The 57,671-nt window shown below is 38.2% G+C and carries 46 protein-coding genes, 1 tRNA gene and 1 rRNA gene (1 of these 48 running past the window's edge); 11 read left to right on the top strand and 37 right to left on the bottom strand.

Translation table 11 applies throughout. From position 1 onward, the window contains the following. From BM146_RS13645 to BM146_RS13635, 3 genes are all read right to left on the bottom strand, one after another. Positions 1-629, bottom strand: the 5' portion of a protein-coding gene (locus tag BM146_RS13645) for an ABC transporter permease (RefSeq protein ID WP_074890134.1). Its footprint begins 328 nt before the window's first position; 629 of the gene's 957 nt are visible here — the first part of the coding sequence; its start codon is at positions 627-629; its stop codon lies beyond the left edge, outside the window. A 161-nt stretch (positions 630-790) separates the two neighbouring features. Continuing rightward, entirely contained in the window at positions 791-2,479 is a 1,689-nt protein-coding gene (locus tag BM146_RS13640) for a type 2 periplasmic-binding domain-containing protein (RefSeq protein ID WP_074890132.1), read from the bottom strand. A gap of 339 nt (positions 2,480-2,818) precedes the next feature. Continuing rightward, complete coding sequence (locus BM146_RS13635) at positions 2,819-4,321, bottom strand: UxaA family hydrolase (RefSeq protein WP_074890174.1); 1,503 nt, start codon at positions 4,319-4,321, stop codon at positions 2,819-2,821. Between the two features lie 242 nt (positions 4,322-4,563). Between BM146_RS13635 and uxaC the strand changes: the two genes are divergently transcribed. From uxaC to BM146_RS19565, 4 genes are all read left to right on the top strand, one after another. Further along, positions 4,564-5,982, top strand: coding sequence for a glucuronate isomerase (gene uxaC / locus BM146_RS13630; RefSeq protein WP_074890129.1), 1,419 nt, complete (start codon positions 4,564-4,566; stop codon positions 5,980-5,982). Positions 5,983-5,985: 3 nt separating this feature from the next. Next, positions 5,986-7,008, top strand: coding sequence for a LacI family DNA-binding transcriptional regulator (locus BM146_RS13625; RefSeq protein ID WP_242949404.1), 1,023 nt, complete (start codon positions 5,986-5,988; stop codon positions 7,006-7,008). 89 nt (positions 7,009-7,097) lie between these two features. After that, positions 7,098-8,300 carry an IS91 family transposase gene (locus BM146_RS13620; protein WP_074890117.1) on the top strand — a complete coding sequence of 401 codons (1,203 nt, stop codon included), beginning with the start codon at positions 7,098-7,100 and terminating at the stop codon, positions 8,298-8,300. Between the two features lie 26 nt (positions 8,301-8,326). Then, the gene (locus BM146_RS19565) at positions 8,327-8,491 is read left to right on the top strand and encodes a hypothetical protein (RefSeq protein ID WP_177201672.1); all 165 of its coding nucleotides are present in this window, start codon (positions 8,327-8,329) and stop codon (positions 8,489-8,491) included. Positions 8,492-8,641: 150 nt separating this feature from the next. Here the strand turns inward: BM146_RS19565 and BM146_RS13615 are convergent, their stop codons facing one another. The 3 genes from BM146_RS13615 to mscL form a co-directional block, all read right to left on the bottom strand. Next, complete coding sequence (locus BM146_RS13615) at positions 8,642-9,136, bottom strand: DUF2798 domain-containing protein (RefSeq protein WP_074890115.1); 495 nt, start codon at positions 9,134-9,136, stop codon at positions 8,642-8,644. 156 nt (positions 9,137-9,292) lie between these two features. Then, positions 9,293-10,381, bottom strand: coding sequence for a tRNA 2-thiouridine(34) synthase MnmA (gene mnmA / locus BM146_RS13610; RefSeq protein WP_074890112.1), 1,089 nt, complete (start codon positions 10,379-10,381; stop codon positions 9,293-9,295). A gap of 139 nt (positions 10,382-10,520) precedes the next feature. Beyond that, a complete protein-coding gene (gene mscL / locus BM146_RS13605) occupies positions 10,521-11,018 on the bottom strand; it encodes a large conductance mechanosensitive channel protein MscL (RefSeq protein ID WP_330391835.1) in 498 nt (165 codons plus the stop codon). Positions 11,019-11,131: 113 nt separating this feature from the next. On the opposite strand from mscL, the gene BM146_RS13600 reads away from it, so the two are divergent. Continuing rightward, positions 11,132-11,202 (top strand) — tRNA-Gly (locus BM146_RS13600). Between the two features lie 214 nt (positions 11,203-11,416). On the opposite strand, the gene BM146_RS13595 is transcribed toward BM146_RS13600, so the two are convergent. The 11 genes from BM146_RS13595 to BM146_RS13545 form a co-directional block, all read right to left on the bottom strand. Continuing rightward, the gene (locus BM146_RS13595; protein WP_074890103.1) at positions 11,417-13,930 is read right to left on the bottom strand and encodes an ABC transporter substrate-binding protein; all 2,514 of its coding nucleotides are present in this window, start codon (positions 13,928-13,930) and stop codon (positions 11,417-11,419) included. A 13-nt stretch (positions 13,931-13,943) separates the two neighbouring features. Beyond that, a complete protein-coding gene (locus BM146_RS13590) occupies positions 13,944-15,179 on the bottom strand; it encodes an ABC transporter permease (RefSeq protein WP_074890100.1) in 1,236 nt (411 codons plus the stop codon). Beyond that, positions 15,179-16,720: an HlyD family efflux transporter periplasmic adaptor subunit gene (locus BM146_RS13585; RefSeq protein ID WP_074890097.1), complete on the bottom strand. Its 1,542-nt coding sequence runs from the start codon at positions 16,718-16,720 to the stop codon at positions 15,179-15,181. Before BM146_RS13585 ends, BM146_RS13590 begins: the two co-directional genes overlap by 1 nt. 39 nt (positions 16,721-16,759) lie before the next feature. Next, positions 16,760-17,674, bottom strand: coding sequence for a carbohydrate ABC transporter permease (locus BM146_RS13580; RefSeq protein ID WP_330391834.1), 915 nt, complete (start codon positions 17,672-17,674; stop codon positions 16,760-16,762). A gap of 6 nt (positions 17,675-17,680) precedes the next feature. After that, positions 17,681-18,481, bottom strand: coding sequence for a carbohydrate ABC transporter permease (locus BM146_RS13575; RefSeq protein WP_177201671.1), 801 nt, complete (start codon positions 18,479-18,481; stop codon positions 17,681-17,683). Between the two features lie 127 nt (positions 18,482-18,608). Further along, positions 18,609-20,777, bottom strand: coding sequence for a DUF6449 domain-containing protein (locus BM146_RS13570; protein WP_074890094.1), 2,169 nt, complete (start codon positions 20,775-20,777; stop codon positions 18,609-18,611). Continuing rightward, the gene (locus tag BM146_RS13565; RefSeq protein ID WP_074890091.1) at positions 20,749-21,654 is read right to left on the bottom strand and encodes an ABC transporter ATP-binding protein; all 906 of its coding nucleotides are present in this window, start codon (positions 21,652-21,654) and stop codon (positions 20,749-20,751) included. The genes BM146_RS13570 and BM146_RS13565 overlap by 29 nt, the downstream gene beginning before the upstream one ends. Next, positions 21,651-22,043 (bottom strand): GntR family transcriptional regulator, encoded by a 393-nt coding sequence (locus BM146_RS13560; protein ID WP_074890090.1) that lies wholly within the window; start codon positions 22,041-22,043, stop codon positions 21,651-21,653. The genes BM146_RS13565 and BM146_RS13560 overlap by 4 nt, the downstream gene beginning before the upstream one ends. A 106-nt stretch (positions 22,044-22,149) precedes the next feature. Further along, positions 22,150-22,392: a GIY-YIG nuclease family protein gene (locus BM146_RS13555; protein WP_074890089.1), complete on the bottom strand. Its 243-nt coding sequence runs from the start codon at positions 22,390-22,392 to the stop codon at positions 22,150-22,152. Beyond that, positions 22,393-22,629 carry a hypothetical protein gene (locus BM146_RS13550; protein WP_074890088.1) on the bottom strand — a complete coding sequence of 79 codons (237 nt, stop codon included), beginning with the start codon at positions 22,627-22,629 and terminating at the stop codon, positions 22,393-22,395. Positions 22,630-22,752: 123 nt separating this feature from the next. Continuing rightward, the gene (locus BM146_RS13545; RefSeq protein ID WP_074890087.1) at positions 22,753-24,195 is read right to left on the bottom strand and encodes an APC family permease; all 1,443 of its coding nucleotides are present in this window, start codon (positions 24,193-24,195) and stop codon (positions 22,753-22,755) included. A gap of 195 nt (positions 24,196-24,390) precedes the next feature. Between BM146_RS13545 and BM146_RS13540 the strand changes: the two genes are divergently transcribed. Beyond that, entirely contained in the window at positions 24,391-25,950 is a 1,560-nt protein-coding gene (locus tag BM146_RS13540; RefSeq protein WP_074890083.1) for an ABC-F family ATP-binding cassette domain-containing protein, read from the top strand. Positions 25,951-26,002: 52 nt separating this feature from the next. On the opposite strand, the gene BM146_RS13535 is transcribed toward BM146_RS13540, so the two are convergent. Beyond that, a complete protein-coding gene (locus BM146_RS13535) occupies positions 26,003-27,502 on the bottom strand; it encodes a tagaturonate reductase (protein ID WP_074890080.1) in 1,500 nt (499 codons plus the stop codon). 194 nt (positions 27,503-27,696) lie between these two features. Here BM146_RS13535 and BM146_RS13530 point away from each other — a divergent pair, with 194 nt between their 5' ends. Both BM146_RS13530 and BM146_RS13525 read left to right on the top strand, forming a co-directional pair. Continuing rightward, on the top strand, positions 27,697-28,500 hold the full coding sequence (locus tag BM146_RS13530; protein WP_083413551.1) for an alpha/beta fold hydrolase: 804 nt from the start codon (positions 27,697-27,699) through the stop codon (positions 28,498-28,500). A gap of 124 nt (positions 28,501-28,624) precedes the next feature. Continuing rightward, positions 28,625-30,409: an Rqc2 family fibronectin-binding protein gene (locus tag BM146_RS13525; protein WP_074890078.1), complete on the top strand. Its 1,785-nt coding sequence runs from the start codon at positions 28,625-28,627 to the stop codon at positions 30,407-30,409. Between the two features lie 100 nt (positions 30,410-30,509). Here BM146_RS13525 and BM146_RS13520 read toward each other — a convergent pair whose 3' ends face one another. The 7 genes from BM146_RS13520 to BM146_RS13490 form a co-directional block, all read right to left on the bottom strand. Then, on the bottom strand, positions 30,510-31,556 hold the full coding sequence (locus tag BM146_RS13520) for a M42 family metallopeptidase (RefSeq protein ID WP_074890075.1): 1,047 nt from the start codon (positions 31,554-31,556) through the stop codon (positions 30,510-30,512). A gap of 55 nt (positions 31,557-31,611) precedes the next feature. Next, the gene (locus tag BM146_RS13515; protein WP_074890073.1) at positions 31,612-33,273 is read right to left on the bottom strand and encodes a putative polysaccharide biosynthesis protein; all 1,662 of its coding nucleotides are present in this window, start codon (positions 33,271-33,273) and stop codon (positions 31,612-31,614) included. Between the two features lie 8 nt (positions 33,274-33,281). Further along, on the bottom strand, positions 33,282-34,727 hold the full coding sequence (gene glgA, locus BM146_RS13510; RefSeq protein WP_074890069.1) for a glycogen synthase GlgA: 1,446 nt from the start codon (positions 34,725-34,727) through the stop codon (positions 33,282-33,284). Continuing rightward, positions 34,727-35,821: a tryptophan--tRNA ligase gene (trpS, locus tag BM146_RS13505; protein ID WP_074890066.1), complete on the bottom strand. Its 1,095-nt coding sequence runs from the start codon at positions 35,819-35,821 to the stop codon at positions 34,727-34,729. The genes glgA and trpS overlap by 1 nt, the downstream gene beginning before the upstream one ends. 351 nt (positions 35,822-36,172) lie before the next feature. Beyond that, complete coding sequence (locus tag BM146_RS13500) at positions 36,173-36,484, bottom strand: hypothetical protein (RefSeq protein WP_074890063.1); 312 nt, start codon at positions 36,482-36,484, stop codon at positions 36,173-36,175. A gap of 306 nt (positions 36,485-36,790) precedes the next feature. Continuing rightward, positions 36,791-38,593: a C1 family peptidase gene (locus BM146_RS13495; RefSeq protein WP_074890060.1), complete on the bottom strand. Its 1,803-nt coding sequence runs from the start codon at positions 38,591-38,593 to the stop codon at positions 36,791-36,793. 10 nt (positions 38,594-38,603) lie between these two features. Then, the gene (locus BM146_RS13490) at positions 38,604-39,239 is read right to left on the bottom strand and encodes a C39 family peptidase (RefSeq protein WP_074890058.1); all 636 of its coding nucleotides are present in this window, start codon (positions 39,237-39,239) and stop codon (positions 38,604-38,606) included. A 246-nt stretch (positions 39,240-39,485) separates the two neighbouring features. Here BM146_RS13490 and BM146_RS13485 point away from each other — a divergent pair, with 246 nt between their 5' ends. Continuing rightward, a complete protein-coding gene (locus BM146_RS13485) occupies positions 39,486-40,781 on the top strand; it encodes a putative bifunctional diguanylate cyclase/phosphodiesterase (RefSeq protein WP_074890056.1) in 1,296 nt (431 codons plus the stop codon). 40 nt (positions 40,782-40,821) lie between these two features. Here the strand turns inward: BM146_RS13485 and BM146_RS13480 are convergent, their stop codons facing one another. Then, positions 40,822-41,928, bottom strand: a complete 1,107-nt coding sequence (locus tag BM146_RS13480; RefSeq protein WP_074890054.1) for a cation diffusion facilitator family transporter — start codon at positions 41,926-41,928, stop codon at positions 40,822-40,824. Positions 41,929-42,058: 130 nt separating this feature from the next. Between BM146_RS13480 and BM146_RS13475 the strand changes: the two genes are divergently transcribed. Continuing rightward, the gene (locus BM146_RS13475; RefSeq protein ID WP_083413550.1) at positions 42,059-43,942 is read left to right on the top strand and encodes a TaqI-like C-terminal specificity domain-containing protein; all 1,884 of its coding nucleotides are present in this window, start codon (positions 42,059-42,061) and stop codon (positions 43,940-43,942) included. Between the two features lie 55 nt (positions 43,943-43,997). Then, complete coding sequence (locus BM146_RS13470) at positions 43,998-45,026, top strand: 3-deoxy-7-phosphoheptulonate synthase (RefSeq protein ID WP_074890050.1); 1,029 nt, start codon at positions 43,998-44,000, stop codon at positions 45,024-45,026. 86 nt (positions 45,027-45,112) lie between these two features. Here BM146_RS13470 and BM146_RS13465 read toward each other — a convergent pair whose 3' ends face one another. The 11 genes from BM146_RS13465 to BM146_RS13415 all read right to left on the bottom strand — a co-directional run. Next, complete coding sequence (locus BM146_RS13465) at positions 45,113-46,423, bottom strand: aspartate aminotransferase type Ic (protein WP_074890047.1); 1,311 nt, start codon at positions 46,421-46,423, stop codon at positions 45,113-45,115. Positions 46,424-46,441: 18 nt separating this feature from the next. Continuing rightward, the gene (locus tag BM146_RS13460; protein WP_074890045.1) at positions 46,442-47,335 is read right to left on the bottom strand and encodes a tyrosine-type recombinase/integrase; all 894 of its coding nucleotides are present in this window, start codon (positions 47,333-47,335) and stop codon (positions 46,442-46,444) included. 81 nt (positions 47,336-47,416) lie between these two features. Beyond that, on the bottom strand, positions 47,417-49,135 hold the full coding sequence (locus BM146_RS13455) for a DUF6020 family protein (RefSeq protein ID WP_074890043.1): 1,719 nt from the start codon (positions 49,133-49,135) through the stop codon (positions 47,417-47,419). After that, positions 49,136-50,425, bottom strand: a complete 1,290-nt coding sequence (locus tag BM146_RS13450; protein WP_074890039.1) for a diaminopimelate decarboxylase — start codon at positions 50,423-50,425, stop codon at positions 49,136-49,138. Positions 50,426-50,502: 77 nt separating this feature from the next. Beyond that, on the bottom strand, positions 50,503-51,180 hold the full coding sequence (locus tag BM146_RS13445; protein ID WP_074890036.1) for a uracil-DNA glycosylase: 678 nt from the start codon (positions 51,178-51,180) through the stop codon (positions 50,503-50,505). A 17-nt stretch (positions 51,181-51,197) separates the two neighbouring features. After that, positions 51,198-51,959: an imidazole glycerol phosphate synthase subunit HisF gene (hisF, locus tag BM146_RS13440; protein WP_074890033.1), complete on the bottom strand. Its 762-nt coding sequence runs from the start codon at positions 51,957-51,959 to the stop codon at positions 51,198-51,200. Positions 51,960-51,970: 11 nt separating this feature from the next. Continuing rightward, complete coding sequence (gene hisH, locus BM146_RS13435; RefSeq protein WP_074890030.1) at positions 51,971-52,588, bottom strand: imidazole glycerol phosphate synthase subunit HisH; 618 nt, start codon at positions 52,586-52,588, stop codon at positions 51,971-51,973. A gap of 44 nt (positions 52,589-52,632) precedes the next feature. Further along, the gene (locus BM146_RS13430) at positions 52,633-55,119 is read right to left on the bottom strand and encodes a hypothetical protein (RefSeq protein ID WP_074890027.1); all 2,487 of its coding nucleotides are present in this window, start codon (positions 55,117-55,119) and stop codon (positions 52,633-52,635) included. Beyond that, complete coding sequence (locus BM146_RS13425; RefSeq protein ID WP_074890024.1) at positions 55,116-55,934, bottom strand: hypothetical protein; 819 nt, start codon at positions 55,932-55,934, stop codon at positions 55,116-55,118. Before BM146_RS13425 ends, BM146_RS13430 begins: the two co-directional genes overlap by 4 nt. A 108-nt stretch (positions 55,935-56,042) precedes the next feature. Next, a complete protein-coding gene (locus BM146_RS13420) occupies positions 56,043-56,948 on the bottom strand; it encodes a chemotaxis protein (protein WP_074890021.1) in 906 nt (301 codons plus the stop codon). Positions 56,949-57,297: 349 nt separating this feature from the next. After that, positions 57,298-57,671, bottom strand: a 23S ribosomal RNA gene (locus tag BM146_RS13415); the annotation flags it as partial.

The following is a 57,671-nucleotide window of genomic DNA, read 5'->3' as shown; positions in this document are numbered from 1 at the left end:
TCGTAAAGTTCAGGGTTAATACCGGAAAGTGTTGCAAGGAAGATAACTGTTCCCCAACCTGTTTCTTTCCAGATATTGATCAAATAGAATATTGGTCTCCACATTGACTGTACATGCAAAAAGTCAATGCTTTCACTGAGTACTCCCCATGCCTTTAATGTCTCGTTTACAAAACCAGTAGATGATTTTGATAAAAACAGCTGGAATATAGCAGCAACTACTGCCCAGGACATAAAGTGTGGTAAGTAAATAATAGTCTGAAGAGACTTCTTTGCAAACAGGTTGTGCATTTCATTAAGAAATACTGAAACAAGAACTGATGCAAAAGTCGTGATTAATAGTTTAGTAATAGAAATCTCCAATGTGTTTGTAAATGCAGTCCAGAATTCTTTCTTTGCAAACATGGTATAGAAATTCTTAAGGCCAACAAACTCAATATTTTTAAGCTTATATGTGTAAAATGCATACCTTACACCAAGCATTGGCCAATAGTAAATTATGATTACAAAGAATAAAACCGGCAGGAACATCAAGTAGTAACCAAAGTTATTTTTGATGCGCGTACTAAGAGGCTTTTTATTGATTGGAGCTCCTGTAGATGTCATAGCAACCGTTTGCTTCTTACTCATAGCATCCTCTTCCTTTCAAATATACATAATTTACGTTTTGCTGCAATTGTATTATAGCAAATTTCCGTAAATTTTTTCGTAAAAAATCCCATCCCTAAGAAGATTTTTTATATCCCAAAGGGATGGGAATAATAGACTTCTGTTGAAGAAATTAAAGACTATTACTGTGCATTAAGTTCTTCTACGATCTGAGCTGATACATCGCCCCACTTCTCAAGGTACTCAGCGATAGCATCCTCAGCTGTCTTCTCACCAGTTACAACCTGGTTCATAAGAGTTGTCTTATCTGTTACAAGCTCTTCATTAACTTCTGTAAGTGTCTCACAAGAAGCTGCCTGAGGAGCATCTACACAGTTCTCTGTGAAGAACTTGTTACCAGCTGCTACAAGTTCGTCAGAATCAACGAATCCGTTTGTAAGAGGAGCAATAACAAGTACTGGATCAAGATGATTCTTCTTCCATACTGTGTTAGGGTCATTAGGGGACTGTTTAAGGTGGAACTCACCCTCTGCATACTCATAATCCTTCTTCTTCTCAGGATCATCAGCATTTGTTGTGAAGCTTTCAGCATGTGTTGACCAGTGAACATCCTCAGCACCATATGTCCAAAGTGTCTGAACTGTGTCACCATCAAGCATTGTCTCAAGAAGAGCATCAAAGATAGCCTGCTCACGAGCATTGCTTCCATCCTGATCATCTGTGATTACCCAAACAGGAGCTTCTCTGTTGATATAACCGCCCCATGTATCCTTGATCTCCTGAATAGGAGCAAGCTGTACAAGTCTGTCATCACCAAGATCATCATCTACACCCTGCTTAGCCATGTTGTCTGTAAGAGTTCTAAGCCATGTTCCAGCCCAGTATGTGAATACACCTTCTGATGTTGACTGCTCAGCTGAGAACCATTTCTCACGAGCCTGCTTTGTTCCAGCTTCTTCTGTATCTGGATCGATTACGCCATCAGCATAACCTTTAGCAAGTCTTGTAAGAGCATCGATTGTAGCCTGCTCTGCGAAACCATCAACCCAAACTCCATCCTTCTGATAGAATGAAGGATAAGCACCCTGCCAGAATTCTGGCATGTAGTTGATATATGGAGCCTCATCAAGCTTACCGTAACCAGCAGCGATTACACCGTATGTTCCATTAGAGCCATCACCATCTGGATCATTGTTTGCAAATGCAATAAGCATGTTGTAGTAGTCATCAAAAGTCTTGATATCCTCTGCCTTCATTCCTACTGCATCAAGCCATGACTTTTTAACATATGTAACGCATCCGTTTCCGTATGTAGGAGCAAAACCGTAAAGGTGTCCTTCGCTGTCCTTCATATTCTCATTGATTGAAGGAAGTGTGATACGTGACTGGAATTCAGCGTTTGCATATGCATCAGCCATATCCCAAAGAAGACCTGTCTGAGCATACTGTCTGAACATTGTAGCACTCATGATAAGTGCATCTGGGTAATCAGCATCACCAGGTGCTCCTGTTGTAAGGAGACGTGATACTGTTCCAGCATAATCTGAGTGATCAAGCTGGTTGATATTAAGTGTGATTGGATGACCAAGTTTCTCTGAAACTGCCTTCTCCCACTGCTCCTTAAATGCATCCTGACCATTCTCAACTGTAGCTGTAAGTGTACCATCTACTACAATGTTAAGAGTCTCAAGTGTGTACTCTTCATCTGTAGCAGCTGCAGTGTCTGTAGATGCTGTTGCATCAGCAGACTGTGATGCTGTTGTGTCGCCAGACTCAGTAGTTGTTGTTGTCTCTGAGCTTGTGCTGCCACATGCTGCAAGAGAAGCTACCATAGCTGTTGACAAAAGTAATGATAAAACTTTCTTTTTCATCTAAATGTTTCCTCCCATATAGATTGTGTGTTTGCTAAATGTAAGCGTTTTCACTTACCTTAATATGTACTTTATCATGTAGTGAAAACCTTTTCAAGCATGAAATATGCTGAATTTAAGACGTAGTTGTACACTTTTTCTTTAAAGCACCATTTTTTCTGTATTTGCGTAAGTGCTTACATGTCAATTATTCCTAACAAAAACGTTTAACTCATTTTTATTTTGGAAATCGTTTGTGAAAATTGCACAAATGAAATCACGCTCCCAAAGCTTCTTCTTTCAAACTCATCATCACTGATCTGTCATCTTGAATCTCAGCTAGGTATCGGTGCCATAGTATTAAAGCGTCACACCCCTCTTCCAAATTGCCATATCATGGAAGCCTGCTTCTTCACTCTTAAGCTTCTCTCCTGATGCTGTCCTTAGTATCTTTTCAAAAAGTTCGTCCGTAAGCTCTTCAAAACTTCTGCCTTCAAGGATCTGTCCGGCTCTAAAATCTATCCAATTACTCTTTTTATCTGCAATAGTGTTATTGCTGGCTATCTTCATAGTAGGAACAGGACATGCAAATGGTGTTCCTCTTCCTGTTGTAAAAAGAACTATCTGTGCACCGGAAGATGCAAGTGCAGTTGCTGCGCAAAGGTCATTACCGGGAGCACAAAGAAGATTAAGTCCGGTAACATCAGTTCTTTCTCCATACTCAAGGACGTTCATAACAGGGAAATCACCTGACTTCTGGGTACATCCAAGAGACTTGTCTTCAAGAGTTGTAATTCCGCCTGCCTTGTTTCCGGGAGATGGATTCTCATAAATAGGCTCGCCTTGCTTTGTGAAGTAATCCTTAAAGCCATTGATCATATTAACTGTGTCATTAAATTTTTCTTCTGAAACGCATCTGTTCATAAGAATAGTCTCTGCGCCGAACATTTCAGGAACTTCAGTAAGGATTGATGTCCCTCCGCACTCAATTATCCTGTCTGATATTCTTCCAACCAAAGGATTGGCTGTAATGCCTGAGAAGCCATCACTTCCGCCGCACTTAAGGCCTATGATGAGTTTAGAAGCATCAACTTCCTCTCTTACATCGGAACTTGCTTCTTCGATTATCTCTTTTAACAGATTAAGTCCATCCTGCATCTCATCATCGGATTGCTGACATACAAGGAACTTAACTCTCTTGTCATCAACTTCACCAATATATGGTTTAAGCACATCAATGTTGCTGTTCTCGCATCCAAGGCCCAGAACAAGCACGCCACCGGCATTTGGATGATTTATAAGATCAGAAAGGATTGTTCTTGTGTGCTCCTGATCATCACCTGTCTGTGAGCAACCATAGTTATGTGTAAATGCCACAACTTCATCAACGCTGCCCTTTACATAAGCGCCCGCTTTCTCAGCAAGCTTAGTTGCTATATTGTTTACGCATCCAACAGTTGGTATGATCCAAACCTCATTTCTGATGCCAACTTTGCCGTTTGCTCTGACAAAGCCTTTAAATGAAGCTTTTTTTGAACCAACCATCGATTTTCTTTTTTCGAGATAATCCTTATCAGGCTCATATTTGTAATCGAGTATCCCCTCAAGATTTGTCTTTACATCATGTGTATGAACCCACATTCCCTTTGTAATATCTTCTGTGGAATGTCCAATTGCGTATCCGTATTTAATAATATTTTCGCCATTTTTGATATCTTTGATTGCAACCTTGTGTCCTGCCGGAACATCCTGTGCAATTACTATGCTCTCATTATCTGAAAGATTCAGTGTCTGTCCCTTAGCCATAGGTTCAAGACAAACAACTACATTATCCTGTGGATGAATTTTTAAAAAGTTACTCATACCCCTACCCTTTCCCTGCATTCATGCAGATGTAAGCTCTTTCATTTTTGCTTACATAAATCATATCCGCAATAAACAATTTGGTCAACCGCTTTTTGGCTTTTTCGACTATAAATGAAATCAAAATTTATGCCTTTTTATCTATTGTATTTGAAAAAGCCCTCTAGTATAATATTTTTTGATTATGTAAATGCTTACATGTTTTTTCAAAAAAATAATTATTATATAAGGAGGGTTATGAAATGAAGAAATTCATGGATGAGGATTTCCTTTTACAGTCTGAACCAGCAAAAAAGCTTTATCATGACTATGCTGAAAACATGCCTATACTTGATTATCATTGTCACATCAGTCCAAAGGAGATCGCTGAGGATCGTCACTTTGAAACTATCACACAGGTTTGGCTTGGAGGAGATCACTACAAATGGCGTCTCATGCGTGCATTTGGCGTAGATGAAAAATATATGACAGGCGATGCTCCAGATAAGGAAAAGTTCCTTATGTTTGCAAAGTGCCTTGGTAAAGCTGTAGGCAACCCGCTCTATCACTGGGCACACCTTGAGCTTAAAAAATATTTCGGTTATGACGGTGTTCTTAATGAAAAGACAGCTGAGGAAGTGTATGATCTTTGCAACAAGGTTCTTCAGTCTCCTGATATGAGCGTTAGAAAGCTCATTAAAATGTCTAACGTTACTTTGATCTGCACAACAGATGACCCTATCGATACACTCGAGTGGCACGACAAGATCAAAGAAGACTCTTCTTTCGATGTTAAGGTTCTTCCAGCATGGAGACCTGACAAGGCTAAAAATATCACAAAGCCTGAATTCACAGATTACATTGCCAAGCTTTCAGAAGTAAGCGGTGTTAAGGTTGATTCTTTCAAATCCCTTAAGGAAGCTCTCAGAGTAAGACTTGATTACTTCGCATCAAAGGGATGTAACGTAACAGACCACGCTCTTGAGTATGTTATGTACAGACCTGCTTCAGATGAAGATATCGAGGAGATCTTTGCTAAGAGACTTCGCGGTGAAGAGATTTCATATGAAGAAGACCTTAAATTTGAGACAGCATTCATGCTCTTTGAAGGCGAAGAAATCGCAAAGAGAGATTGGGTAATGCAGCTTCACTTCGGTTGCAAACGTGATAACAACACTCCTATGTATGAAAAGCTTGGTCCTGATACAGGATTTGATACTATCGGTGCATATTATCCAATGGGCGAGCTTGCTGATTTCCTCAACGCTCTTCATGTAAAGAACTCTCTTCCAAAGACTATTCTTTACAGCCTTAACCCAAGTGATAACAAGATCATCAACACTACTCTCAATGCATTCAACGAAGGACCTGTAGTTGCCAAAATCCAGCAGGGAAGCGCTTGGTGGTTCAATGATACAAAGCTTGGTATGGAACAGCAGCTTGAATCAGTTGCAGAATCCGGCAACCTTTCAGGTTTTGTAGGAATGCTTACAGATTCAAGAAGCTTTACATCTTACACAAGACATGATTACTTCCGCAGAATCCTTTGCAATTACCTCGGAAGCCTTGTTGAAAATGGTGAGTATCCAGAGTCAGATCTTGATATTCTCGGAGAGATCGCTGCAGATATCTCATACAATAATGCTGTAAGATACTTCAAATTTCCTTTAGAAACGAGATAATTTATGAGCAACCAAATGACTATTTATGACATATCCAAAAAGGCTGGCGTTTCTATTGCTACCGTTTCAAGAGTTTTAAACGGTAGCACCAACGTTAAGCCCAAGACACGCAAAAAAGTCATGGATATAATTGAACAATACGGCTATAAACCAAATGCTTTCGCCAGAGGTCTCGGCCTTAACTCAATGAAAACAATCGGCATTTTGTGCGCTGACGCTTCTGACCTTTATCTGGCAAAGGCTTTATACTATATTGAGCAAAACCTGAGAGAAAATGGTTATAATTCTGTTCTTTGCTGTACCGGATATGAAATGGATTCCAGAAAAGAATCCCTTAATCTTCTCCTTTCACAGCATGTGGACAGTGTCGTAATGGTCGGTTCAAACTTTATCATGAATAATCCCGAAGACAACATGTATGTCAACGATGCTGCCGCTTCTGTTCCGATAATGCTTCTTAATGCTGACTATGACTGCAATAATGTGTATTGCACATTATGTGATGATTATAAAGCAACTCAGGATGCCACAGAAAAGATGCTTAATGCAGGTCTCAAAAACATCCTTTACCTTTACAACAGCAATTCATATTCAGGATTAAAAAAGCTTGCTGGATATCAAAGCGCTCTGTTGTCTCATGATATAGCAGTTAAAAAAGAAATGCTTCAATGTTTCAAGGGATCAAATGAAGATATAGATGGTGTTAAGAGTTTTATTGAAAAGCTCTACTTAAAAGGCGTTAAGTTCGACGGAATTATTGCAAGTGATGACTTTTTAGCTGTTGGTGCAATGAATTTTGCAAGAGCAAATAAGATCAAGGTTCCAAATGAGCTACAGATCATCGGATATAACAATTCCATCCTTACTCATTGCTCTGAACCACCAATCTCTTCTATCGATAATCGTCTTGAAGATATGTGCATACAACTTGTTAAGACCCTTATTGGAACCCTTTCTCAAAATGAAATGCCTCAGAAAACCATTTTCTCCGGTGAACTTGTTGAGCGAGGTTCCACAAAACTATAAAAAAGTGCCTGCGGCACCTCAACTCCCCTGCCCCTCACTCATGAGGGGTTGGGGTTGTTTTTTGCCCTAACTCCTTCATAATAATATCTATGAAACGTAATACACTACAGGAATTGTTTCGAGATCACTATGAAGAAATTCAATATACACTCCATCCCAGAAAGACCGAGATGGAAAACATTGATAAAATGATCAATTGTGGCGATCCATCTTATGGTGGTGCCATGTATGGTTGTGCTGAATGTGGTACTCTCAAGTTCATCCCTTTCCGCTGCCATTCAAGGTTCTGCCCTACTTGTGGCGCTTTATATTCTCAGAAACGTGCCCAAGCTATGTCATTCAAACTAATAAACTGCCAGCATCGTCACTGTGTATTCACCATTTCCAAAGAACTTCGTCACTACTTTCTTGAAGACAGAGACCTTCTTAATTGCTTATTTGACGCTGCAAGTAGTGTGATTCACCAGATGTTTTACAAGATGAACAAATCACAAAACTTCACTCCCGGTTATATCCTTGTACTGCATACATTTGGCAGGCCGCTTGAGTGGAATCCTCATATACACTGCCTCATCTCCGAAGGTGGAGTAGGCGATACAGGTTTCTGGCGCAAGGTCGATTTCTTCAGTTTCAAATACATGCGCCATGCTTTCCAAACAGCTCTTCTAAGCCTTATGGAAAACCGCATCACTGATCCTCAAAAGAAAGCTCAGTTCAAAAGAGAAAAAGCTCTCTCTTACAAAAATCAGAAGGATGGCTTCTACATCTATGCAAAGCCAACACTTGCTGATAAGAATACTGTAGCCAAGTATATAGGCCGTTACCTTGGTCGCCCTGTAATAGGGCTTTCAAGAATAGATTCCTATGATAAAGAAAAGGATACTATCACTTTCCACTACAATCGCCATGATGATGAAGTTCTTGTAACTGAGACCATACCAGCCATTGAATTCATCAAGCGTCTCATACAGCACATCCCAGAAAAAGACTTCAAGATGATACGCTATTACGGCGTATATGGTCGACACAGAGAATCTGACAAAAAGTTATATCGTCTTATTCATCCGTCAAAAAAGCCATTTCTACAGTCATTCTTAAAATGGCGATCCGGAATACTTTCATCATTTGGATATGATCCGCTGAAATGTCCAAAGTGTAACAGCACCATGAAATTCCTTGAACTATACTTCAATCACAAACGTGTTTCTCTCGAAGACTTATATGAAAAGGCAATGGGAAAATGCCGTCCCAAATGTCGTGCCCCTGTTCAAACTCATTCTCTGTCATGCTAAAATGAGGCATGACAGGAGGATAAATCATGGTTGATAAAGCACTAATCGCAAAGCTTAGAGAGAAATACATGCAATGCCCGCCGGAAGGCATGTCGGCGGATGAAATCCGTGAGATGGACGATGAAGACCTTCTCGATATGGATTACTTTATGCACGAAGATGATGAATTCTTTGATGAGGTAGACTGGTAATTCAAAGCCAATATACCTCTGCTTTGCGTGGCCCGGTCTTGTCCGGGCCTTTTAATTCAAAGTTTCGCCGCAAGGCGAAATTTCCTATTAAATAAAAAATAACCTCAGCATAAAAGACAATGCTGAGGTTATTTTTATTATCAAATATTATCATGCAGCTTTTTCTGCTTTATTACCCTTGAAAAATGTTTTCATAATAAATCCAAATACATTCCTCACAAGTGGACCTGCAAAGAAAATCTGCCAGCAAAGTGCCATTGGAAAATTGAAAGCTGTTGTCTGAAGCCATACGCTAATAAATTCACTGCCTGCATTCTTGAAAAGAATTGTTGCTGCAAGGCTCATAAGCGGGCACATAAGGCATACAGACATTGATGAAATAGCAAGTATGATCATGATCATTGGATCCTTACCAGGAGTTACAAATCTAAAAGCAAGAATCTGAGCAAGCTTTCCAACAAATAAAAGCTCAAGTACTACAGCTATAGGCCACATGATAATGATCTCACTAAACGCTGCAAGGAATACAAAGTTCTGTAGCCCGCCTACACTCATTGAAATGTTGTAAACAATCATGGCATATACCATAACGAATGCCATTAAGGCAGTAAAAAACACATCCTGTAATTTGCTCTGTGGTAACATAAATAAGTTCCTCTCTTTCTTAAACGGGAAGACCTCTGTGTTGTTCGTTATCACCCGGCAAAGGATGTGCGTTTCCAATAATACCTTGAAATCTTCAAATCTTTTTTCAGCGATTTTCGATTATAACAGATTTCAAGGTATCATGTAAGTGTTTTTTTAAATATTGGAAATAATTCCACCGCCAAGAACATAATCTCCATCATATAAAACAGCAGATTGTCCCGGAGTTATAGCTCTTTGAGGCTCATCAAAAGTAAATACAGCACTGCCATCATCATTTATTATGCAAACTCCCGGCTGTTCCTTGTGTCTGTACCTGATTTTGGCGCTGCATCTAAACTCATTTTTAGGAGCATCACCTGTTATCCAATGAAAATCTCTTATTTGAACTTCTCTTTTAAACAGATCCTCATTGTCACCAAGAATAACCTGATTATTCTGAACATCAAGCCTTGTTACATATAATCTCTTTTTATCAGGGATTCCAAGGCCGCGCCTCTGTCCTATGGTATATCCTATAATTCCTTTGTGCTGTCCCAAAACATTTCCGTTTACATCGACAAAATTGCCCTTGGGATAATCTTTTCCTCTATAGCGCTTTATCATAGCTTCATAGTCACCATCAGGAACAAAGCATATATCCTGGCTTTCACTCTTATGAGATGTAACAAATTCTTTCCCCTCCGCAATTCCTCTTGTCTCCGTCTTAGTGTACTCGCCAAGCGGGAAAAATGTATGTGAAAGCTGCTCTTCAGTCAGATCGTAGAGAACATAGCTCTGATCTTTATTTAAGTCCTTGGCCTTAAGCAGATAATAATGGCCATCTTTCTCTTCTATTCTTGCGTAATGACCTGTAACAATGTAATCAAACCCCATCTCTCTTCCTTTTTGGTAAAGAATATCGAATTTAAGATACTTATTGCATCTGATACAGGGATTTGGTGTCTCGCCTCTCTCATAACTGCAAACAAATGGCTCAATTACATTCTCTCTAAACTCAGCTTCATAATGATATATCTGATAATCAATTCCAAGCCTGTCACACACAGCCCTTGCATCTTGAGTATCTGCAAGACTGCAACATGTATCGAAAAGGTCCTTTCCTACCATATCATTCTCATACAGGCGCATAGTGCATCCCATACAGTCATATCCCTTATCTACCATAAGTGCTGCTGCTACACTTGAATCAACGCCACCACTCATGGCTATCAATGCTTTTTTATTCAAACTGTTCTCTGACATATTTTTTCCTTACAAATCTTGATTAAACTATTTTTAACTATTAACTTTATAGGACAATAACTTATAAACAAAGATAGCCCCTATACAATAAAGTACAAGGGCTACAATACTACATTTTACAACAAAAAACAAATATAAATTATAACTCAGATGTGCAATGAGGACATCTGGTTGCTTCAATATTGATTTCACTCTTGCAACGAGGGCAAATCTTTGTTGCAGGAGCAGCTTCTTCCTCTTCTTTCTTTATTTTATTGCTGACAGCATTCATAAACTTAACAAGAAGGAAAATAACAAAAGCCATCAATAAGAAATTGATAACTACAGTAATGAAAGTTCCATAGTTAAGTGTTGCAGCACCTGCTTCTTTTGCAGCTTCAAGAGTTGCATAGCTTGTTCCATCAAGACTTACAAACATGTTATTGAAGTCTATTCCACCTGTCAAAAGACTTATGACCGGCATGATAATATCATCTACCAGTGATGTTATTATCTTCTGGAAAGCACCACCAATGATAACACCGACAGCCATATCCATTACATTACCGCGCATGATAAACTCACGAAATTCCCCTGCAAGGCTCTTACCCTTGCTTGCAACTTTTTTAATATCCTCTGTCATTTTGTTTTCTCCCATACAATACTAAAACTATAGTTACCTAAATGAAATTATATCACTAAAAATTTTCATTGCCCACTTGAAATTGTGCGGCAATGAAAGTAAAATAAAATAGTTGTGAGACACACAATGCAGGATTAGTACATCGGTAGTATATTAGCTTCCCAAGCTAAGGAGGCGGGTTCGATTCCCGTATCCTGCTTATATCAAACGATGCAATAAAAAGGGCAAGTAAATTTTCATGTTTACATGAATAAATTTATTTGCCCTTTTTATTATACCGCGCGAACGCGCGGATGAGGATTGCGAAGCAATCCTCATATGCATTGTTTGATATAAGCTACTACACCTTCGCAATCCTCATATGCAGCATTTGATATAAGCTGCATCATTCGATATTATATTGCATCGTTTGATCATGAATTCTCATTTACATATATTGAAAGTCTGCTTTGGATGATACTAGCTACCTCCTCGGCACTCTTCTGGCCGCTAAAGAAAGCTGAAGCTTCTTCCATAATGATGTTATTAACACTTTCGTTATAAGCGATCGGTTCATGCAAACTGTTGATAAAGTTCTCTATAAACTGGACATCTTCCTGAGTCAGCGGAGGAAGTTTGATCTCCTGATCACCAATCCAATAGTAATCAGCCTCTTCTTCCTTTGTCCCATCATCATTTGTATAATATTTAACTTCTGTTGCTTCTTTTGCTTTTTTATCAAAGCTAGACTTCCTTACAGGGAAATCAAAGTCCAGGCTATCCTGATATTCCTCAAGGTAAAATGTCCTAAGGAACTGCCATATTCCTTCAGAATTCTTTGTTCTGGCACTTACTGCAAGTGTCGTATTTGGGGCAATTGTAGAGTAGTTCTCACCTTTTTCATTAGGGAATCCAACAAATGAAATATCCTCACCAAACTGTCCATATTTCAATCTCTTATACTGATCAAATCCATAAATACCTGCCAAACTTAAAATTGCTTCATTTGACCTGTAAATATCGTCAAGATTTCTCTCCCAGAGTGACTCATTGTATTGTTCCGGGAAATTCTTGGTGAATTCCAAAAGCTTTATGAAGTTCTCATCTGTGAAATTACATTTCTTATTTTCCCAATCAATAAACTTATTTCCTGAAAAAGCAATTCCGTAGTTCATCATTTCCTGACGGTTCTGCGGTCCACAGACAAGATCATAGCTGATTCCCATGTCGGCTATCATTTTTTCTATATCATCAACAGATAGTACATTTTTGCCCTGAGTAAGTGAAGTCTTCATAGCTACAGTTGCAATGCTGAACCCAGGGACCATAAGATACATCTTATCTCCCGTCTTAAATGCATCCATAACAGAATCAATAAATTCAGTATTTGAAAGATCCGGGTCATTTTTTATAAAACTATTAAGATCAAGGAAAAGTCCCTTATTGATGAAGCTATCAACTGGTGAATCATTGTCAAATGTCATAATGTCCGGAATATTACCTGAAACAATGTCGAGATTAAATCTATTAGCCCCCTCATTCCAGTTATCTTCTGTGTTATATACAGAATAGTCTACAAGCTTTATCTTATAATCCTGGTTTTCCTTATTAAACTTAACAGCAGCCTGCCTTACAGTATAATCAATGAATGATCCACCAAGAGTGATCACCTGCTTATCTTTTACCTGATCAGCAGGAACTTTAACAAGTCTTTCAAGAGAATAATTATACTCAAAATCAGGAAGTACAGCTAAAAACTCTGTGTCGCTGATAGCTGCTGCTGCGCTGATCGAATAGGTTGCTGCAAGATCGGAATCAACATAGTCAAGCAATTTGGTAATCTTATCTGCCTTAAAGTCATAACCATAGATTGCTGATTCTGTACTGATATACAGATCATATCCATTACCTTCAAATACTGTCATGCTATTGTAACGCTCAAGAGCTGCTGATTTTTGTCCTATTTCTCCTTTTTCTACATCGATAGGTGCAATTAAATATCCATCATTTCCATACCCTGCAAGGAAAACATTTCCATTAAAGCCCTGATAGAGCTCAAGATATGAGTCTTTGTATTCAGTTGACTTACTTGTATCACAAACAAGAGTAAAGCCGTTATTTTCATCAAACTTCTCAATACCACGGCCATCATTTAGCAAAAGACCATACTTTTCTGAATAAACCATTCCATATATCTGGAGATAATCGCCTTCAGCAAGGTCTTTATTGATGTCGTATTTATAGAGCATATTTCCCTGGGCATCATATTTTACAAGGTATCTCTGCTCCTGAGAAGAATCATACATCTCTCCTGAATAATCATCGCTATATGAAACCACCATCTTATCAAGCCCATCGTCTTCAGATGAGTCTGCAGACGAGGCATCACTTGAAGCTTCTTGTGATGAAGTTACTTCTGCTAAAGCCTCCTCATTTGAAGCTTCTTCACTTGAATTCTCTACGGATGCTTCGTTTTCAAGTGAAGATTCCTCTAACGCTCCTTCAGAACTCTCACCTTCATCCATAATATGCACCTCTCCATCATCTTCCCAGTTATAGATCTCTAAAAGTGCATAAATATTTCCATCTTTGTCAAAGCTAAAGCGGCTATAGCTTTCTCCGTTACTGCTAGGAAGATAAATAGTATTTAAACCTGAACCATCGTAGTTAAAAGAATTAACTGCAATGCCTTTTCCCTCTGCTCCGTAATAATCAACAGCATAAACCTTGTCACCAGCTATTTTGACTGTTGATACATTACTGCCGTCAATGTCAACGCCCATGTCACCAATCTTGAAAACATAATCCTTGGAACCGGATGATGCCTCATTTAACAGACTATCATCTGAACCGTTTTTCTCTTTTCCGCATCCTGCCAGCATACCAACAGTCATAACCATTGTTAATGCTACCGCTCCGGCCCTTTTCAATAAACCATTTCTTTTCATAACATCTCTCCTCTCATAACCTCTTTTGAGCTCGTTTTACCTCATAATCATATTTCTTTTCCATGAGATAATTGAATATACCTCTCACAGTCCATTTCTTGTTTCTGTATGCTCTAATGATAAACAGAACAATAATGACAACTACTATAGTTCTGCATATTAGTCTGATCAAAAGAAGTGTCGCTAAAATATCTTCATAGCCTCTGGCCAGATTCTCCCAATAAGGGAAAAATATAGCCTTATTCCACATACTCCTTGTCCCATAGGACATTATCACATTAAGGAGGGCAAAAAACGAAAATCTTTCAGTGTTATCAATGACTGAAATATATGCATCATCAAGAGATGCACTTTCTTTTACGATCTGAGCAACTATTCCGTCAACAGGCCCCGGCATTACTACTTCATAGCAGTTTATACCGCCTTTACTAGCCGTAGTACCATCCTCAGCAATCTCAGCGCTCTCTGTTCTTCCACTAAGTATTGTTCCGTATTTACACAGACTGTCATATGAAATATAGGCTATGCTGGCATTCTGGCCTGATGCCTTTCGCATTTTGCCTTCTTCTCTTTTTACAACACCTGAAACATAATGAGGCACTTGGCCGATCATTACCATCTGTCCAACTACATCATTGGAACCAAAGAGCTGCCAGGCAAGATCCTCATCTATAACAATCCCGTCTTTCATAAGGGCATCCGGCGAGTAGTAACTTCCTGATACCAGCTCTAAAGGGTGAAAAAGAAAGAAATCCCCCTCAGTACCTATGGCTGTTACCTTATCTGCCACTTTGTTTTCAAAAGTGATCGATATAATTCCCTGGGCACTGTAACAGCTCGCATAAAGTCTTGAATCATCTACTTCTTCCTGTGAAGCATCTTCAGAATCTACATTTGTCGCATCAAGAGTCTGCGTTTCGATTATCACCGGTCCTGCATTCCCTGATCCTTCATCGTCTTCTTCGATAATGCCCACATCATTCATTTTTGCCTGAAGTATATACTCAAGCTTTCTGATGTAATCCGAATCTATAAGCTGGTCTTCTGTAAAAAAGGCACTGACCTGAGTCATTTTTCTCTCATCAGACCACCTCTGACCTTCTGCCTGTTCAGGAAGTCTGCTGATAAGAGCTCTGCTGTATGCTCCCAGAAAAAGGTCAGCGGCAATAAGAATGATCACAAGGATAAAGACTTTGTTCTTAAAAAGCTGTATTAAACTATTCTGTATCTCTTTAAACTTTGTCTTCATTACTCGTTAGAAAGCCTTACCTGTTCTCCTGCTTTTACAGGTTTATTGGAAGTTGTGATGACATATTCATAATCATCAATTGCTGCTGTGATTGCAGAGTTTTTATCATCAGATGCGACAACGGTCACATCAGCTCTAGTGGCTGTATATCTGTTTCCAAGTGGTGATGATTTGCTCTTAACAATAAGTACAAACTTACCGTTAGTGTCTGTTTTGATAGCGCTGTTTGGAACTATCATATCGTATTCCTGGCTTCTTTCACCGATTGCCAGAGAAATGCTCTGGCCAGGTGTAACTTCTGTACTCTCTATCTTAAAGGTAAGAAGCTTCTTGCCTGCCGGATCCTGCTTATCATTTTTAATAGATGTAAGTGTAGCCTTGAAGTTTGAACTAAACTGCCATGCGTTCTGTGGCTGAGCAGCATCGCCAACCTTAAGCTTTTGTGCCTGAGAATTGCTTACAGAAAAGCTTGTTGTCATATCTTTTCCATCAACCTGAATAACAGCAATTGTCTCATCTGCAGAAGTTGACTCACCGGCTACTTTATTTACAGAAGATACTGTTCCTGCAACAGGTGACTTTACAGATGCGCCAACAGATTCAGCCTCAAGCTTTGCAATCTTTTCTTTTTGCTCGGTTATCTTGTCTCTCTTCTGGCAAAGAGATATTTCAATATTGATGCTCTTTAGCTGATCTTCCTTAACTCTTTCTGCCTCTTTTAAAGCTGCTGAAGTCTGAGCTTTTTTTTCAGTTGCCTGAGATATTTTTTGTGAATAGCTGTAACCCTGCTGAGAGCTATAGGTTGAAAGCTGTGACTTGTCTCTTGTAAGCTCTGCCATGAAGTTTTCAAGTTCAGCAACCCTGTCGGTATCTCCATTATTTGCAGCCTTAGTCATATCTGAAGTTGCCTGAGCGATAAGGTATTCCGGTGTTGCTGTATTGTAATCAATCCCCGCCTTTTCATAATCCATCAGGTTACTTATGTAATCGAGCTCTGCCTGTGCCGCGTTGTCAGCGGAAAGGGCTGCGTTATAAGTATCAAGCACAGAACCTACCTGAGCCTGATATGAATCATAAGAGGCTGTCTTCCCATTTCTGACATTTGAGATCACTGCACTTGATACATCACCTGAAAACATCATCTGTTCATAATCAAGTTCCAAGGTGTCAAGTGTCTCTTTTGCCTTAACCAGTTCATCCGACTCTTTATCTTCCAGGTAGTAGATGATATCTCCGATTTCTACATGAGCACCCTCTTTAACAGCTACGCCTGAAATCTTTCTTGTTTCTTTTACCGTGATATTATATGGGTCCTCCGCAGTAACTGTTCCGGTTCCCCTTATCTGCGGACTAATTGATCCGCTCTCTATCTGAACTGTCGCTACCTGAGGCAGAGTATAGTTCATAATGGTGTTTGAAAAGAATGTAAGAACAAGCATCACGGACAAAAAGGCGATTGCAACGTTCTTTACCATATCTTTTCTGTTTGTTTCCTTTTTTGGCTGAATTAAATCTTTTCTCTCGTCAAAGTTCTCTGACATAACAAAACTCCCCTTGTAACTAAAATAATTGCAAAACTCTTATCCCTTTATTCCTCCCTGGTAAGATATTCCCTCTACCAGATAGTCCTCGCCATATAAAAATATAAGAAGCGGCGGTACGAGATAAATTACCGCAACTGCAAAAGCAAGACTGATCTCCCCTGTATTTATCTTAGAAAGAAAGACAGAAAGCGGATGAAGATCCGGATCACCCAAAAGAATAAGAGGCTGTTCAACCATATTCCAATAATCAAAAAATACAAGTATAGCAATTGAAGCAATTCCTCCTTTACATAATGGCATGTTGATCCTTGAGAAAATATACCACTCATCTGCTCCGTCTATAGAAGCAGCCTCTAATACTTCTGTTGGAATCCTTCTCATAAACTTGGTCAAAAGATATACCGCAAATGGCGAAAAGAATCCCGGAAGCCATATTGACCACCTTGTCCCGTATATTCCTATGGCCTTTGAAACCAAAAAATTCGGAACAAGCGTAACCTGATAAGGCATAAGCATCATTATTATGTAGGCAAAAAAGATAGCTCTTTTAACTCTGCTGTCATATCTTGAAAAACCATATGCTGCCAGGGTCGCAATCCCAAGCTGAATACCTACTATCGGAACGACATATATGATGGAGTTCCAAAACTTCAAAAGATATTGCGGGCTCTTAAACAAAACCGTAAAATACTGGGCAAATGTGACCATATCCGGAATGAATTTCAGATTAACAGTCTTTGAAATAAATATTTTTCCGCCCTTTTGAGTCGTTGCAAAAATCGAACCATAGTTGGCATTTATCTCTGACGATGACATAAATGAATTAGTGATAGTCAGTATGATAGGCATAAGGAAAATGATTGCAAATGCGAAGGCCGCAATCGTTACAAGCGCGGTCTTTAAGTTATCTATACGCCTCTTTTTCCTATACATTTTTTGTAACATGTTCATGCTGTCTTACCCTTCTACATCCTTTCCGTAGTAGTTCTCAACAGCATACATGATGTACACAAGACCTGTTACTACTATAAACATTATTATCGCTGCAGCAGATAGCTTTTGATAATCCAGAGAAGCAAATGTATTGTTCATGAAATGTTGCAGCATATATAGCGAATCCACCGGATAATCGCCCGTCATAAGATATATCTCTCTGAAAACCTTAAAAGAGTTTATTAGAGACATTATGGTAACAAACAGTATCGATGATGACATGTATCTCACTTTTATAAGCCAGAACACCTGGAATTTGGAGGCATTCTCTAAAGATGCCACTTCCAAAAGCTCTTTTGGAATACTTGCAAGTGCTGACATAAACAGGATCATGTTATAACCAAGATTTTTCCATAGGAAAAGAGCTATGATAACAACCTGAGCCTTATCTGATTTAAGCCAGTCAACCTTGTCTGCACCGAAAAAAGCAGTGAAATTGTTTATAAGGCCGTTATAGTGAAACATTACCTGCCAGATAAGAACAACCGATGCTGTTGGAACCATCAATGGGCTTAAAAAAAATGACCTGAAATAACTCTTAAATGGAATTCTGGATTCCATTACGGCAGCCAGAAAAAGTGACAGCAAAACCGCAAGAGGAACAGCAACCAACGAAAACTTAAAGGTATTTATCCCCGCCAGTTTAAACGCACCATTGTTCCAGACATTTATATAATTAGCAAAACCTACAAAATTCTTTTGAATGGGATTATTGATCAAAGAATAATAGATAACAACTCCAAAGGGAGCTACAAAAAATAGCATAACTCCCAATAAAGACGGAGCAAGAAAGAGCCATGAAATTAGGCTCTTTCGCTCATTTGAAGAAAGCTGCCCTTTGAATAGTCTATGTATTTTTCTCCTCACCCTAGCACAAAACTTAAACACAACCTTACTCAGTATCCTTCACTACAAATTCCGGAACTTTCCCCTTTAAGAATGAATAATATGATCCATCGCTCCCATAATAATCGCTGCCATCAGATTTTTTCGTTATTACAACACTGTACTTGTTGTCTTTCTGACTATAATCATACCAATTTCCATTATAATCTGAAGTAACGATATCTTGAAGTATTTCTGACACTTCTTTGCTATTTTTTACCGGATCATAAGTAGCACTGGTAGTCATCACTTCTTCATCACGCAAGAGCTTGCCTGAATCAAAATCATCAAGGTTATAACCCGGATAATAATTATCAACTCTTATGCTGCTTATCATCTCAGGTGTAAGCTTGGGCTCAACATAGATATTATGGTCTTTGATAAGTTTCAGCAGATTTGTACTGTTCTCATAAACAGGAACAGAAACGTTTACATAATGAGTCCCATTGCTGGAAAATTCCAAGCTACCAATTGGCTGATTTTTTTTCAGGTATGAATAATTGGCGCCTTCTAAAATATCTTTCCTGTAAGCATCACTTATTTCAGAATAGGTAATGGTATCGTCAGACTTCCTTCCACCGGCAGAAACATAAGAAACACTATTGTTACCCACGTTGGAACCTGTCATTTCTCTAATAGCCTCATCATCAAAGCAGATGTAATGGCCTTTTTTATACTCTTCACTTGAAATAATACTGTCCATAAGTGCTTCATCGGTATCATATGGCACAAAAATGCTTCTGTATATCTTTCTTCCATCCTTCATCCTATAAAGGATTGATAACCCATAGCCCTTTGAATAATAAGAGTCCGTATCATAGTTTTTTCTTCCATCCATTCCGATAGATGCCAGTTTGATAAAAGAGTCAACATCAGTTATGTACATGTGCTTTTCACAGTACCCATCTCCAAACATGCCTCGACCAATCCACACATTGAAGTTATAGTCATCTTCAAGGATTGCGCAGCTTGCCACCTTTTCAGGTGCCGGAACATAGGAATCAAAGCCGATAAGATCTCCTCTTAGCACAACGAATAATAAAAGAACCATGCAAACTGAAATGATTGTTGAAGGCTTACCCTTAGTGAATCTCCTAATATTGGCATCAAGGATAACCTCGATGAAACATCCGGTTAAAGCTGTGACAAGCAGCATGATAACACACATCATTATGAAGAGCTTATCATTCCATACATAGTCATTCATCATGTAGACCAGTATTCCTGCCGCTACTCCCGCCATAATGCTCACGATTACTTTAATGCACCATCTAAAAGGTCTAAATACAAAGCTTTTGCCCGCCATTTCAGCTTTTCTTTTCCTGCTGAAAATGATCACAAAGATAAAAGCAATAACTCCGACAATAAGCGTATCTATATCAAGTCTCAAATTGCCTTTTGCAGAATCAAGAACTGCTTTCGCCGAAAATACATCATCATAATTAAAAGTTGTTTTATACCAAGCATAAAATCTGTCATATAAAGGAGACAGAATAGCGCTAAAGCCTTCCGAATAAGAAAAAGTTTTAAAGAATATTTCTTTTAAACCTCTTATTTCACCGGCTATTGCTACAGATACTATTGCAAAAAAGCCTGTCAAAAGAAATGCCGAAAGCATTGTTCCACTAAGCATGATGGCAAGTACAGTCACATTGTATACTGTCAAAAACAGTACGACAGACCTCAAAAACTCAATGAGTACTGAAAACAAGACTGCATTATTTACTGCTCCCATACCTATAGCGATCAAAAATGCTATGAGCTCAACTGATCCAAAGATAATAAGAAAGGTAACAAATGCATTGACGTAGTTCTTTTTTAGTCTCTGAAATCTCGTAGTTGGCTGGCTAAGATAGAAATCCATCTGGCTTTGGTTAAACACATAGGAAAAACCCTGAAATGCAAATGCAATCGCGACTAGTGTCACAAGCCCAAAGGTCACGCTGTTTATTCCCATTACCAAAGAAACTGCCTTGCATTTTTCAACCTTAAGGACTACATCTGACTGTCCGTACATAGCTGCATAGTTTATGCACCTTGAAACAAGCAGTATCACTCCGAAAATAAAATAGCCAGCTACAAAAGGAAGCGCAACAAGAGCTGTCCAAAGAGTTCTTGTAATATATTTTTTCTGATTCTTAAGCTTTTCACTGAAGGATAAATTTCCTGATGTCATACCCAACTACCTCCGTCTCACTGATAAATATCTCCTCTAATGATAGAGCAAGCACCTCAAAGAATATCGGATTGCCGCGTTTGAATGCCGCTTCAATCTCTTCTCTTTCACCTCTCATGGTTATGGTGTGAAGTCTTCCTCTCTTTTCATGAAGAAGTATATCTATTCCTTCAAGAGCATTTTTCTCATCCGCATCAGAAGCAAATACACATTGAACTTTCTGCATGTTAAGCTTCATATCGCTGATATCTTCCGATAAAATTACTCCGCCCTTATGAAGAAGTCCTACGTGATCACAAATATCCTCAAGCTCCCTTAAGTTATGAGATGCAATCATCGGTGTAAGCCCCCTGTCTTCCATCTCTGCTGCGAACAGACTCTTAACTCCCTGTCTTACAACCGGGTCAAGTCCATCAAAGGTCTCGTCACAGAGAAGATACTTGGTTCCGGCGCATATTCCAAGCAGTATTGAGATCTGCTTTTTCATTCCCTTTGAAAAAGTGCTGATCTTACGCTTTATATCAAGTCCAAAACCATTACACATCTTAAAAAATCGAAGTTTATCAAACTTCTCATAAATTCCCTCATAGTATTCCGCCATATCCTCAGGGCTACTGTTAGGCAAAAAATACTGATCATCAGATATGTAAAAAATATCTTTCTTTACATCCGGGTTGTCATATACAGGTCTGTTATCTACACATACTATGCCAAGATCAGGCTGTATGACTCCTGCGATTATTCTAAGTATCGTACTTTTACCTGCCCCATTAGTTCCTACAAGCCCGAACACTTCGCCGTCCATTATGCTCAGTGAAACACGATTGACAGCTTTGATGTCGTCATAGGATTTATCCAGGTCTAGTAACTCAATCATGTTAATTCTCCTCCGCTTTGCATATTCTCCCCAAGCCTTAGCTTTATTTCATTTACAAGTTCCTCTAGTGGTATTCCGATTTCTTTAGCTTCTACAAACAGATCAACAACCGCTTTTATAAGCTCTTCTTTTTTATTGTCTTTGAGTAGCCCTGTACTGTCTTTTACAAAATTGCCTCTTCCCTTGACAGTATAGATAAATCCCTGTCTCTCAAGTTCGGCGTAGGCCTTTTGTACAGTGTTAGGGTTTGTAGAAAGCTCCATAGACAGACTTCTGACAGATGGCATCTGATCATCCGGTTGCAATATCCCTTTAAAGATCTGCATCTTGAAATTCTCAACTATCTGCTCATAGATTGGTCTGCTATCTTGATAATCAATAAGCTTCATTCTCTTCACCCATTGTTTAACAATTTAGTTTTAGTTACAAAAAATAAGTGTACTATGTTTACTAGTACACTTGTATTCTATAACTATATATATGTAATTGCAATACTTATTTATTTGCCATTTTTTCTTTTTGAGAGTGCGTAAGGCGCTTTAAATGCCACTCTCTGCTCATGGCCTCTTCTTTAGTCTTGAAGGTTTCATAATAAACCAAGACAACAGGTAAGCGGGCTCTTGTATATTTTGCCCCCTTACCTGAATTGTGAGTCTTTATTCTTTTTTCCAGATCATTGGTGTATCCGCAGTAAAAAGATCCACCTGCACACCTGACCATATATGAGTAATATTCCATTTATGCCTTTTTAGTTGCAAGAAATGTTGACGCGTCCGGTGAATATCCTGCAAGTTCCCATTCATCATAAAGTTCAGCCATCATCATGCCGGAGAACCCCTTGGAATCCATCTTTAACATTGTCCAGGCATCATCAAATTCTTTTCTTCTGGCTCTGAACTCTGCCGAGCTCTTACCTGCACCACCATTCACTTCTGTAAGGTATTCATCATTTATCATATTCTTTTTATCAGCCATTATAGGTTCCTCCTCACATGTATTGCTCTAATTTATTATACACTTATTTATACGAGCAAAAAAATAAAATGGCAAAAAAATACTGCCCAAAACGGCAGTATTTTTAATAGAACAAATATTTTTTTATGCAACTTCTACACCTTTTGCCTTATCCTTTTCTCTTTTAGCAATCATAGGAAGGATAACGCCAAGAGCAGTAAGAACAAGTGGTGTAATTACGTTAAGTGCAAATGTAAACGGATCTGCATCATACATTCCAAGAATACAGCTTGCTGCTGTTACTCCAAAGCACCATATTCCAAAGAACAGAGCCACACCCTGATTCTTGACGAATCTATAATCAGGCTTGAATTTATCTCCAGCCTTTCTAAGAGCGATATATGCCCAAAATACCCAAAGGTAACGAAGTGGCATGCACACTGAGTTAAGCTTTGTAAGCTGCTTAAGAACTACAGCTGCACCAGGAACAAATGACTGAATAAGGATAATCGCTCCTGATAATAAAGCTACAAGCTTAATACCATTTACATAAGCACCGGCATCATTCTTCTTAAGAAGTTTTGAAGGAATAAACTCTCTTGCGTCCTCATTGTCAAGAAGCATACGAAGAGGTGCATCAATACTGATAACAAGAGTTGAAAGCTGACCGATTGCATTACAAATAGCATAAATGATAAGAAGTGTATCTCCAATGTGATAATAATTACCAAGTTTCTGGAATGCCCAGTAGCTTCCGTTTGAATTATATGCGTTAAAGCTGTCTGCGCTTGCGTTAATCTCTGCAGGATCAAACATCATACCCATTGCTACAGTTCCAAGCATCGCACAAACAACAACCATTCCTGCAAGAGTAATCATTGCTCTTGGGAAGCCCTTACTTGGGTTATCAATCTTATTAACATAAGGAGAGATTTTCTCACAACCACCTACAGCAAATACAAGTATTGAAAGTGATGTAAAATACTTGACATTAAACTGAGGAATAAGACTCTTAATGCTAAGGTCAAGTGATACAAAACCGCCCTGTGGATTGATTGCAGGTGCAGCAAACATCATTATGATGTAAAGAATAGACATTACAAACATACTTGTTCCTGCAAGAGTTGCAAGCTTTTTAAGGGGGTTAAGTCCTCTTGAAGCAACATAACAGAAAATCAAAAGAATAGCCAATGTAACAAGCTGAACAGCAAATGTTGGGAATGAATCATATTTTTCACCATTTCTGTAAACAGCCCAGCTAAGCGCCTTAAGTCCACCTGAAGACTTAGAAGCAATATAAGTAATATGGCAAGCCCAATAAGTCCAGCCTGCATAGTAAGCAACCTTAGGGCCTGTTGTGCTAAGTACCCATGAGCTTACACCACCGCCTGATGTTTTGAAGGCAGAACCAAGCTCACCTACCATAAGTGCATATGGCACAAAGTAAAGTGCAAACATAAGCACCCAACTGAACATTACCTGTGTGCCGTTAAAATAAAGAAAACCATTTAATACATTTCCAAACCCCCATACGGTTGAAAATGCCATGAACGCTAACGTGGTCCATTTCATACGTTTTGAATCCATTTTGTAAAACCTCCATAATATCTTTACAGCAAGGTTTATATTTTACTACATTAAATTCCAAAAGTCACTAATAAATTTTTACGAAAATTTAATAAACAGAAAAAAGCAAAAGACAACAGAATGTTTTTCAATTATAATGTAAAAGATTGCGCTTAGATAACAATAGGTAAAAGTTTATTATAGAAAGGATATTTTATGAGTATTTTAAATGTTGAGCATCTTACCCACGGCTTTGGCGACAGGGCGATCTTTGATGATGTTTCTTTCAGACTTCTCAAAGGAGAACACATCGGTCTTGTTGGTGCTAACGGCGAGGGAAAGTCAACTTTCATGAACATAATAATTGGTAAGCTCATGCCTGATGCAGGCACAATTGAATGGGCCAAAAATGTAAAAGTCGGATATCTTGATCAGCACGCTGTACTTAAAGAAGGCATGACCATAAGGGATGTCCTTGCTTCTGCCTACGAACCATTATATGACATGGAAAAAAGAATGAATGAGATTTGCGATGCCATGGGCGCAGCGGATGAAAAGCAGCTTGAAGAATATATGGAAGAACTTGGCACAATTCAGGATCTTTTGACCAATCACGACTTCTATCTCATCGATTCTAAGATTGAAGAGGTTTCAAGAGCTCTCGGATTTCTTGAGCTTGGTCTGGACAGAGATGTTACAGAGCTTTCAGGTGGTCAGCGTACAAAGATCCTTTTGGGAAAACTTCTTTTGGAAAAGCCTGATATTCTGCTTTTAGACGAGCCCACTAACTACCTTGATGCCGAACATATCGTATGGCTCACAAGATACCTTCAGGAATACGAGAATGCCTTTATTCTCATATCTCATGATGTTCCATTCCTCAACAACGTTGTCAACATCATCTATCACATGGATGGTCAGACACACAGTCTCGACAGATATGTAGGTGATTACGACAAGTTCATGGAAGTCTATGAAGCTAAAAAAGCTCAAAGAGAAGCAGCCTACAACCGTCAGCAGCAGGAAATTGCGGAGCTCAAGGATTTTGTTGCTAGAAACAAAGCCCGCGTAGCCACAAGAAATATGGCCATGGCCCGTCAAAAGAAACTTGATAACATGGATATCATAGAAAAAATACAGGAGAAACCAAAGCCTGAATTTTTCTTTAAAACCGCAAAGACGCCAAGCAAGTTCCTGTTTGAACTAAATGATCTTGTAATCGGCTACGATACGCCTCTTTCAAAGCCTTTAACTCTTGCTATTGAGAGAAATACATTTGTAGTACTTACAGGCGCAAACGGAATCGGAAAAAGTACTCTCCTAAAGAGCATCCTTGGCATCATTCCTCCAATTTCAGGAAAGGTTACAAGAGGCGAAAATGTTGCTATAGGATATTTCGAACAGGAAATGTCTCCTAACATCGAAACAACCTGTATGGAAGAAATATGGAACGAATTCCCCGGATTTTCACAGTATGAAGTCCGCTCCGCTCTTGCAAAATGCGGTCTTACCACCAAGCATATCGAAAGTAAGTGTAAAGTCCTTTCCGGTGGTGAGCAGGCCAAGGTTCGCCTTTGCAAACTTATGAACAGAGAATCTAATCTTCTTGTTTTGGACGAGCCCACTAACCATCTTGACGTAGATGCAAAGGATGAGCTCCACAGAGCACTCAAAGAATATAAAGGCACAGTTCTTATGGTCTGCCACGAACCTGACTTCTATTCAGACCTTGCTACTGAAGTAATTGACTGCTCCAAATGGACAACAAGAGTCTGATATATATGCATAATAAAAAAACGCCCCATAATGAGGCGTTTTTTATTATGTATTAAAGGCAACTAGCGTAGGCTTTTTCTGCGCCTTCTGTGTGAATTTTGTGAAGGTCTGCTACTACTGCATCTGTAAGACCATCAATCTTGTTAAGGTCCTGATCCCACATTTTCTCATTAGAAAGAACAGCCTTTACAAGGTCTTCTTCTGAATCATTTCTGTGATCATAGAAGAACTCAAGAGCCCATCTGTCATCACTTACTGTGTATGTATTGCCTGCCGGTCTCTTACATACAAGTCCTGCATCTGTAAGTTCCTGTACATCGTTTGAATAGAATGCGATGTATGCTGCAAGTGACATTGTAAGGCAAACAGGAAGCTTGCCATTCTTCTCAATGTATTGAAGGAATGATGGCATATTTCTAGCCTTCCACTTACTTGTTGAGTTAAGTGAAATAGACATAAGCTCGTGGTTAACGAATGGATTGTTGAATCTATCCTTAACTGCAGCTGCAAACTGATTAAGATCATTCTCATCAAGATGGTCGACAAGTGTAGGGATAACCTCTTCACTTAACATCTTGTTCATGAAACCAGCAACATTGTCATTGTGCATACAATCACGAACAATATCAAATCCTGCAAGATAAGCACCAAGAACAAATCCTGTGTGAGCACCGTTCAGGATACGAACCTTTCTGTGCTTGTATGGCATAACATCAGGTACAACGTGAACATTTACTCCAGCCTTCTTAAATGGAAGTCTGTCCTCAAGTCCCTCTGGTCCTTCAATGATCCAAACACCGAAGATCTCACCTACATCAATAAGTTCGTCATGGTATCCGTTCTCTTCCTCAAGCTTTTCTACTTCCTTAGGATCACGGATTCTTCCCGGAACGATTCTGTCTACAAGTGTTGAGCAGAAAATATTGTCATTGTTTACCCAAGTCTTGAACTCTTCTCCAAGGTTCCACTGGTCAATGTACTGGTTAACGCACTTTAAGAGTTCTTTACCGTTGTTGTCGATAAGCTCGCATGAAAGAACAACTACACCCTTCTTACCAGCCTTAAATCTTGTGTAAAGAACCTGTGTAAGCTTTCCAGGGAAGCTGTTTGCAGGAACATCCTCAAATTTGCATGAAGGATCATATGCAATACCTGCTTCTGTTGTGTTAGATGCAATGATGTCAAGGTCATCACTTGCTGCGATTTCCATCATTCTGTCAAAATCAGCCTTATCATATGGGTTAAGGCATGAATCTACAGCTGAGATAACTCTCTTTGCATCTACCTTCTGTCCGTTCTCGCTTCCACGAAGGTAAAGTGTATAAAGACCTTCCTGCTTGTTGACAAGCTCTGTAAGTCCCTGTGCAATTGGCTGTACAAGAGCTACCTTGCCGTTAAAGCCAGCCTTTTCATTGCTGATGTCAAAGAAATAATCAACGAATGCTCTGAGGAAGTTTCCTTCACCGAACTGGAGCACCTTTACAGGCGCATCCTTAAGAACGTAACCTGTGTAGCCTGATTTTTCAAGTACATCATAGTTTAATAATTCCATTACCCATATCCTCCTAAAAATGTAAGCTCTTACATTTGTTCTCAAAATGAATTTTTACACTTATTGTTATACCACAGGAATGTAAGCGTTTACAATACCTATTTTTTCTTTTTATTTTTTATTTTCGAAATATGGAAGGTACATAAATTGTGATATGATAAAAAAGTACAATAATCACGTGAGGGGAACAATAAATGGCAGAATTAAGTAAGGTTATAACACCTGATTTTTCAATGAACTTCTTCAGATTCGGCACCGGAATAAACACATTGGTTATAATTCCGGGCCTTAGTATTCAAAGCGTAATGGGAGCAGCAAATGCAGTTGAAGCCGAATATTCTTCAAGAATAAAAGACAACTTCACTATTTATGTATTCGACAGACGAGAAGCCATTCCTGAGAACTATTCTATCCACGAGATGGCCTATGACACGATAAAAGCAATCAAAGAGCTGGGTTTAAAAGACATTTCTCTGTTCGGTGCTTCTCAAGGGGGAATGATCGCGATGGTCATGGCCATTGAATATCCCGATCTTATAAAGAAGCTTGTCCTAGGCTCGACTTCTTCTCATATTAAGCCAGAACAGACCAAAGTAATTGAAAAATGGATATCTCTGGCCGAAAAAGGCGATGTTCACGCTCTATATCAGAGTTTCGCAAAAGAAATATATCCTGAAAGAATTTACGATGAATATAAAGACTTTTTTTCTGACATGAGTAATGCAGTAACTACAGCAGAGCTAAATAGATTTATAATACTTGCAAAATCAATCCTGGGCTTTGATATTTCTGATGATTTAAAAAAGATACAGTGCCCCACTTTAGCAATCGGCTCTTATGAAGATGCGGTACTTGATTCCGATGCGACAATGGAAATCGCCGAGAATCTGGACTACAGACAGGATTTCAGACTTTATATGTATATCGGTTATGGACATGCTGCCTATGACACAGCTCCTGATTACAGAGACAGAATGTATAAATTCCTTATGAATTAAAACAAAAATCTGTATATTGTTTGTATGGCAAAAAAAATTAGTGTAAAATCTTATCCAAGGCTTATCTTTAGACAGAAAGTCTTGGATATTTTTTAGCAAAATATATTAGCGAGGTTTTACCAAAATGGCATTTGACGGAATAACTATTGCAAACTTAACTAAAGATTTTAGCGATTACCTGGTTGGTGGTCGTATATATAAGATTGCTCAGACAGAAAGCGACGAGCTTTTTATTACTGTAAAACTTTCCTATGAAAACGCGGACAAGTATGGCATAAAGCAAAAAAGACTTGTATTGTCATCCGACGCTTCTCTTCCACTTGCTTATTTGACCGATGACAACAAAAGCTCTCCATTAACAGCTCCTAATTTCTGCATGCTTCTTAGAAAACACATCCAGAACGGCCGCATTATATCTGTCACTCAACCCGGCGGACTTGAAAGAGTCATCCGCTTTGAAGTCGAGCATTTGGATGAAATGGGCGATCTTAGGCATAAAGTTCTTTTGATCGAGATCATGGGAAAATATTCAAATATTATTTTTACGGATGAAAACAACGTGATAATTGATTCAATCAAGCACATTCCAGCATCTGTAAGCTCTGTAAGAGAGGTTCTTCCGGGAAGAGAATATTTTGTCCCTTCACAGGGAAAAATAAACCCTCTTGCTACTACTGCAGATGAATTTTCAGGAGCTGTCTTAAGCAAAGGAATGCCTATTTTTAAGGCTATTTATTCCAGCTATACAGGGCTTTCTCCTATAGTATCTCAGGAAATCTGTTACAGAGCAGGGATTGATGCCGATAAATCGGCTATAGCCCTTGATGCAGGTGAAGGAGCTAAGGTGTACAGAGCTTTTGATGATGTCATGGAGCTAGTAAGAACTGGTAGATTTACTCCTTCTATAATCTATAATGGCGATATACCAAAGGAATACGCTTCTATTCCTCTGACTTTATATGAGGCTGAAAATTCTTCATATATGACAGCTCCCATTTCTGATATATCCGCACTAATCGAACAATATTATGCTGAGAAAAACGTCTACACAAGAATAAGACAAAAGTCTGTCGATCTCAGAAAAATAGTGCAGACCGCTCTTGAAAGAAATGTAAAAAAGCTTGATCTTCAGACAAAGCAGTTAAAAGACAGCGAGAAAAAAGATAAATACAGAATATATGGTGAGCTTTTAACTGTCTATGGATATAGCGCAGAGCCAGGTGCCAAAAGCATTACTGTAAATGACTATAATACCGGAGAAGATGTAACTATTACACTTGATCCAACTCTTACTCCAAGCCAGAATGCCAAAAAGTATTTTGATAAATATACTAAACTAAAGCGCACAGCTGAAGCCATGGACGAGCAGATAAAAGAAGTCTCTGAGGCGGTTGAACAACTCGAATCAATAGAAAGCGCTTTGGAAATTGCACAAAACGAAGCTGATCTTGCCCAAATAAGAAAAGAACTTGTGGACAGTGGCTATATAAAGTCTCACACGTCATCCAAAAGCAGCCGAAAAGAAAAGATTACCAGCAAGCCATTTCACTATGTCAGCAGCGATGGATTTGATATTTTCGTAGGAAAAAACAACTATCAAAACGATGAACTAACGTTTAAGACAGCAAATGGTGGTGACTGGTGGTTCCATGCAAAAAAAATAGCAGGTTCACACGTTGTTCTTATCACCGGCGGAAAAGAAGTTCCTGACAGAGCTTTCGAAGAAGCTGCTGCTCTTGCTGCATTCTACTCCAAGGGTAAGAATCAGGAGAAAGTGGAAATCGATTATTTAAAGCGAAAGGATGTTAAAAAGCCCGGCGGAGCAAAGCCTGGATTTGTTGTATATTATACTAACTATTCAATGGCAATTGCCCCTGACATATCCAAATTGAAACTAATAAGTGAGTGATTTTTATAAAAATCCCATGTGAGAACCATAAAAAAAACTCACATGGGATATTTTCTACCATTTCATCTTTGGGGCATTACCTTAACTATTCTTAAAGAAATCAAAGCGAATACTGAATGAGCAGTCTTAATGTATTCTCTGCTCCATCCCTATGGCTTCTTTCGTATCCATGAGAAGCATACACTCCGGCGCCAATAAGACCGTGCTTTAAATCATTACCTGAACGGAGGGTTGCTTCTACATCACTTCCATAGTGAGGGTAAATGTCTACAGCATAATCTGCTCCACTGTCCATAGCAGCCTTTATAAGTCCCTGTACAATATCATAGCTGTAAGGACCGCCGCTGTCCTTTGCACAGATAGAGACTTGTCTCTCAGTACATGTAAGCCCATCACCTACGCATCCCATATCTACTGAGATTGCCTCTGTACAGCCTTCAGGAACACTTCCGCTTCCACCATGTCCAACTTCCTCAAAAACTGTAATATGAGCATAAAGTGCCCTTTTAGGAGTTATCTTATTGTCTTTTATATACTTGGCAAGACCAAGAAGGATTCCAACGCTGAGTTTATCATCAAGAAACCTTGATTTTATATACCCCGTCTTTGTAACTCTTACATTTGGTTCAAAACATACAAAATCACCAACTGAGATTCCAAGCTTTTCTGTATCTTCCTTTGTCTTTACATCTTCATCAAGAACAACTTCACAATTTTCCCATGTTCTCTTTGTATCATTATAATCACCATTTACATGGATAGATGCGTTGTTTAGCTGAAATGTTCCTTCATAAATCCCATCAAACTTTGTAACAATGCGAACATTCTCAGTTTCAGCGTTATTAGGATTCATCCCACCAAGATTTGTTAGCTGCAGCCTTCCATTTGACTTAATAGTAGAAACCATTCCACCAAGCGTATCAGTGTGAGCTTCTAAAAGAAGGCCATTCTTTTTATCTTTTCCTGTGAGGTCAACTATTACTCCGCCCTTATTAGTATGATCAGCCTTAAAACCGAGCTTTTCGAACTCATTTTTCACCCAGGTTGCAGCCTCTTTCGTGTATCCTGTTGGAGAATCAATGTTCAAAAGATCTGATGTCTCTTTTACAATAAAATCCGTGTATTTTTTTAAATTTGCTTTTTTCATTACGTCTACCTCCATAATGTCATTAAAACTTGCATGCAAAATGAAACACAATGCATCACAAGAGTTTTATCTTTTTCAGAATACCGGCTATAGATGCCCCTTTAGGGAATCTCTTAATATCATCTTCTGTTGCCCCGCCTGCCTTAATAAGAACCGCAAAGTATACAAAAGATGCAATAAATGCTGCAAAAAAAGTAGCAAAGAGATTTGCAAAATACTTACTCAAAATAATAAAACTAAACAAAAATTCGAACAGCTCATAGACACAAAAAGCAGAGGCTCCCATTACCAATGCTGAAACAGACGGATACAGATACGTCTTTTTAAGATCATAGTACACAGGCAGATATCTGTGCATAAACACATTGTTCAATACGCACATCATTAACGAGTACAGTATTGTCACTATACAAAGGGCAAAATCACCAAGATCAGTATAAATAAGAAGGACACTAAGTACCACAGTTTGTATGATAAGTGCAAATAAAGCATTAAAAACAGGAACATTCACTCGACCGATTCCCTGAAGAACTGCATTAGTAACTGTAGAAAGTGAATAAAATACTACAGTTATGGCTAGAAATCTAAGAAGCATTGAAGCTTCATCAAGAGAAGCTCTCTGGGGAAAAAGAATCATCATCACTGGTTTCGCCAATACAAAAAGCCCAACTGCACAAGGAATCGAAATCATCAGGATAATTCTTGTTACCTTTGACACTGTATTGCCAGCGCCATCAGTATCCCCCTTTGCAAATGTTGTTGATACTTCAGGTATCATAGCCGAAGCTGCCGCACTTGCAAGAGCAATTGGAAGATTTGTGATAACCATCGCCTTCCTATTGAATATGCCATACATATATGCGACTTCACTCTCATCCATATTTTTTACATGCATAAGAATCCTGCTAAACAACGTTGAATTTAAGAACGTTGAAAGATTATATATACAGGTACTTAAGATAAAAGGAGTCACGATCAGAAATATCATTTTGTATATCTCTGAATTCCCCATCTCATCATGGGTGTCCTTCTGAACTCTTTTCTTTATATCAGGCCTGTTTACGTTATAAACAAATAGCATAAACAAAAGAGCTATAAGTACTCCTGCCCCTGTTCCAAGCGCACTACCTATAGCACCATATACCGCCCTTTTTGATGGATCATCTGTTCCTGCAATATTAGTAAGAACAATGGCTCCTCCAACACTGACGATTGCATTAAAAATCTGCTCAAGAAGCTGAGAAACTGAAGTTGGCACCATAGTCCTGTGAGCTTGAAAATAGCCACGCAAAACTCCTAAAAATCCAAAAAGGAATATTGTAGGGGCAAAAAATCTAAGGACTGTAGCTGATCGTCCGGCAACTAAAATATCTGCAGCAAAAAAGAGCACCAGACTCCCCACTCCGCCCACAATCAAAACATAGATTATAGCGCACTTAAATATCTTATGAGCGTTTTTATATTCTTTTACAGCAAGTTTACCTGAAATAATCTTGGACATAGCAGATGGAATGCTATATGAAGATACTAGAAGAACTATGGTATACACCGCATAAGCAGCTCCATAATAACCATTTCCTTCATCACCTATGATTGCTGCCAGCGGACTACCATATAACAGGCCGATAATTCTTGAGATAATGCCTGCTATCGCAAGAATACCAGCCTGTTTTAAAAGATTCTTTTTTGAATTATTTTCTTTAATACTACTTTTCATAAATTAGGTCAAGGGCGTAGCCAATCGTACATCTCCTGATATTTTTCTGCGGAAACTTTCCAAGAGAAGTCAACTGCCATTGCACGGTCTATCATCTTGTTCCATTCGCGCTTCTGGTCGTAGAATACATGCTCTGCTTCCCTTATGGTTCCAAGCATCTCATGAGCATTATAGTTCAGGAATCCAAATCCTGTACCTGTACTCTCATACTTATTGTAAGGCTCAACAGTATCAATAAGACCACCTGTCTGTCTTACAATCGGTATTGTACCATATCTTAACGCCATAAGCTGAGAAAGTCCACAGGGTTCAAATAAAGATGGCATCAGAAACGCATCTGCAGCCGCATATATCTTGTGCGACATTGGTTCTGAATAATAAATATTTGCAGAAACTTTGTCATTGTACTTCCAGTCAAAGTGTCTGAAAGAATTCTCATACTGCTCCTGACCTGTACCAAGAACAACGAGTTGAACCGCATCCTGACACAGTTCATCAAGAACATAGTTAATAAGATCAAAGCCCTTCTGATCAGTAAGTCTTGATACAATACCAATCATCATACACTTATCATCTTCTTTAAGACCAAGTTCTTTCTGCAAAGCACGCTTATTCTTAACCTTTTCCTTGCGAAAACTTATTGCATCATATTTGTAAGGAATATACTTATCTGTTGATGGGTTAAACTCATCATAGTCTATTCCATTTACAATACCCCTGAGATCTCCGGCTCTTGCTCGAAGAAGGCCATCAAGTTCCTCTCCATAAAACTGAGTCTTGATTTCTTCTGCATATGCCTTACTTACAGTTGTAATTGCATCAGAATATACAATACCGCCTTTTAGAAGGTTGGCATCTTTGAAAAGTCCCAATTTATCAGGTGCAAAGAAATAATCCGGCAAACCTGTAATGTCCTGAACTGTTTTTATATCCCATTTTCCCTGGAATTTCAGGTTATGGATAGTCATTATTGCCTTGATTCCTCTGTAGAACTCACTTCCCTGGAATCTCTCTTTTAAATAAACCGGAACAAGTCCTGTCTGCCAGTCATGACAGTGAATAATGTCAGGTCTAAAATCAATAACAGGCAGGATTGAAAGAGCTGCTTTTGAAAAGAAAGCAAATTTCTCAATCTCAAATACTACATCATCTCCATAAGGCTTCATTCCATTAAAATAGAATTCATTGTCAATAAAATAATACTTTATTCCGTCAACCTCAGCCTTAAAAATACCAACGTATTCATTTTTCCAGTGAAAGTCCATATAGAAGTTGGAAATATACTCCATCTTCTCTTTCATCTGTTGATTTATACATTTGTATAATGGTAATACTACACGAACATCAAAATATCTCTTATCAATATTTTTGGGCAGAGAGCCTACTACATCAGCCAAACCGCCAGTCTTGATAAATGGTACACCTTCAGAAGCTACAAATAATATGTTCTTCATTAGTCAACCGTCTCCTCATATTTTGCAGATTGCATAGCTATTAGTTCTTTATCATCAAAGTAGTTAATCCTCATTGCGTCCTTGACATCTGAAAGAGTCTGAGCCGCAACCTCTTTAGCTACTTCGCTTCCCTTTTTAAGCACATCATATACATATGGAATATCCTTTTGGAACTCTTTTCTTCTGTTCCTGATAGGTTCAAGTTCAGCCTGGATAACGTTATTAAGGAACTTCTTAACTTTGACGTCTCCAAGACCACCTCTTTGATAGTGGTCCTTCATCTCCTGAAGGCATGAGTACTCAGGAGCAAATTCAGCAAAGTGTTCATCCTTTGCAAAAGCATCAAGATAAATAAATACAGGGTTGCCTTCTACCTGTCCGGGATCCTCAACTCTCAAATGATTAGGGTCTGTGAACATGCTCATAACCTTTTTCTTGATAGAATCCGGCTCTTCTGAAAGATAAATACAATTACCAAGTGACTTACTCATCTTAGCTTTGCCATCTATGCCAGGAAGTCGTAGGCATGCTGCATTATCAGGTAAAAGAATTTCAGGCTCAACCAAGGCCTCACCATATACTGAATTAAACTTTCTGACAATTTCCTTACACTGTTCAAGCATAGGCTCCTGATCCTCACCAACAGGAACAGTTGTAGCCTTAAACGCTGTAATATCCGCTGCCTGGCTTATAGGATATGTAAAGAAACCAACAGGAATACTTGTTCCAAAGTTCCTCATCTGAAGTTCAGACTTAACTGTAGGATTTCTCTGAAGTCTGGATACTGTAACAAGATTCATATAATAAAATGTCAGTTCAGTAAGCTCAGGTATTTGAGACTGAATAAACAATGTTGATTTAGCCGGATCAAGTCCGACTGAAAGATAATCAAGTGCAACCTCTATGATATTCTGGCGAACTTTCTCAGGATTATCAGCATTATCTGTAAGTGCCTGAGCATCAGCGATCATAATAAAGATCTTGTCAAACTCCCCCGAATTCTGAAGCTCTACCCTTCTGCGAAGTGATCCCACATAATGTCCAACATGAAGCTTACCCGTAGGACGATCGCCGGTTAAAATAATCTTACTCATTTCAAAAAATATCTCCTCACAAAACTTATCTGTATTTAAATGCAAATACGAATTCTATAATACATTATTTTATGTTTAGATACAATCTGTATTGTCTCTTTAATAATAATACCCCAAGAACAAATAAACTATATTTCGTTACAATATTATTTATTATTTCGATTTACTTTATTTTTAATTTATAAACCGTACACATTTTGTCCAAATTTAGCATTTATTATATAGTCTATCAGAAGAAAAACTTCTGACTCCCCCAACAAAACTTTTTTCATACTGGGTCGATCGGCTCCCCACTGGTCGACCCCTCCTCCCAAAAACAAGCCACCTTAAAAGGTGGTTTTTCTTTTGGACTTATGCTGTAAGGCTCTCTATTTCTTCTCTTTTTTCTGTCATGTCTTCTGCTAACTCTGTAGTATCATCAGTTCCAATCATATCTGTTTTTCTGGGTGCTCTGACACCAAAGCTTCCTGTATATCTGATTTCCTTAAGTAGCTTTTTGACATTTTTTAATGTTTTATCTATTTCATCAGCGCCTGCACAAATAACAGTTGGAACACCACTACCATTAAATTCTACACGCAATCCCGAATCTTTTAGAATTTTAAAAGCCTTAAGCTTGTCTGTTGTACTAATCTCATCAAGTTCTTTTTCATTCTTTGCCATATGTTGTACCTCACTTTTTACTAAACACAATATAACACATTATTGTATTTATTTCAAACGTCTGTTCTAACACATTTGCACAAATTAATCTATTATAATTCGTTGATATTTTATATCTAAATACTGTTAAGTATTTTATTAACCCACCGATATATCTAGTGAGAATAAAAATTCTCACTCCCCCAACAAAACTTTTTTCATACCTGGGCTGTTAATCTCCCCAATTAGCAGCCCTCCTCCCAAAAAAAATCTTGTGAAGCAAAAAGAGACGACTCCCCATCGTCTCTCTTTTGTTGTTATGTTCTATTATTGGTTTTTTGTATATGCTTTCACAAAGAAATCTTTATCGTTTTGTTTTTCCATCATTTTTCCATCATCAGAGATATAATATGATGCTCCGCTTGCTTCATAGTGGTTATGAATATTTCCCGTTAAATTGTTCCATTCATCATAATTGGCTTCACTTACATAATCAGCAGCTTTTTCAAAAACAAGCCTTCCGTTTGAATGTGGCTTTATCATCACGAAGAAATTATCTCCTTCCTCCAGTTTAATGCCATCATCCAATTTAAAAGTATGATATCCGCCGCTGATTGCCGAAATTTTTTGAGTGCATGAAGGCTCTTTTAACTTATGAATATCGATACCCGCATCATCAAATTCAGGATTCAAATAGATTTCGACATCATATTGCTGATAACTATCAATCGCCATCAACCCAATGGCTTCAAGCATTTCCTCTCCCTGAGCCTCATACATCATTCCATATGGATTATTTGAACCCGTAAGAGCATATACATAGTTATTATCATCATCAAGCGTATCTACCACATTAGTTATAAAACCTGCTGCCTGGTAATTATTATCGTACCAGTTTTCAGATTCAGGGACAGAAACGCTATAGGCAGCTACATTACTTGAACATGTTGTCTCATCATAATATGACAGGTAAAAAAAGCCACCTTCACCGCCATTTGTTCCCCAACTGTTCTTGCATATCCAGGCTCCGTCACCTAATGGCTTTCCTCCAAATTCAGATGCAGGGTAATCGTCATTCCACCCGACAATAAGGATCTCATGATTAGGCGTAGGAGCCTTTTCTCCATCAAAGTAAGAATAGAGATTTTTGTTATGATCCTTCCAGTAAACAGAATCCGCATTTACTCCTGCTGTTACAGCTCCATGCTCAAAAATCATCTGCTTTACATATGTCCTGTTTTGGACAGATGCACATATCTGGCTCACATCCTGAACATGATAGTTGCTCTCAAAGGCATCTGAAGGTTTTTCTCCATTTTCTTTAAAAAGAAAATCCTGACCGTACATGCTGTTGAATTTATCATTTCCTTTTTCAGAAACCGGCCCCTTCCATGCGGCTAAAAGGCTTATGCAATAATCAGTAACACCGCCAACTGCAACATAACCAGAATCATAATCGAATATCCATGCGCCGTCTTCATTATCAGCGTTCACAAGTTCTCTGTAGTCATCCTCTATATATCCCTGATTTTTTCCTTCTGCCTTATGAACATTGTAATAAGCCAGGTGTTTTTCAGACAGATCGATATCTGTATAATTCAGGTCCTCATTGTGTTTTAAAATATCACTCTCTATTGCACCAAGTGCAGCATACGTCCAGCAAAGATATGAATATCCCTGATCCTCCGGCCCTGTAACAAAGCGCTTTCCATCTGCATCTCTTGAATCATATTTTGTCGGAAGATCATTCCCGGAAAATGTTGAAATATCTGTTGGAATCACATTTATAAAATCTTCATTGCTATAAAACTCACCCGACTTTCCGTCTGCAATCGGCACCGCCTCAGGAATAACAATCTCCCGTACGTTTTGCACATCTAATGACGTAGGATTGTTTTTGCTTTCTCCAACAACAGCTTCATGATATACAGCTTCCGCATCTTCTTTCGAAGTTCCCTCATTATAAATTACTTCACTTCCATCAACGACGGTCAGGTCTTCATCCCTGTTTGGCACATATTCATCTCTCCTTGATGAATTGAACTCTTTATGAATATTATGATTTAATAACATTGCGGCAGTAATTAAAACAACTACAACTGCCGATATGATCAATATTTTCTTTTTCAATTTTCATCCTCTAACCTATAACAGTTATTGTATTAAATGACCCAAAAACCGATTGGGAAAAATCTCTGGAAAAGGCCTCATAATCTATATAATGATATCCGCTTTTCCATCCGTCAATGACCCTTAACATAGGATAATCCTTCCCCTTTACTCTCCAAATACTGTATCCCACAACGACTATTGTATGGTCCTTGTAGAAGCCTCTTGCTATATTCATGATAACAGGTCTGCCATTTGAAATTTCCTCTTTTACCTGTTTTTCAAAACTAAAAACATATACACCTTTGCATTTTGTCTTAACACCGTAGGTTTCAAAGGCTTCTCTTGCTATACCTGAAATAAAAAAAGGAATAGTGCCTCTTTTATCAGTATAACCATAACTTTCTGCAATTTCCTCAACAACTTTATATGTCTGTGAAATATCATCGGGAATTCCTGGGACAAGACCTTTTTTTCCATAATAGTCAAGCACTCTTGTAACTGCAACAACAGAACAGTTTCTGGTGACTCTGCCACTAATTTGCGCCATTGATTTACTGTTCATCGCAATAGCTCTTCCACGTTTTAAAAAGACGCCTTTTTCCCCGTATTTATCAAACAGATATTTTGAAATATTGGTAATTCCACCATATGGTATCTTCTTCATTAACTTGCCCTCAATAATTACAATATAGCCTATTTTGATCCCAAAACCAAGTGTCCTAATTATCAGATAATATTGTGCTATTTATTGTTTTTTATGAAAAATATCACAATCTTGCAGTTTTAAATTTAGGCAAAATTCTAAATCATACCATCAAATTGTGATTTTTTTGCGAACTTTATGTTTTTTGTTTTTTTTGTATGTATAATTTAAAAAAATGCATACACAAAGGAGTGGACACGTGTTTTTATGATAGGAAGAGTAAAAAGACCCACCGCCCTAGATCCTTTGACAGGGCTCTATTCAAAAGAGCAATTTTTTTCAAGAGCTACTGAGTACGACAAATCACATCCGCATCAGGGAGTCGATGCTATTGTACTTAATTATAATAAATTTCACCTGATCAATGAATTGTATGGTCGAGGATACGGGGACAAAGTCTTATGCGCAATTGGGGATTGCGTAAACAAGACTGCAAAAGAACACAACGGTATTGCCTGTAGATATGATGCAGACATTTTTTATATGTATATCAATCATCAGGATAACTATGATTTCCTTATATCTCAGGTTTCATCTGAGCTTGCTTCTATTATGAATACTCCTGACACAAGGATAAGGATTGGAATCTATCCTGATACTTCCATGGCAGCTTCACTGCAGCAGCGCTTTGACAGAGCTATTCAGGCATGTAATTCAGTTACTAAGAATGGCCACAGCTCTACTTACGAAATATACGATGAAAAAATGCATAAACGAGAGCTCTACGAAGCAATGCTTATCGACAGTATAGGTGATGCCCTCAACGAAAACCAGTTTAAGCTTGTATTCCAGCCTAAATATAATATTCTCGGAGAAAAGCCAAAGCTATCCAGTGCAGAAGTACTTATCAGATGGCAGCATCCTGACTTTGGAGATGTAAGGCCAGACTTTTTTATTCCTCTTTTCGAGGAAAATGGACTTATAAGGCAACTTGATCGCTACGTTTGGAGAGAAGCTGCTAAACAGATACGCATCTGGAGAGATGAGTTTGGTTACACTATTCCGGTATCTGTAAATGTATCAAGAGTAGACATATTTGATCTTGACTTTTTGTCATATCTTAAACAGATTGTGGAAGAAAACGGAATTGAGACAAAAGACCTTCATCTTGAGATTACAGAAACTGCCTATACTGACAATGTTGATCAGATAGTAGGTGTGGTAAAAGAGCTGCAAAAGGCCGGCTTCATGGTCGAGATGGATGATTTTGGAAAAGGATACTCTTCTTTTAACATGCTCACCACCCTTCCACTAGATGCTTTAAAGCTCGACATAGGATTTATAAAGGACATTGCTGAAAACAACAAGGAAATGAACCTCCTTGACTGTATTTTAAAAATTGCCAAACTCTTAAACCTCACAGTGATAGCAGAAGGCGTAGAAAATGCCAAACAATACCTGCTCCTAAAAAATGCAGGCTGTGATGAAATACAGGGTTACTATTTCTCTAAGCCTTTGGATTCGGGAGCTTTTGAATCACTTCTTCAACAAAAAGCAATATAAAAATATAAGCCGTCAAAGTTTATCTTTGGCGGCTTTTGTATCAATCTGAATAATCATAATCAAGAGCTATCTGTACTTCATAGCCTTCATATAGTTTTTCTACTCTCTCTTTTACCTTATCAATAACACCCTTCTTATCCTTTTCTTTAAAAGAAATAACAAGGTCAAAAGTAATCTTCTTTTCCTCCTCATCTATGTATAATCCATGCATCTGAAGAGCATTTGGATAATCCTTTATTATCTCATTGACTTTTACTCGTAAGTCAGTTGCCTTTTGGTTACTTGTATTCATAGAATAAATGGAAATTCCCGAAATAACTATTCCTGTATCCTTTAAAACTTTAGTAGCAATTTTTCTTTCAAGCTTATCAATCTGTGGAACCGTTATATCATCAGGAATCTCAATATGAGCTGACCCTACAAGCTTTTGATTGCCATAATCATGGATAAGAAGGTCGTAAACTCCATTAACTTCAGGAAATGAATTGATGGAATTTTTAACCGATCTTGATATCTCTGTAGAAATCCTTGCTCCAAGTATTTCACCAATTGTCTCTTTTAACGTTTCAAAGCCAGTCTTAATGATCATTAAGGCAATGATTATGCCTACAAACGCTTCAATACTAAGCCCTGTTGTGATAAAGATGATTGCAGCCAACAGTGTTGAAGCAGAAATGATAGAATCGTTTAGCGCATCTTTACCTGATGCGACTAATGAATCTGATAAAAGCTTTTCACCTGACTTTTTTGTATAAAGTCCTAAAAGTATTTTTACTAGAATAGCTGCTGTTACAATAACAAGAGCTGCGGCACTGTAATCAGGCGTTGCAGGTTCTATGATTTTTTGAACCGACTCGATGAGCGAAGTGATTCCGGCATACAAAATGATAACGCCAATAACCATAGTTGTAAGATATTCTATCCTGCCATAGCCGTACGGATGCTCTTTATCCGGTTCTTTTGCTGATAGCTTTGTACCTACTATCGTAATAATGGAAGACATTGCATCACTTAAATTATTTACAGCATCCATTGTTATAGCAACCGAATTAGAAACAATTCCAACAAATGCCTTAAATGCCGCAAGAAGCACATTTGCAATGATTCCTACTATACTTGTCTGTACTATTTTTTTAGTTCTGTCCATAGAATCTCCTTCATGTAATAGTTTATGAATTTCACGCTATTCATATTATAAGGCAAGAAATATCCCGATTCAAACGAGTTCCTCACTAATACATCTTGCAAAACGCTTTCATTTCTTTGATAATATCCTCATGAGCGAAGAATATATGACTATCCCGGAATTAAGTGAATATTTGAAAATCTCTGAAGCAACAGTCAGAAATTGGATAAAACTTGGAAAAGTTGTTGCCACAAAACGCGATAACAAAACTATCATCCTCAACAAAGACATACAAATGCTGTCAGAATCACTTAATACATCAAAAATGCTCACATCCAGAAGAAATAAGTCCCGCCTTGGTTTAAACTATATTCCCAAATCATATATTTCAAAAAAATCTCCAAACTATAAAACCATAGTTTCAATAATCGGAATATTTCAGAAAATGACCCTGGAAATCACTGAGGTTATCAGTTTCTATGCTGATATGATAATGACGTCAAAAGGAATTCCAAAAGAGATCAGACAAAGCCTTCTGCCTGGACGCTTACCGTCCAAAAAGACAAAAGCTCTTTTTTCTTCATATAAACTTGTATACGTACCTTTTGAAGACACCTTGGGACTTATATATATCTCTCTCAGACGTCTGCAGGATAAAAAGGCTACCGGTTCCTACTACACTCCTTTTTTTGCTGTAGATCTTATGATAAATGAATTACCTGCTACAGTTCAAAACATATGCGATCCTGCATGTGGAACCGGCAACTTCCTTTTACGGCTTCCTGATTCATATGCTCTTGAATCGATCCATGGATACGACATCGATGAAATTGCCATCAACATTGCAAGGATCAATCTGTCCATTAAATATGGCATCAGTAAAAAAGCTGAACTTAATACTATTACTCACAATATCCGTTGCATAGACTTTTTAAGCAATAATGAAATGCTTCATAAATTTGACATTATCATTGGTAATCCGCCCTGGGGCAGCTCTTTTACCAAAGAGCAGGTGATTGAACTTAGGAAAAACTATGAAAGCCTTTTAAGTAAAGGAAAACCTGAATCATTTGACCTTTTTGTAGAAAAAGCTGTAAAGAGCCTTACTTCTGATGGAAATATGCTCTTTCTTCTTCCTGAAACCATTTTGGGTGCCGATTACCATGAGTCAGTAAGGGCATTCATGGAAAAAAATGCCTTTGTTTCAGGAATCAGTTATTTGGGCGATATTTTTGATAAAGTACAATGTCCATGCATCATTTTAAGGCTTAATAACAAAGAAACAGATGGAATAACCGTTAGTCAATATAGAAAAATTAAAAATGAACTCATTGTCTGTGAAAAAAAATATATGGTTAGCCCTCATAGGATCAATAAAAATAGCTTCCATATTCTTGCGGACAATGAAGAATACAAAATCATTGAGAAAATTCTCTCTGTTCCTCATTTTACCTTAAAGGGACAGGCTGATTTTGCCTTGGGAATTGTAACAGGCTCCAATAAATCTGTTTTATCAAAAACACCTTTAGATGGATATGAAGGAATTGTAAAAGGGTCCGACATCCATAAATACTACTATGATGATCCAGAAAACTATACTAAATTTGCCCCGCAAAATTTCCAGCAGGTTGCTCCTGAACACATGTATCGGTCAGCCGAAAAACTTTTTTATAAATTTATTGCAAATGAGCCCATATTTGCCTATGATAGCAAGGGTGTCATTTCTCTTAACAGTGCTAATATACTGATTCCAAGAGTTCCCGGATACTCTGCTCTTTATATTATGGCTGTGCTCAATTCAAGAGTCATGGCTTTTTATTACAGGCATACTTTTAAGAATATGAAGATGCTTCGTTCAGCAATTGAGTCACTTCCCATTGCAAAGTGCGATGAATATACTATGAATACCATAAGCTCTCTAGCTCTTGAAATTACTGTTGAAAAGCTGACATCATCTGAAAAAATATGTCAGCTTAATGCCTTAATTGACAACTTATATTCTTTAGATAAAAACAAGTTTACTTTTACAGTTTAAAGTGCTATAGTATGACTTACGTGATTAAAATAAAGCTATATTGGAGGAATAATAAATGTCTTTTGAATATATACAAAAGCTTCCCACTCCTGATGAGATCAGGGAAGAATTTCCACTTACAAAAGAACTTGCAAAGATAAAAAGAGAAAGAGATCAGGAAATTGCTGATGTATTCACAGGTAAAAGCAATAAGTTTCTCGTAATTGTCGGCCCATGTTCAGCTGATAATGAAGACGCAGTTTGCGATTACGTTTCAAGACTTGGAAAAGTTAACGAGAAGGTTAAGGATAAGCTCATTCTTATCCCAAGAATTTATACAAATAAGCCTCGTACAACCGGAGAAGGCTACAAAGGAATAACATCTCAGCCTGACCCGGAGGGAAAAACAGATTTTCATGCCGGCCTTATCGCCATGAGACATATGCAGATCAAGGCAATAGAAGAATCTGGTCTAACTGCTGCCGATGAGATGCTCTACCCTGAAAATTGGGGATACGTTGCTGATATCCTCTCCTACGTGGCTATAGGCGCCCGTTCTGTTGAGGATCAGGAACACCGCATGACAGCCAGTGGATTTGACGTTCCTGCTGGTATGAAAAATCCTACTAGTGGCACATTCAGCGTAATGCTCAACTCAGTATATGCTGCACAGCAGTCACATTCATTTGTTTACAGAGGCTATGAAGTTACTACTAATGGTAATCCTCTTGCTCACTGTGTTCTTCGTGGTTCAAGCAACAAGCATGGTCAGTCACTTCCAAACTACCATTATGAAGATTTAAGCCTTTTATTAAAGCTCTATGAGCAACGCGAAATTGTAAATCCGGCTGCAATAATTGATGCTAATCATAATAACTCTAACAAGCAGTACAAAGAACAGATCAGGATTGTAAAAGAAGTTCTTCATTCAAGAAAACTTAACTCAGACATTAAGGGACTTGTTAAAGGTGTAATGATTGAGAGCTACATCGAAGAAGGAAATCAAAAAATCGGTGACGGAATCTATGGTAAATCCATTACAGATCCATGTCTTGGCTGGAATGATACAGAACGCCTTCTTCTTGAGATTGCAGATCTTGCGTAAACTGTTCCTTTTCCAATTCTAATACAAAAAATGAGGCCTCTTCTATCCCAAATATAGAAGAGGCCTGTTTATTCTATTTAGTCAAATTATTCAGATTCCGCAAGTAACTTATCAATTGCAACAATTCGAACACATACAGTAAAGATGTCCATTGCAAGCTTAAGATCTGAAAGTGATGGAAATGTAGGAGCAATACGTATGTTACTGTCATGAGGGTCCTTCCCATATGGATAAGTTGCTCCTGCCTTAGTCATTGTTACTCCAGCTTTCTTTGCCTTATCTACTATAGCCTTAGCGCATCCATCAGGGGCATCAAAACTGATGAAGTATCCACCCTTAGGATTTGTCCATGATCCAATTCCTACCGGCTCAAGATCTCTTTCAAGTGTTTCCAAAACCGCCTCAAACTTAGGTCTGATTATAGCGGCATGTTTTTTCATATGTGCCTTGATTCCAGCCAGATCACCAAAGAAACGTACATGACGAAGCTGGTTAACCTTATCATGACCGATTGTCTGATAGGTAAGCTGAGCTTTAATCTCTTCAAGGTTGTTCAAAGATGTAGCTATAGCTGCTATTCCACTTCCAGGGAAAGTAATCTTTGATGTTGAAGAAAATTTATATACAAGATCCGGGCTTCCTGCTTTTTTACACTCTTCAAGAATCTCAATAAGATAATCCTGACTTCCATCATAGAGATGATGAACACCATAAGCATTATCCCAAAAGATTCGGAAATCCCTAGCTGCAGGACGAAGTCGCGCAAAACGTCTTACTGTCTCATCTGAATATGAGTATCCCTGTGGGTTTGAATACTTCGGAACACACCAGATTCCCTTTATTGATTCATCATCTTTTACTAGTCTTTCTACTTCATCCATATCAGGACCTGTAGGAGTCATCTGTACAGGAATCATCTCAATTCCAAAATACTCTGTTATTGCAAAATGCCTGTCATACCCCGGAACAGGGCAAAGGAATTTAACTTTATCAAGCTTGCACCAAGGAGTGTTGCCCATAATACCATGAGTATATGCTCTTGATACTGTATCATACATAACATTAAGAGAAGAATTGCCATAGATAATGATGTTTTCAGGCTTATTCTCCATCATGGCTCCAATCAGGACCTTTGCCTCATGGATACCATCGAGTACACCATAGTTACGGCAATCTGTTCCATCCTCACAAGAAAGATCTGCATCAGAATTAAGCGTATCCATCATGCCCATAGAAAGATCAAGCTGCTCTCTGCATGGCTTTCCTCTCGCCATATTAAGATTAAGTCCCATACCCTGATACTTTTTATACTGAGCCTTCAGCGCTTCTTTTTCCTGCATAAGCTCCTGCTTAGTCATTTCAGAATACTTCTTTGTTTGGATTTCGCTCTTCGCCATTTTAATCTCCTTAAAAAATCAATTTCTTATTCTAGCCCATCCATATGGGTCATTAACTTGTTCATCTTTGGAAATGTATTGTGAAATAGTATTGCTGTCTGCATATCCCATAAGTTCCTGAACAGAGCTGATATCAGCTCCATTCTCAACTAAATGTGCCGCAAAAGAATGCCTTAAAGTAAAGATAGTAATGTCAGAATCAACTCCGGCCTTTCTGACATAAGTCTTGATAAGCTTCCATAGTCCCTGTCTGCTAAGCGACGTACCATTACAATTTACGAAAACGAACTCTTCGTCATTAGAACTGCCAATCAGCTCTCTTCTTGCATTAAGCAGGTAATCATGCATCGCTGTTTTTGCTTTCTTTCCATAAGGAATAAGTCTCTCTTTGGAATCTCCTGCGTTCCTAGGAAGACGAATACAGCCAAGTCCAATATCTACATTGGAAAGCTTCAAATTTACAAGCTCTGACGCTTTTAATCCAGTAGCGTATAACAACTCTAATATAGCCTTGTCTCTTTTACCCTTGGCATCACTTGAAAATTTCTGTGATAAAAGGCCTTCAATCTCAACTGCAGATAAAACTCTGGGCGGATTCTTTTTTACATGGGGACTTTTCAAGATTTCTGCAGGACTATCTGTGATATTCCCATTCTCTACCATGTATCTGAAAAAAGCTTTCATAGATGTATAATGCCTTGTGATAGACGCAGGGGCAAAATTCTCATTTTTTAAACTATTAGCGTAGTCAGTTAGTTTATCCTCTGTCACACCGCTGACTTCATCTATCCCACGCTCGTGCATGAATGCCGCCATGCGTTCAAGATCACGCTTATATGAAAGGCAGGTATTCTCGCTGGTTTTCTTAACACTATGAAGATGTTCTACAAACTCATTAATCTGTTGATTCATATTTTTGATCTCAATGTGTTTAATTGGATAATTGTATACAAATATGCACTTAAGTTATGATACTACACAAAATCCGATGAATCAAGCCTGTTTTGAAGAATTTACCCTACTGATAAAAAGTGGCCAGACCAAAACCAAAGAATATGCATATCTAAATTCAAGATTAGGTGCTGCTATTAAAAGCGTTCCAAGCATCAAAAATAAAAGCCACATCTCTGGTGTCTTTATTTTTTTCTTTATACCTGCCAAAAGAGCTATTATCAAAAGCCATGAGTATGTTCCAATACTCCAAAACATGCCATAAATTGGAACAAAACCTCCGAGCTTAATAAATATTTCTTTTGTCTTAACTACAAGCTTACCGCCTATCTTAGGCATCCAGACAAGGCCATAATCATTGCCCATTATGCCGTCTATATCTCCTACTGCATATGTAAAATCAGGATAAATATATCCTCCAAGAAGATCAAACCATGCAGAAACGTAATCTCCAAAATATCTCGGTAAAAGACCTGCCCAAAGCTTAAAGTATTCTCCTTTGTGACTTTCAAGGTAGGTCACATTTCCGGCTCTTACAAGTTCTTTTATATTATCTGCATAATCCGGAGCATATAACTCATGAATATAAGTTGTATCTATTACTGCATCGATAAGCTCTTTTTCTGAAGGTTTGAGTTCTCTGTCATTAACTAAAACTCTTGCAATCTGAGAAATCGGAACAGATAAGGATTCGACAAAATCAGGCTTTTCTACCCCAAGCCTGTCAAATATCGGGCCTTTTACGACTGCAACAAATAAAAGAACAATAATAACTGATAAAACCGCTTTTTTTATTTCTTTTCTGAAGGAATATACAAAAACGAAAGACCATACTATAAATGCGTACCAGGCATTGGATCTAAATAATGAAAACAAAATTCCAAGCACGATGAAGCCCGGATATGAAGCTCTTTTATTTTTCATCTCAATAATATGGCACACGAAAAGAACTGTAATCGCAGCAAATGGAATATCCTTCCAAATAGTCACTGCAAACACAGCATTAAACGGAACCAGCGCAAAAAAGATAACACTTATCAGTTCCATAAGTAGATTATTCTTTTCGGAGATCACTCTTATTTCCATAACAAGCCTTGATAAGGCTGCTGCAAATAAAAGCATCTGAAAAACGGTATAGAAGCTGATAGCACTTACAGCATCTCTTGTAAAAAAGAATCCAATGCTATAGAAAAGCTTTATCAAAAGCGTGTGTACCATGGGATGATGATTGGAATATGGCCTTAATCCCATGATTTGTTCATACTGAACCAGTGAGTCAGCAGTCATTATTCCTGGGAATTCATATAGAAAATATGGAAACCAACAAAGAAGGCATAAACAAAAGCAAAAAATAAAGGTCTTTTTAGGGGTATTGATCAAATCATAATACTTATCAAGTATTTTTTGTACAGTCTGGTATTTTGCAGGAATTTCTTCTTTTTTATCTCTTTTTATAAGTGCATATAAGCCCTCGTAAATGATATAGCATAAACAGATAATGCCACATGATAAAATAAGGAGCGATAAAATCTTAAAAAGTGAACTGTCAAACCCTTCTGTAACTTTTGTTCTAAGAAAATATGAAACAACAGCGGATAGCCCCACCGATATACATAATCCAGGTATCTTTTTTATCTTATACTCTTTAGCCTTATTATCAGCAAATAAAAGACACACAAAAAGAACTACCGTTAGAGGATTTCTAACGGTAATTCCTAATATCAACTGAAGTGACCAACATGCAAAAAATGCTAAAAGCAATTATTTTCCCCCATCCATGATCTTATATAGCTTTTCCATAACTCCAAGACAGTCAAGAGTTGAAAAATAGTCTCTTGGAGTCTCAGCTCTTCTTATAAGCTGTACGCTTCCGTCCTCTTTCAAAAGAAGCTCTGCGCTCTTAAGCTTACCATTATAATTATACCCCATTGAATAGCCATGAGCACCTGTATCATGAATAAACAAATAATCACCTTTTTCAATCTCAGGAAGCGCTCTCTCAATGGCAAATTTATCATTATTCTCGCAAAGAGATCCTGTTACATCATATACGTGGTCTAAAGGTGCATTCTCTTTTCCCAAAACTGTAATATGATGATATGCGCCATACATAGCAGGTCTCATAAGATTAACTGCACACGCATCAACACCGATGTACTCTTTATAGATATGTTTTTCATGAATTGCCTTGGTAACAAGAGCTCCATAAGGCGCCATCATGAAGCGACCCATCTCTGTAAAAATAGAAGTATCTCCCATTCCGGCAGGAACAAGTATCTTTTCAAACTGCTCTTTTACGCCCTTACCAATTGCGTATATATCATTGCCTTCCTGGTCAGGTTTATAAGGAATTCCTACACCACCAGAGAGATTGATGAATGAAAGAGCAACACCTGTCTTTTCCTTGATCTCAACGGCAAGTTCAAAGAGCTGGCCTGCAAGAAGCGGATAATACTCATTTGTAACTGTGTTACTTGCAAGGAAAGCATGAATACCAAATTTTTTTGCTCCCTTATCTTTTAAAATTTTGTAAGCTTCAATAATCTGGTCTTTTGTCATACCATATTTGGAATCACCCGGATTATCCATGATTCCGTTACTCATCTGGAAAACTCCACCGGGATTATATCTACAGGAAATTGTCTCCGGAATCTTTCCGAGAGTCTTTTCCAAAAAATCAATATGTGTAAAATCATCAAGATTTATAATAGCGCCAAGCTTGTCAGCATAAACAAACTCTTCAGCAGGAGTATCATTAGAAGAAAACATAATGTCGCTTCCCTTGGCATCAACCGCTTCGCTTAACATAAGTTCAGTAAGAGATGAACAGTCAAAACCGCAGCCCTGCGCTTTAAGAATCTGCATAAGCACCGGATTAGGTGTAGCTTTTACAGCAAAGTATTCTTTAAAACCTTTATTCCAGGAAAAAGCATCATATACTGCCTTAGCATTTTCAATAATTCCTTTTTCATCATAGATATGAAAAGGGGTAGGATAGTTTTTTACAATATCTTCTACCTGTGCTTTAGTTACGAATGGTTTTTTCATAATAGTAATCCTCCGCTATAAAATAATTCTCCATCACTTTAACATGGTAATGTATAAAAACGCAAGAATTATTATTTAGCTCAAATATCTTCTATTTGCCAATCAATAGGCTCAAGTCCGTTCTTAACCAAGAATTCGTTACACTTACTAAAATGCTTACATCCAAAGAAACCTCTATAGGCTGAAAGTGGACTTGGATGAGGTGCCTCAAGTATCAAATGTTTTGGGTTATTAAGCATTGCCTTTTTGGTCTGAGCCGGTCTCCCCCAAAGCATGAAAACTACCGGGTCATCTTTCTCATTAACAGCCTTAATTATGGCATCTGTAAACTTCTCCCATCCTTTTCCCTGATGTGAGTTAGCCTGATGTGCTCTTACTGTTAGCACTGTATTTAAAAGAAGCACCCCTTGATCAGCCCATTTTTTCAAATATCCGTTGTTGGGAATCTTGCAGCCAAGATCATCATTCAGCTCTTTGTAGATATTTACAAGTGAAGGCGGTGTGTCTGCCTTTCCTGGTAAAACTGAAAATGACAGGCCATGGGCCTGTCCTGGCTCATGATATGGATCCTGACCAAGAATAAGCACCTTTACATCCTTTAATGGAGTAAGGTGAAGAGCATTAAATATATCATCTGAAGGAGGATATACCACATGTGTCTCATATTCTTTTTTTACAAAAGTAAACAGTTCTCTATAGTAATCCTTTGAAAACTCCTCTGATAAGGCCAGGAGCCAGTCGTTTGTTATCATTGACATAAAAATAATCTCCAAAATTATAATCTTACAGGAATTCCTCTTCCTTTCAGGTACTCTTTTACCTGCTTTATCTCAAGCTCTTTATAATGGAAAAGAGATGCCGCCAAAACTGCATCAGCTCCGCCAACAGTGAGTGCGTCATAAAAGTGTTCTAAAGTTCCGGCACCGCCTGACGCAATAACAGGCACATTGACAGACTGTGAGATTTGTCTTGTAAGTTCTATATCGTATCCAGCCTTTGTTCCATCACAGTCCATACTTGTCAAAAGAATCTCTCCTGCGCCAAGTGAAACAGCCTTCTTTGCCCATTCTATAGCATCAAGGCCTGTATCTATCCTTCCACCATGCTTATATATATTCCAGCCGCTACCATCTGCTCTTTTCTTGGCATCAATGGCAACCACAACACATTGACTGCCAAATTTATCTGCAGATTCTGCAATAAGCTCAGGCTTATCAATTGCTGCAGAATTCATGGAAACCTTATCAGCACCTTCTCTTAGTATTGCCTTTACATCATCTACTGTCCTGATTCCTCCGCCTACTGTGAAGGGAATGAATACTTTTTTTGCCACTTCTCTTACCATATCAGCAACAGTTGCTCTAGCCTCATTAGAAGCTGTAATATCCAAAAAGACAAGCTCATCTGCACCTGCCTTGGAATATGCTTCACCTACTGATACCGGATCACCTGCATCCTTAAGATCGACGAAATTGATTCCCTTTACAACTCGTCCATTATTAACATCAAGACATGGAATTATTCTTTTTGTAAGCATAGTCACCTCTCTTATACTTCAAGGAAATTCTTCAATATCTGCATTCCTACATCAGCGCTTTTTTCCGGATGGAACTGGCAGGCAAAAACATTCCCGCTCTCTACAGATGCATCTATAGACACACTGTAATTTGTTGTTGCAGTGACTTCATCTCTGTTCTCTGCCATCAGATAATATGAATGCACAAAGTAGACATAAGGGTTTTCATCAAGGTCCTTAAAAAGTCTTCCCTCTCTTGGAAAAGAAAGGCTATTCCAACCAATTTGTGGAATTTTATAATTATTGCCGTCTTTATCTGTAACAGGAATTCTATTTATTTTCCCACGCAAAATGCCTAGGCCGCTAACATTTTCTGATTCCATACTGGATTCAAAAAGAAGTTGCAGACCCAGGCATATTCCTAAGAATGGTATTTCTTTAGAAACAACCTCTGAAATTGTCTCTTTAAGACCATACTCATTTATTTTGTTCATTGCATCACCAAAAGCACCTACACCGGGTAAAACAACATGATCTGCCCTGTAGATTTCTTTGGGATTTCTGGTAACTAATGTCTTCGCACCAAGATAATCAAACGCTTTTTCTACACTTTTAATGTTACCAGCATCATAATCAATAATAGCTACCATCAAGCATCAAACTCCTTCCGAGATATCCGATGCTTTCAAGTGTATCATGATTCTAAAGTTCCGACAATCTCCATTATTCGGATAGTATAATCCCTTTCTTTCTTTATTGAATTTATTTCCACAATCTCATCTGCGCCAAGACCATAGTTTGATGACAATAACGATTCAATATTGTCATATACACTCTGAACCTGAACCTCAACTCCGTACTTTGCAGCTTCTTCAAGCAGATCGTCATGATTTCTCATTGCCATCAAAAGCATGTCCAAAGCTTCCTCTTTCATATTCATGGCAATGTAATTTTCATATCCGTTTAGATATCTCTCTGCCCATGCCAGGACTCTTGACTGCTCATAGATATTATCCTGTTCTTCAGTTCTGTCCTTGCCATATAAAAGTTTATATGCTGTAGTATATTCCCTCTGTTTATATGCATTGCTTGCTCTTGTCGACGTTACATTATCAGGAATGATCATTGAAGGAATAACGAAAAGGATTCCAAGTGATGCTGCAAATATAGCACAGATTGCAACTTTTTTAGGAGCAATGGCCTTTTCAGGAGCTCCCGGATCTTTAGGAGGTTTTGGTTTCTTCTCCTTTTTTGGTTTTGGAGGTTTTTCCTTTTTAGGTGGTTTTTCCTTTTTAGGCTTTTCTTTTTTAGGTTTCTTTTCCTTCTTTTCCTTCTTTTTCTTTTCTTTTTTACCCTTTCCCTCTTCTCCAAGCTCATTAAGAACCTGCTGATTCTCATCAGTCAGACTTGCAAGTCCTTCAGTAGATTCATCATCTTCTTTCGTCAATGCCTTTAATAACCGGGCAAAAAAGCCTTCTTTCTTTTTCTTCTTTTTTCCTTTTCCACTGGATTCTTCGTCATCTTTCCCGTTTCCGGCTATTGAAGCAAGATCATCTAACGAAGGTTCTGCACCTCCGTCAACTCCATCTTCTGTCAGAGCATCTAATATATCTTCTTTCGGTATTTCCGAATCATCAGATTGCTCAGCCTCTTCGTCAAGATGCGAAGTATTCTCCATATCCTCAACTTCATCATTAGCAAGGCTATTCATCAATGCATCAAGGTCTGGTACAGCAACATCCCCTTCTGATAGTGTATCTGAATCTCCACCAGTATCCATAGTGTCAATCCCAGCAACTTCACCATCAGCCGAGGCTGCCCCATCTTCAGCACTAAGAAGATCATCCAGGCTTGCTTCAAGGGCATCTAAATTGAGTTCACCATCATCACTATCTAAAGATGCCATATCATTACCTGATTTTCCGGTTTCTGTAACTGTTTCTTTTGAAATAGTATCTTCAAATGAAGGTTCTGCCAAATCACTCTCTCCTATAGCTTCTTCAGCTGTAATTTCTTCCTGAACATTGTCATCTGGAGCATCTGCATCAGCCTGATCTCCACTGTCTGCTACTTTCTCATCTAAAAGTCCGGCATTATCCATCATGGCTTCTATATCAGATAAATCCAGATTATCTGATTCTTCTTTTTCTTCACTATTTTCTGCATCTTCCATTGTAATATTTTCAACAGCGGAGGAATCATTTAATTCATCATCAGATGCTGTTCCCTCGTCTGTAACAGCACTTATTCCATCCGATACACCACTTAGTTCTTCGTACTCTGAAACGTCCGCTTCAGGAATACTATCAATATTCTTTAAACTCTCATTAATATCGCCACTGGCTGATTGAAGATCAGGTATTGAGTCTTCTTTCAAAGCCTCATCCATTACTGCTTCCATGTCTTCTAACGAAAGCTCACCAGTATTGTCATCATCTGCATTCTTAACCTCTAAATCCTGCATATTATCAAGTACACTAACAAGACTTTCCTCTAAATCCTGATCAGGTTCAGTCAAACTACTTGCAGGAGTTTCGTCAAGGAGATCTATTAATATTTCTTCAGGTGTCTCAGATGCATCTGTTGCTGAGTCTTTTTCAAAAGATAAACTAGAGTCCTCCGGAAGCATCACCTCCGGAGCCATTTCTAAAAGAGAATCATTTCCAGCAGATTCATCAATAATAGGAGGCTTTTCATTTGCCTGCGGAATATCATCATTTTTCTCCATCAGCTGTTTTTTTTTCTCTTCATTTGAACTATTGGAGTACTTACCGCTTTGAGCTTCCTGATCCATTCTTTCGACGTCAGCTATAGCCTCGTCCAACGCAATTTCTTCAGGATCCCTGACATCTTCAACAGTTGGTTCTGTGCCAATTGTAAAAGAAGGTATTCCTGAATCTGGAGAAGTCTGAATATCATTTAATAGAGACGATAATCTATCATCAACAATCTCATTTTTGTCAAGTTTATTTAATAATGTACCTATATCGTTTAAATCTTCGTTACCACCATTAGAGTTATCTACAAGCGCACTAATATCCTCTGCACCACCTTCTTCTAGTGATGTAGAGTTACTTCTGTCTACCTTTGATGACATTCTTCTAATGGCAGACTGAGGATTATCACTTGACTTGGCTGAATTCAGCAAGCTATCGAGATACTCTTCATTGTTGGCATTCATAGCCCATTTCTCTCCTGCAATATATAGTCAACAGAATTCATTTGAATTGACTCTGTTTTATCCTGAATTTCCGGGGTATGTTGATATAGTTTTTCATGGACCCTTATCAAATGTGCCTGCTTGTTAATAAATGTCACTTTTTCAAAAGGCCATCTAATAACTGTAGGATAATCAAGACCCACTCCAATTTCCAAAATGAGGAGCTTTTTGTTCAACGTATCAGTCAAAAAATGCATATAATCGCTCCATCTGTCCTGATAGGCACTCTCATTATATTTTATGGTCCGATATTCATTTCTCTTCTGATTTAGGTATAATACTTTTCCGTCAGCAAAGGGCTTCACAAAACTTGTATCATTATCAAAATCCCCCTCATTTTCTATGATAATAGTATGGATTTTGTTAACAACTTCTTTAAACTCTGGAGACTTATCTGCTAATAGTAAAGAATCATCTAAATCTGATGTTTGAAGATACATATATGTTCCGCATGGATATACACTCTTTTGAGGATCAAATCCGTACATTAGTGCATCCTGTAAAAAAATGTCAGCTACTAAAAAGTACTTCTTGTCTCCAATAATATCTTTTAAAGCTTTATAAGCTTTTTCTATTTTTGTATCTGTCTGATAATATGCATATTCATATTCAACTATAGGTAAAAGCCAATTATTCTCATCTTTCTTACAATATTCCAGTAATTTGCAATATCTTTCATCCTTTAAAAGGCCCTTACTAACCCAATTCCATTCACTTCCTATTCCAATAACAATTTTGTCAAAGTCTTTGATTAAACCAGCTAAACTTTGTTCCATGATGTAATACCGCCAAATGTTTATTATATTAAAATACTCCCTTTGCAGAACAGCCATTGAAAACGTGTTTCATAACTGAGAGACAAAGGGAGTTATAGTCAGTTAATATTAGCCTGCACTGGAAGCATTAACTAGTTCATCTATTACACTTACAAGATTACCAATCTCTGGCTTCGACAGCTGTCGATCTGCCCCAAGAGATTCACCTTTTCTTCTCATTTCTTCATTTACTAGCGATGAGAAAATAATAAGTGGTATATCCTTTGTAGCATCATCGCTCTTTACCAGCTTTGTCAATCTGTGACCATCCATGATTGGCATTTCTATATCTGTAATGATGCACTTAATATTATTAAGCTCGTTTCTTTCTTTACAGGCCTTAATATAGTCATATGCAAGCTTTCCATTTTCAAAATGTCTTACGTTATTATACCCCGCTTTATTAAGCGAATCTACAATAAGCTTATTAAGAAGCTGTGAATCTTCAGCAAGAACAATCGGAACTTCATTCCTAGGACGAGGACCAATCTCTGAAAGAGCATCCATATTAAGTCCTGTGTTAGGATTGATATCAGATACAATTTTCTCAAAGTCGAGAATGATAATAAGCTGATTATCAAACTTAATTATACCAGTTGAAATACTCTCCTCTGCTTTTGAAATAGTAGCATTAGGCTTAATAATATCAGCCCAAGAAACTCTATGAATTCCAATTACAGAATCTACATGGAAAGCAATGTCCAATTTATTAAAGTTAGTGATGATAAATAATCCACCTGCTTTGGAAGCGCCACGTTGTAAACAGTTCCTTAGGTCAATTGCTGTGATCATTGTATCACGAGGCATAAATATACCTTCAATACTAGGATGAGCATTTGGCACAGGTGTAACCTCCTGATACACAATGATTTCTTTGATCTTTGCAACGTTAATACCATAGCAATGATCATCAATCTTAAACTCAAGAACTTCTAGTTCGTTGTTACCACTTTCAAGCAGGATTTTTGATTCCATTCTCTCACCTCTCGTAATAAAATAGTAAAAAAAAGTGAAGTTAAAAAAGAAAAAACTAACACAAAACCGACTAAATATTAATTAAATATCCTCATTTAGTATAGCATAGATTTTTGAAAATAAATATAAAAAAACAAAAAAGACGGCTATTTGACCGTCTTTTAAGAATTCATTTATAAGTTTTTTATACTTTTATTTTTTTATTAAAATTTGTACCTTCAAAACCGAACACTGATCTATCTAAATCCATATCTATACTATCTATCGAAGTTATGCCTCAGTTGCTTTGCAACTGACGCCTAACACGCTCGAACCAGCTTCGTATATACCTCAGCAAGTTCTCACAGCCTTGGATAAGCCCTCGACCTATTAGTACACATCAGCTCAACACGTTACCGTGCTTACACCTTGTGCCTATCTAACCTCGTACTCTTCAAGGGGTCTTACTTACTTGCGTAAGGGATATCTCATCTTGAGGGGGGCTTCACGCTTAGATGCCTTCAGCGTTTATCCCTTCCGGACGTGGCTACCCAGCCTTATGCATCTGGCGATGCAGCTGATACACCAGCGGTCCGTCCATCCCGGTCCTCTCGTACTAAGGACAGCTCCTCTCAGATATCCTACGCCCGCGCCGGATAGGGACCGAACTGTCTCACGACGTTCTGAACCCAGCTCGCGTACCGCTTTAATGGGCGAACAGCCCAACCCTTGGGACCTGCTACA

Source organism: Butyrivibrio proteoclasticus (assembly GCF_900115735.1).
Lineage (GTDB): Bacteria > Bacillota > Clostridia > Lachnospirales > Lachnospiraceae > Butyrivibrio > Butyrivibrio proteoclasticus_B.
The sequence above is the reverse complement of the archived record's forward strand: the minus strand, read 5'-3'. Positions and strand labels throughout refer to the sequence as shown.

Bases quoted from the DNA above. Each gene is read 5' to 3' on its own strand.
- BM146_RS13425 (WP_074890024.1), bottom strand. From the start codon at position 55,934: ATGGAACAAAGTTTAGCTGGTTTAATCAAAGACTTTGACAAAATTGTT.
- BM146_RS13525 (WP_074890078.1), top strand. From the start codon at position 28,625: ATGGCATTTGACGGAATAACTATTGCAAACTTAACTAAAGATTTTAGC.
- hisF (WP_074890033.1), bottom strand. From the start codon at position 51,959: ATGCTTACAAAAAGAATAATTCCATGTCTTGATGTTAATAATGGACGA.
- BM146_RS13485 (WP_074890056.1), top strand. From the start codon at position 39,486: ATGATAGGAAGAGTAAAAAGACCCACCGCCCTAGATCCTTTGACAGGG.
- BM146_RS13620 (WP_074890117.1), top strand. From the start codon at position 7,098: ATGAAACGTAATACACTACAGGAATTGTTTCGAGATCACTATGAAGAA.
- BM146_RS13615 (WP_074890115.1), bottom strand. From the start codon at position 9,136: ATGTTACCACAGAGCAAATTACAGGATGTGTTTTTTACTGCCTTAATG.
- BM146_RS13570 (WP_074890094.1), bottom strand. From the start codon at position 20,777: ATGACATCAGGAAATTTATCCTTCAGTGAAAAGCTTAAGAATCAGAAA.
- BM146_RS13565 (WP_074890091.1), bottom strand. From the start codon at position 21,654: ATGATTGAGTTACTAGACCTGGATAAATCCTATGACGACATCAAAGCT.
- BM146_RS13520 (WP_074890075.1), bottom strand. From the start codon at position 31,556: ATGAAAAAAGCAAATTTAAAAAAATACACGGATTTTATTGTAAAAGAG.
- BM146_RS13490 (WP_074890058.1), bottom strand. From the start codon at position 39,239: ATGAAGAAGATACCATATGGTGGAATTACCAATATTTCAAAATATCTG.
- BM146_RS13465 (WP_074890047.1), bottom strand. From the start codon at position 46,423: ATGGCGAAGAGCGAAATCCAAACAAAGAAGTATTCTGAAATGACTAAG.
- BM146_RS13555 (WP_074890089.1), bottom strand. From the start codon at position 22,392: ATGGAATATTACTCATATATGGTCAGGTGTGCAGGTGGATCTTTTTAC.
- BM146_RS13500 (WP_074890063.1), bottom strand. From the start codon at position 36,484: ATGGCAAAGAATGAAAAAGAACTTGATGAGATTAGTACAACAGACAAG.
- BM146_RS13585 (WP_074890097.1), bottom strand. From the start codon at position 16,720: ATGTCAGAGAACTTTGACGAGAGAAAAGATTTAATTCAGCCAAAAAAG.
- mnmA (WP_074890112.1), bottom strand. From the start codon at position 10,381: ATGTCAGAGAACAGTTTGAATAAAAAAGCATTGATAGCCATGAGTGGT.
- hisH (WP_074890030.1), bottom strand. From the start codon at position 52,588: ATGGTAGCTATTATTGATTATGATGCTGGTAACATTAAAAGTGTAGAA.
- BM146_RS13480 (WP_074890054.1), bottom strand. From the start codon at position 41,928: ATGGACAGAACTAAAAAAATAGTACAGACAAGTATAGTAGGAATCATT.
- BM146_RS13530 (WP_083413551.1), top strand. From the start codon at position 27,697: ATGGCAGAATTAAGTAAGGTTATAACACCTGATTTTTCAATGAACTTC.
- BM146_RS13460 (WP_074890045.1), bottom strand. From the start codon at position 47,335: ATGAATCAACAGATTAATGAGTTTGTAGAACATCTTCATAGTGTTAAG.
- BM146_RS13515 (WP_074890073.1), bottom strand. From the start codon at position 33,273: ATGAAAAGTAGTATTAAAGAAAATAATTCAAAAAAGAATCTTTTAAAA.
- BM146_RS13590 (WP_074890100.1), bottom strand. From the start codon at position 15,179: ATGAAGACAAAGTTTAAAGAGATACAGAATAGTTTAATACAGCTTTTT.
- BM146_RS13430 (WP_074890027.1), bottom strand. From the start codon at position 55,119: ATGAATGCCAACAATGAAGAGTATCTCGATAGCTTGCTGAATTCAGCC.
- BM146_RS13625 (WP_242949404.1), top strand. From the start codon at position 5,986: ATGAGCAACCAAATGACTATTTATGACATATCCAAAAAGGCTGGCGTT.
- BM146_RS13595 (WP_074890103.1), bottom strand. From the start codon at position 13,930: ATGAAAAGAAATGGTTTATTGAAAAGGGCCGGAGCGGTAGCATTAACA.
- glgA (WP_074890069.1), bottom strand. From the start codon at position 34,727: ATGAAGAACATATTATTTGTAGCTTCTGAAGGTGTACCATTTATCAAG.
- BM146_RS13540 (WP_074890083.1), top strand. From the start codon at position 24,391: ATGAGTATTTTAAATGTTGAGCATCTTACCCACGGCTTTGGCGACAGG.
- mscL (WP_330391835.1), bottom strand. From the start codon at position 11,018: ATGGGAGAAAACAAAATGACAGAGGATATTAAAAAAGTTGCAAGCAAG.
- BM146_RS13640 (WP_074890132.1), bottom strand. From the start codon at position 2,479: ATGAAAAAGAAAGTTTTATCATTACTTTTGTCAACAGCTATGGTAGCT.
- BM146_RS13420 (WP_074890021.1), bottom strand. From the start codon at position 56,948: ATGGAATCAAAAATCCTGCTTGAAAGTGGTAACAACGAACTAGAAGTT.
- BM146_RS13550 (WP_074890088.1), bottom strand. From the start codon at position 22,629: ATGGCTGATAAAAAGAATATGATAAATGATGAATACCTTACAGAAGTG.
- BM146_RS13575 (WP_177201671.1), bottom strand. From the start codon at position 18,481: ATGCTATTTTTTGTAGCTCCCTTTGGAGTTGTTATCTATTATTCTTTG.
- trpS (WP_074890066.1), bottom strand. From the start codon at position 35,821: ATGAGTAAGATTATTTTAACCGGCGATCGTCCTACGGGTAAGCTTCAT.
- BM146_RS13580 (WP_330391834.1), bottom strand. From the start codon at position 17,674: ATGAACATGTTACAAAAAATGTATAGGAAAAAGAGGCGTATAGATAAC.
- BM146_RS13470 (WP_074890050.1), top strand. From the start codon at position 43,998: ATGTCTTTTGAATATATACAAAAGCTTCCCACTCCTGATGAGATCAGG.
- BM146_RS13545 (WP_074890087.1), bottom strand. From the start codon at position 24,195: ATGGATTCAAAACGTATGAAATGGACCACGTTAGCGTTCATGGCATTT.
- uxaC (WP_074890129.1), top strand. From the start codon at position 4,564: ATGAAGAAATTCATGGATGAGGATTTCCTTTTACAGTCTGAACCAGCA.
- BM146_RS13635 (WP_074890174.1), bottom strand. From the start codon at position 4,321: ATGAGTAACTTTTTAAAAATTCATCCACAGGATAATGTAGTTGTTTGT.
- BM146_RS13535 (WP_074890080.1), bottom strand. From the start codon at position 27,502: ATGGAATTATTAAACTATGATGTACTTGAAAAATCAGGCTACACAGGT.
- BM146_RS13475 (WP_083413550.1), top strand. From the start codon at position 42,059: ATGAGCGAAGAATATATGACTATCCCGGAATTAAGTGAATATTTGAAA.
- BM146_RS19565 (WP_177201672.1), top strand. From the start codon at position 8,327: ATGGTTGATAAAGCACTAATCGCAAAGCTTAGAGAGAAATACATGCAA.
- BM146_RS13560 (WP_074890090.1), bottom strand. From the start codon at position 22,043: ATGAAGCTTATTGATTATCAAGATAGCAGACCAATCTATGAGCAGATA.
- BM146_RS13445 (WP_074890036.1), bottom strand. From the start codon at position 51,180: ATGTCAATGATAACAAACGACTGGCTCCTGGCCTTATCAGAGGAGTTT.